This is a genomic window from Paenibacillus sp. GSMTC-2017 (genome assembly GCF_016019935.1).
Taxonomy (GTDB): domain Bacteria; phylum Bacillota; class Bacilli; order Paenibacillales; family Paenibacillaceae; genus Pristimantibacillus.
Window position 1 is genome coordinate 576,715 of record NZ_JAECMT010000004.1, and the last position, 52,298, is coordinate 629,012.

At 42.5% G+C, this 52,298-nt stretch carries 50 protein-coding genes, 1 rRNA gene and 1 other RNA gene (1 of these 52 running past the window's edge); 35 read left to right on the forward strand and 17 right to left on the reverse strand.

Annotated elements, in window-relative coordinates:
- The 5 genes from I6N90_RS18615 to I6N90_RS18635 form a co-directional block, all read left to right on the forward strand.
- Window positions 1-125: the end of a Fur family transcriptional regulator gene (locus I6N90_RS18615; RefSeq protein WP_197937107.1), read on the forward strand. The gene continues 271 nt to the left of window position 1, outside the view; only the last 125 of its 396 coding nucleotides appear in the window; its start codon lies beyond the left edge, outside the window; the stop codon is at window positions 123-125.
- Window positions 101-859 (forward strand): response regulator transcription factor, encoded by a 759-nt coding sequence (locus tag I6N90_RS18620; protein WP_197937108.1) that lies wholly within the window; start codon window positions 101-103, stop codon window positions 857-859. The genes I6N90_RS18615 and I6N90_RS18620 overlap by 25 nt, the downstream gene beginning before the upstream one ends.
- A gap of 141 nt (window positions 860-1,000) precedes the next feature.
- A complete protein-coding gene (locus I6N90_RS18625; protein ID WP_197937109.1) occupies window positions 1,001-2,455 on the forward strand; it encodes a catalase in 1,455 nt (484 codons plus the stop codon).
- Window positions 2,456-2,690: 235 nt separating this feature from the next.
- Window positions 2,691-3,173: a CcdC family protein gene (locus tag I6N90_RS18630; RefSeq protein WP_232243099.1), complete on the forward strand. Its 483-nt coding sequence runs from the start codon at window positions 2,691-2,693 to the stop codon at window positions 3,171-3,173.
- A gap of 86 nt (window positions 3,174-3,259) precedes the next feature.
- The gene (locus I6N90_RS18635; RefSeq protein ID WP_197937110.1) at window positions 3,260-4,588 is read left to right on the forward strand and encodes a sodium-dependent transporter; all 1,329 of its coding nucleotides are present in this window, start codon (window positions 3,260-3,262) and stop codon (window positions 4,586-4,588) included.
- A gap of 148 nt (window positions 4,589-4,736) precedes the next feature.
- Here I6N90_RS18635 and I6N90_RS18640 read toward each other — a convergent pair whose 3' ends face one another.
- The 4 genes from I6N90_RS18640 to I6N90_RS18655 all read right to left on the reverse strand — a co-directional run bounded on the left by I6N90_RS18640 (window position 4,737) and on the right by I6N90_RS18655 (window position 9,418).
- On the reverse strand, window positions 4,737-5,519 hold the full coding sequence (locus tag I6N90_RS18640) for an alpha/beta hydrolase (protein WP_197937111.1): 783 nt from the start codon (window positions 5,517-5,519) through the stop codon (window positions 4,737-4,739).
- Window positions 5,520-5,687: 168 nt separating this feature from the next.
- Entirely contained in the window at window positions 5,688-6,350 is a 663-nt protein-coding gene (locus I6N90_RS18645; protein ID WP_197937112.1) for a Crp/Fnr family transcriptional regulator, read from the reverse strand.
- 202 nt (window positions 6,351-6,552) lie between these two features.
- Entirely contained in the window at window positions 6,553-7,368 is an 816-nt protein-coding gene (locus I6N90_RS18650; RefSeq protein ID WP_197937113.1) for a hypothetical protein, read from the reverse strand.
- A gap of 34 nt (window positions 7,369-7,402) precedes the next feature.
- Complete coding sequence (locus I6N90_RS18655; RefSeq protein ID WP_197937114.1) at window positions 7,403-9,418, reverse strand: M1 family metallopeptidase; 2,016 nt, start codon at window positions 9,416-9,418, stop codon at window positions 7,403-7,405.
- A 104-nt stretch (window positions 9,419-9,522) separates the two neighbouring features.
- Here I6N90_RS18655 and I6N90_RS18660 point away from each other — a divergent pair, with 104 nt between their 5' ends.
- Together I6N90_RS18660 and I6N90_RS18665 are read left to right on the forward strand one after the other, a co-directional pair.
- A complete protein-coding gene (locus tag I6N90_RS18660; protein ID WP_197937115.1) occupies window positions 9,523-10,047 on the forward strand; it encodes a YwhD family protein in 525 nt (174 codons plus the stop codon).
- A 194-nt stretch (window positions 10,048-10,241) separates the two neighbouring features.
- Window positions 10,242-12,218: a serine hydrolase gene (locus I6N90_RS18665; protein WP_197937116.1), complete on the forward strand. Its 1,977-nt coding sequence runs from the start codon at window positions 10,242-10,244 to the stop codon at window positions 12,216-12,218.
- Between the two features lie 68 nt (window positions 12,219-12,286).
- Here the strand turns inward: I6N90_RS18665 and I6N90_RS18670 are convergent, their stop codons facing one another.
- From I6N90_RS18670 to I6N90_RS18680, 3 genes are all read right to left on the reverse strand, one after another.
- Window positions 12,287-12,772 (reverse strand): DinB family protein, encoded by a 486-nt coding sequence (locus I6N90_RS18670; RefSeq protein ID WP_197937117.1) that lies wholly within the window; start codon window positions 12,770-12,772, stop codon window positions 12,287-12,289.
- Between the two features lie 166 nt (window positions 12,773-12,938).
- Window positions 12,939-14,144: a hypothetical protein gene (locus I6N90_RS18675; protein ID WP_232243100.1), complete on the reverse strand. Its 1,206-nt coding sequence runs from the start codon at window positions 14,142-14,144 to the stop codon at window positions 12,939-12,941.
- A gap of 50 nt (window positions 14,145-14,194) precedes the next feature.
- Window positions 14,195-14,932 carry an MBL fold metallo-hydrolase gene (locus I6N90_RS18680; RefSeq protein WP_197937119.1) on the reverse strand — a complete coding sequence of 246 codons (738 nt, stop codon included), beginning with the start codon at window positions 14,930-14,932 and terminating at the stop codon, window positions 14,195-14,197.
- A gap of 306 nt (window positions 14,933-15,238) precedes the next feature.
- Between I6N90_RS18680 and I6N90_RS18685 the strand changes: the two genes are divergently transcribed.
- The 6 genes from I6N90_RS18685 (at window position 15,239) to I6N90_RS18710 (ending at window position 21,231) form a co-directional block, all read left to right on the forward strand.
- A complete protein-coding gene (locus tag I6N90_RS18685; RefSeq protein WP_232243101.1) occupies window positions 15,239-17,365 on the forward strand; it encodes a sensor histidine kinase in 2,127 nt (708 codons plus the stop codon).
- On the forward strand, window positions 17,355-17,984 hold the full coding sequence (locus I6N90_RS18690) for a response regulator transcription factor (protein WP_197937121.1): 630 nt from the start codon (window positions 17,355-17,357) through the stop codon (window positions 17,982-17,984). The genes I6N90_RS18685 and I6N90_RS18690 overlap by 11 nt, the downstream gene beginning before the upstream one ends.
- A 63-nt stretch (window positions 17,985-18,047) precedes the next feature.
- Window positions 18,048-18,647, forward strand: a complete 600-nt coding sequence (locus I6N90_RS18695; protein ID WP_232243102.1) for an RNA polymerase sigma factor — start codon at window positions 18,048-18,050, stop codon at window positions 18,645-18,647.
- Entirely contained in the window at window positions 18,644-19,246 is a 603-nt protein-coding gene (locus I6N90_RS18700) for a hypothetical protein (RefSeq protein ID WP_197937122.1), read from the forward strand. The genes I6N90_RS18695 and I6N90_RS18700 overlap by 4 nt, the downstream gene beginning before the upstream one ends.
- A gap of 57 nt (window positions 19,247-19,303) precedes the next feature.
- Window positions 19,304-20,533 (forward strand): hypothetical protein, encoded by a 1,230-nt coding sequence (locus tag I6N90_RS18705; RefSeq protein ID WP_197937123.1) that lies wholly within the window; start codon window positions 19,304-19,306, stop codon window positions 20,531-20,533.
- The gene (locus tag I6N90_RS18710) at window positions 20,530-21,231 is read left to right on the forward strand and encodes a hypothetical protein (protein ID WP_197937124.1); all 702 of its coding nucleotides are present in this window, start codon (window positions 20,530-20,532) and stop codon (window positions 21,229-21,231) included. Before I6N90_RS18705 ends, I6N90_RS18710 begins: the two co-directional genes overlap by 4 nt.
- A 70-nt stretch (window positions 21,232-21,301) precedes the next feature.
- Here the strand turns inward: I6N90_RS18710 and I6N90_RS18715 are convergent, their stop codons facing one another.
- The 6 genes from I6N90_RS18715 to ytxJ form a co-directional block, all read right to left on the reverse strand.
- The gene (locus I6N90_RS18715; RefSeq protein WP_197937125.1) at window positions 21,302-22,321 is read right to left on the reverse strand and encodes a GNAT family N-acetyltransferase; all 1,020 of its coding nucleotides are present in this window, start codon (window positions 22,319-22,321) and stop codon (window positions 21,302-21,304) included.
- Window positions 22,322-22,568: 247 nt separating this feature from the next.
- Window positions 22,569-22,910: a cytochrome o ubiquinol oxidase subunit IV gene (gene cyoD / locus I6N90_RS18720; RefSeq protein ID WP_197937126.1), complete on the reverse strand. Its 342-nt coding sequence runs from the start codon at window positions 22,908-22,910 to the stop codon at window positions 22,569-22,571.
- 1 nt (window position 22,911) lies between these two features.
- Entirely contained in the window at window positions 22,912-23,553 is a 642-nt protein-coding gene (cyoC, locus tag I6N90_RS18725) for a cytochrome o ubiquinol oxidase subunit III (protein WP_197937127.1), read from the reverse strand.
- Window positions 23,553-25,541: a cbb3-type cytochrome c oxidase subunit I gene (locus tag I6N90_RS18730; protein WP_197937128.1), complete on the reverse strand. Its 1,989-nt coding sequence runs from the start codon at window positions 25,539-25,541 to the stop codon at window positions 23,553-23,555. Before I6N90_RS18730 ends, cyoC begins: the two co-directional genes overlap by 1 nt.
- Window positions 25,542-25,570: 29 nt before the next feature.
- Entirely contained in the window at window positions 25,571-26,554 is a 984-nt protein-coding gene (gene cyoA, locus I6N90_RS18735; protein WP_197937129.1) for a ubiquinol oxidase subunit II, read from the reverse strand.
- A gap of 198 nt (window positions 26,555-26,752) precedes the next feature.
- The gene (ytxJ, locus tag I6N90_RS18740) at window positions 26,753-27,103 is read right to left on the reverse strand and encodes a bacillithiol system redox-active protein YtxJ (RefSeq protein ID WP_197937130.1); all 351 of its coding nucleotides are present in this window, start codon (window positions 27,101-27,103) and stop codon (window positions 26,753-26,755) included.
- A gap of 179 nt (window positions 27,104-27,282) precedes the next feature.
- Between ytxJ and I6N90_RS18745 the strand changes: the two genes are divergently transcribed.
- Window positions 27,283-27,633 carry a DUF1360 domain-containing protein gene (locus I6N90_RS18745; protein WP_197937131.1) on the forward strand — a complete coding sequence of 117 codons (351 nt, stop codon included), beginning with the start codon at window positions 27,283-27,285 and terminating at the stop codon, window positions 27,631-27,633.
- 73 nt (window positions 27,634-27,706) lie between these two features.
- Here the strand turns inward: I6N90_RS18745 and I6N90_RS18750 are convergent, their stop codons facing one another.
- On the reverse strand, window positions 27,707-27,997 hold the full coding sequence (locus I6N90_RS18750) for a hypothetical protein (protein WP_197937132.1): 291 nt from the start codon (window positions 27,995-27,997) through the stop codon (window positions 27,707-27,709).
- A 119-nt stretch (window positions 27,998-28,116) separates the two neighbouring features.
- On the reverse strand, window positions 28,117-30,222 hold the full coding sequence (locus I6N90_RS18755; RefSeq protein WP_197937133.1) for a transglycosylase domain-containing protein: 2,106 nt from the start codon (window positions 30,220-30,222) through the stop codon (window positions 28,117-28,119).
- A 206-nt stretch (window positions 30,223-30,428) separates the two neighbouring features.
- Between I6N90_RS18755 and I6N90_RS18760 the strand changes: the two genes are divergently transcribed.
- The 5 genes from I6N90_RS18760 (at window position 30,429) to argS (ending at window position 35,661) form a co-directional block, all read left to right on the forward strand.
- Window positions 30,429-31,679 (forward strand): sugar efflux transporter, encoded by a 1,251-nt coding sequence (locus I6N90_RS18760; RefSeq protein ID WP_197937134.1) that lies wholly within the window; start codon window positions 30,429-30,431, stop codon window positions 31,677-31,679.
- A 117-nt stretch (window positions 31,680-31,796) separates the two neighbouring features.
- Window positions 31,797-32,624, forward strand: coding sequence for a polyamine aminopropyltransferase (gene speE, locus I6N90_RS18765; RefSeq protein ID WP_197937135.1), 828 nt, complete (start codon window positions 31,797-31,799; stop codon window positions 32,622-32,624).
- 150 nt (window positions 32,625-32,774) lie between these two features.
- A complete protein-coding gene (locus I6N90_RS18770; protein ID WP_197937136.1) occupies window positions 32,775-33,326 on the forward strand; it encodes a DNA-deoxyinosine glycosylase in 552 nt (183 codons plus the stop codon).
- Window positions 33,327-33,535: 209 nt separating this feature from the next.
- The gene (locus I6N90_RS18775) at window positions 33,536-33,979 is read left to right on the forward strand and encodes a DUF1934 domain-containing protein (RefSeq protein ID WP_197937137.1); all 444 of its coding nucleotides are present in this window, start codon (window positions 33,536-33,538) and stop codon (window positions 33,977-33,979) included.
- A complete protein-coding gene (gene argS / locus I6N90_RS18780) occupies window positions 33,976-35,661 on the forward strand; it encodes an arginine--tRNA ligase (RefSeq protein ID WP_197937138.1) in 1,686 nt (561 codons plus the stop codon). The genes I6N90_RS18775 and argS overlap by 4 nt, the downstream gene beginning before the upstream one ends.
- A 199-nt stretch (window positions 35,662-35,860) precedes the next feature.
- On the opposite strand, the gene I6N90_RS18785 is transcribed toward argS, so the two are convergent.
- Together I6N90_RS18785 and I6N90_RS18790 are read right to left on the reverse strand one after the other, a co-directional pair.
- On the reverse strand, window positions 35,861-36,964 hold the full coding sequence (locus I6N90_RS18785) for a hypothetical protein (protein WP_197937139.1): 1,104 nt from the start codon (window positions 36,962-36,964) through the stop codon (window positions 35,861-35,863).
- Between the two features lie 201 nt (window positions 36,965-37,165).
- Window positions 37,166-38,296 (reverse strand): S8 family peptidase, encoded by a 1,131-nt coding sequence (locus tag I6N90_RS18790; RefSeq protein ID WP_197937140.1) that lies wholly within the window; start codon window positions 38,294-38,296, stop codon window positions 37,166-37,168.
- Window positions 38,297-38,643: 347 nt separating this feature from the next.
- Here I6N90_RS18790 and rpoE point away from each other — a divergent pair, with 347 nt between their 5' ends.
- The 16 genes from rpoE to I6N90_RS18870 all read left to right on the forward strand — a co-directional run.
- Window positions 38,644-39,207 carry a DNA-directed RNA polymerase subunit delta gene (rpoE, locus tag I6N90_RS18795; RefSeq protein ID WP_197937141.1) on the forward strand — a complete coding sequence of 188 codons (564 nt, stop codon included), beginning with the start codon at window positions 38,644-38,646 and terminating at the stop codon, window positions 39,205-39,207.
- Window positions 39,208-39,522: 315 nt separating this feature from the next.
- Entirely contained in the window at window positions 39,523-41,127 is a 1,605-nt protein-coding gene (locus tag I6N90_RS18800) for a CTP synthase (RefSeq protein WP_197937142.1), read from the forward strand.
- Between the two features lie 163 nt (window positions 41,128-41,290).
- Window positions 41,291-41,689 carry a response regulator gene (locus I6N90_RS18805; RefSeq protein ID WP_197937143.1) on the forward strand — a complete coding sequence of 133 codons (399 nt, stop codon included), beginning with the start codon at window positions 41,291-41,293 and terminating at the stop codon, window positions 41,687-41,689.
- A gap of 165 nt (window positions 41,690-41,854) precedes the next feature.
- Window positions 41,855-42,709 carry a class II fructose-1,6-bisphosphate aldolase gene (fba, locus tag I6N90_RS18810; protein ID WP_197937144.1) on the forward strand — a complete coding sequence of 285 codons (855 nt, stop codon included), beginning with the start codon at window positions 41,855-41,857 and terminating at the stop codon, window positions 42,707-42,709.
- 133 nt (window positions 42,710-42,842) lie between these two features.
- Complete coding sequence (locus tag I6N90_RS18815) at window positions 42,843-44,099, forward strand: UDP-N-acetylglucosamine 1-carboxyvinyltransferase (protein ID WP_197937145.1); 1,257 nt, start codon at window positions 42,843-42,845, stop codon at window positions 44,097-44,099.
- Window positions 44,100-44,195: 96 nt separating this feature from the next.
- A complete protein-coding gene (rho, locus tag I6N90_RS18820) occupies window positions 44,196-45,536 on the forward strand; it encodes a transcription termination factor Rho (protein WP_197937146.1) in 1,341 nt (446 codons plus the stop codon).
- A 21-nt stretch (window positions 45,537-45,557) separates the two neighbouring features.
- Window positions 45,558-46,811 carry a radical SAM protein gene (locus I6N90_RS18825; protein ID WP_197937147.1) on the forward strand — a complete coding sequence of 418 codons (1,254 nt, stop codon included), beginning with the start codon at window positions 45,558-45,560 and terminating at the stop codon, window positions 46,809-46,811.
- A gap of 143 nt (window positions 46,812-46,954) precedes the next feature.
- Window positions 46,955-47,152: a 50S ribosomal protein L31 gene (gene rpmE, locus I6N90_RS18830; RefSeq protein WP_197937223.1), complete on the forward strand. Its 198-nt coding sequence runs from the start codon at window positions 46,955-46,957 to the stop codon at window positions 47,150-47,152.
- Between the two features lie 81 nt (window positions 47,153-47,233).
- Window positions 47,234-47,647: a hypothetical protein gene (locus tag I6N90_RS18835; protein ID WP_197937149.1), complete on the forward strand. Its 414-nt coding sequence runs from the start codon at window positions 47,234-47,236 to the stop codon at window positions 47,645-47,647.
- Between the two features lie 90 nt (window positions 47,648-47,737).
- Window positions 47,738-48,005, forward strand: an RNA gene (ffs, locus tag I6N90_RS18840) — signal recognition particle sRNA large type.
- A gap of 220 nt (window positions 48,006-48,225) precedes the next feature.
- Window positions 48,226-50,016: a DNA polymerase III subunit gamma/tau gene (gene dnaX, locus I6N90_RS18845; protein WP_197937150.1), complete on the forward strand. Its 1,791-nt coding sequence runs from the start codon at window positions 48,226-48,228 to the stop codon at window positions 50,014-50,016.
- Window positions 50,017-50,049: 33 nt separating this feature from the next.
- Window positions 50,050-50,361, forward strand: a complete 312-nt coding sequence (locus tag I6N90_RS18850) for a YbaB/EbfC family nucleoid-associated protein (RefSeq protein ID WP_197937152.1) — start codon at window positions 50,050-50,052, stop codon at window positions 50,359-50,361.
- Between the two features lie 48 nt (window positions 50,362-50,409).
- Window positions 50,410-51,009 (forward strand): recombination mediator RecR, encoded by a 600-nt coding sequence (recR, locus tag I6N90_RS18855; RefSeq protein ID WP_197937154.1) that lies wholly within the window; start codon window positions 50,410-50,412, stop codon window positions 51,007-51,009.
- A 224-nt stretch (window positions 51,010-51,233) separates the two neighbouring features.
- Window positions 51,234-51,479 carry a DUF2508 family protein gene (locus tag I6N90_RS18860; RefSeq protein ID WP_197937156.1) on the forward strand — a complete coding sequence of 82 codons (246 nt, stop codon included), beginning with the start codon at window positions 51,234-51,236 and terminating at the stop codon, window positions 51,477-51,479.
- The gene (locus tag I6N90_RS18865) at window positions 51,476-51,739 is read left to right on the forward strand and encodes a pro-sigmaK processing inhibitor BofA family protein (RefSeq protein WP_197937157.1); all 264 of its coding nucleotides are present in this window, start codon (window positions 51,476-51,478) and stop codon (window positions 51,737-51,739) included. Before I6N90_RS18860 ends, I6N90_RS18865 begins: the two co-directional genes overlap by 4 nt.
- 320 nt (window positions 51,740-52,059) lie before the next feature.
- Window positions 52,060-52,298 (forward strand): 16S ribosomal RNA (locus I6N90_RS18870); the annotation flags it as partial.

Consider the following 52,298-nt stretch of genomic DNA (forward strand, 5'->3'; position numbering starts at 1 on the left):
TGCTAATCGAGGTGCCAACGGATTGGATTGCTGCCGTAGCGAAGGAAACGAACTACCGAATTGAACATGCACAAGTTGTACTGGAAGGGGTGTGTGAGACTTGTACGAACAAGACCCAATCATAAGCGAAGGGGTTATTTGCTCCTTAACGAAGCGGGTCATGATCATTAGCCCTTTGCCAGATCGTGTTCGCAGCTTGCTCGTCATGTTATCGGCTGAATGTTTTGATGTGTTTTCCCTACATGATTTCAACAAAAGTATGTTGCCTGCTTTACAGCCAGAACTACTTGTATACGATGCTCTTCCTATTGCGCAACCAACTGGCGGTCATACATTAAGAGGTGGTACTGAACTGCTTCGAGCTGCAGCAGAACACCAAGTTCCAGTACTTGTACTAATGGATAAGCAAACGTATGACGAACGTGGGGATGCTGATGTATCAGGAGCGGAGCTACTCGTATGGCCAGCTAAGCCGGAGGAAGCGTTAGAGCGCATTAATGCGATGCTTGCCAATAGTACGGCTCTACCTGGATCAATTGGTGCCGAGGATGAGCTTACTTTTAAAGACATAACGATCGACCTGCGTAAGATGAAAGTGATGCAAGGTGCAACACGTATAGATTTGACGAAGACGGAATACGATCTGCTTATGCACTTTATGAACTCTGATGGTTCTGTTCTATCACGGGAAACATTGCTGGATGCAGTGTGGGGACTCCAATTCTACGGTAGCAGCAACGTTGTTGATGTTCATATTAAGAGTCTTCGTAAAAAGCTGAGGGATAGCGCAGTTTCACCCAAATATATTGTTACCGTCCGAGGAGCAGGTTATCGGCTTGCGGATGAACCTATTCATTAATTTAGCACGCATGCGTCTCTCACGTTCATCTAATGTTCATCTACCTTTCATCATGTGTTCATGACTAATGGACAGTATGAAGATACAATTAGTATAAAGATTTAGATCAAGTCTAAATATATAACTAATGAGGTGCTAATAATGGACAATCGTTTGACGACAAATCAAGGTGCTCCGGTAGGCAACAATCAAAGCTCACGTACGGCAGGACAACGTGGACCGACGTTATTGGAAGATTATCATTTACTTGAGAAGATCGCCCACTTTGACCGTGAGCGTATTCCTGAGCGTGTTGTTCATGCTAGAGGAGCGGGAGCGCACGGTGTTTTCCGTACTGAACATAATATGTCAGAGCATACGAAGGCTCTGTTTTTACAAGATCCAGGTACGGAGACGCCAGTGTTTGTAAGGTTCTCTACTGTTATTCATGGTACAGGATCACCTGAGACGGCGCGTGATCCACGTGGTTTTGCGGTGAAGTTCTATACGCAGGAAGGTAACTATGATCTAGTCGGTAATCATTTGCCTGTATTTTTCATTCGTGATGCGATGAAGTTCCCTGACATGGTACATTCACTTAAACCTGCGCCACATACGAACCTTCAAACTCCGGCTCGTTATTGGGACTTTATGACGCTTACACCTGAATCAACACATATGCTTACATGGCTCTTTTCCGATGATGGAACGCCTGCGACTTATCGCGAGATGGATGGGTTTGGCGTTCATGCATTCAAGTGGATTAACGATGCAGGTAAGCAGACTTATGTTAAATATACTTGGAAGTCGCTTCAGGGCGTACGCAACTTTACAGCACAAGAAGCTTCAGAGATGCAAGCGAAAGACTTTAATCATGCTACTCGCGATTTGTATGAGGCAATTGAGCTTGGCAACTTCCCGCAATGGGAACTGCATGTTCAATTAATGCCGCCGGAACATATGGACCGTTATGCATTCGATCCGCTAGATCCAACGAAAGTATGGCCGGAAGATATGTACCCATTACACAAGGTTGGGACAATGACACTGGATCGTAATCCAGAGAACTATTTCGCAGAGGTAGAGCAATCGGCCTTTTCACCTAGTGTTGTCGTACCAGGCATTGAACCGTCGGAAGATAAGCTCTTGCAAGGTCGCTTATTCTCCTATCCAGACACGCAGCGCTACCGTCTTGGCGCTAACTACTTGAATATACCGATCAACTGCCCGTACGCCCCTGTTCGCAACAACCAACGTGACGGAGCCATGACGATGAGTGCGAATCCATCTTCTATTAACTTCGAACCGAATAGTGCATCCGACACTCCGAAGGAAGCAGTGGAGTACAATGACTCCTATTCACCGCAATATGGGGGAGCAGGTCGTCAGAAGATCGACAGGACGGATGATTTTACACAAGCGGGGGAGCGTTACCGTTCTTTGCCGGAGGAGCAGCAAGGAAATCTCGTTACGAATTTAGTTAATGAACTGAAGGCGACGAATGATGATATACGATTACGCGCCATCTGCAACTTCTTCCGTGCTGATCGCAAGCTAGGGATGAAACTTTCAGAGGAACTTGGTGTCGATATTCGCGAGTTTATCCCCAAAGGATAAGGGACGCACATGCTATTATTTCTTAATAAACTAATTTAACGAGGAGAGTTCTCTTTTTGTGATTCGTCACAAAGAGGGACTCTTTTGTATTTGCTTGATATTAGTCCCAGCCTAATTGTAAACTAAGGTACATGCAAAATTCCTTGATTTGTCGTAAAATGGACATGCTTTCGTCAATTTTTCGAAGAAGTCATTAAGGAATGTTTCTAAACTATGTTTACGGAGGTTCTTTCCGATGCAGTGGACCAATCCCATGTTACAATTAGGGGCAATTTCAATTTCCGTTTTGATGGGAATATGTCTCATCATTATTCGTATACGTGCTGGCAATCGGCCAACGACATTGAAAAAAATTGTTATACCGCCACTTGGTATGTCTACTGGTTTTATTATGTTTGCACTTCCGATGACTCATATTCCGTGGCTGTGGGGTGTATCCGCGTTTGGGACAGGTCTTCTTCTGTTCGCATTTCCACTTATTGTAACTACTAGACTTGAGAAGGTGGAAGCTGTTATATTTGTACGACGGTCAAAAGCTTTTATCGCAATAATCATTATTATGTTCCTGCTAAGGTGGATGCTGCATGGTGTCGTAGAGCAGCATATGACTATTCCGCAGACAGGGGCTATTTTTTATTTGCTTGCACTAGGAATGATAATTCCATGGAGGATGGCCATGGTAAGTGATTATTTGCGGCTGAAGAAGATGGCTGCATGACAACATGGGTAGACTTCATAGCGATTATTTTATAGAAATGGTCATACTACCCATTAGTGATGATTTCATTGATAGGTGGTTTTTTTATGGGAAAAAACAAAAAGAAAGAACAATTCACTTCCGTAGGATTTATTATGGCTGCAATCGGAAGTGCAGTAGGTCTCGGGAACATGTGGAAGTTTCCGTACATTACAGGTATTTACGGAGGCGCAGCATTTTTTATTTTATTTCTATTTTGTCTGTTGCTCGTGGGATTACCGATTTTGCTTGCAGAAATGTCCGTCGGACGAGCGGGACGTGGTAATCCAGTAGCTTCAATGATGAAATTAGGTGGTAAGAAGTGGGGAGCGCTCGGATTCCTGTCTGTAGCGGGATCATTTCTTATTATGTCTTTTTATGGGGTAGTCGCAGGCTGGACGCTTCATTACGCATTGCTATCTTTTACAGGTGATCTGTTTTCAACTAATGATTTCTCAGGGTTGTACAAGGACTTTATAGGAGGATGGATGCCAATCGGTTGGCAGTTCATTGTCATGCTAATTACAGCGTATGTGCTCATTAAAGGGGTATCCTCTGGTATTGAACGATTCAATAAAATACTTATTCCGGGACTTGTTATCCTGCTCGTATTGCTTGCTATTCAAGCGTTATCGCTTCCGGGTGCAGGGCAAGGAGTTTCGTTTTTCCTAAAACCGGACTTTAGTAAGCTGACAGCAGAATCTGCGCTCGTTGCTCTTGGACAAGCCTTCTTCTCTATGTCGCTTGGTATGGGAACGATGATCACTTACGGAGCATACGTTCAAAAGAGTCAATCATTAGGCGGAGCAACCGTTGCGGTTGGACTTGGTAACGTTCTTTATGCATTGCTCGCAGGTCTGATTATATTCCCTACAATTTTCGTTTACGGAATTGAGCCAAGTGAAGGGCCAGGACTTGTATTTATTGCTTTGCCAGCAGCATTTTCGGCTATGCCGCTAGGAGCAATCTTTGGTGGTTTGTTCTTTGTATTACTTGCATTTGCAGCAATTACTTCAGCCATTTCCGTTCTTGAAGTTTCGGTTGCCTTCGCAATGGATTATTTCGGATGGAAAAGGCCGATGGCTGTTATAATCGTTGCTTCGTTATGTTTCTTGGCTGGAGTACCAGCTGCTCTATCCTTAGGAGGTCAATTAGATTGGCTTGTATTCGGAGGGAAGCCACTATTTGATTGGATGGACTTTTTAGGTACAAACATTCTCTTGCCTTTGAACGGCTTAATCTTAACGATTTTTGTTGGATTCGTATGGAAAGGTGCAGCAGAAGAGTCGGGACTTACTTCGATGTGGTTCCGTATTTGGTTGTTTATGCTTCGTTTTGTAGCGCCTATCCTCGTATTGTTGGTACTACTCTATTCTACAGGTATTATCAAGTTGTAATTGTGCTGCGCAAGATGTAAATGACGGCTGTCTCAAAAGTGGTAAGTACGCTGGACAGAGGGCCCACTTTGAACACAAATAGCGGTACAGGGGATTATCCCTGTACCGCTATTTTTCTATTTTGGAACAGCCCTATTCCTTCTCTTAGTTAGTCTCTTCCAGCCTCAACTAGCTTCTCAGCAATTATATCCGGGTGTGTATGCACAGTGCTCACATGGTCTCCATCGGACACAATAAGTCTGTACATACCCAGATTACTGGATTGTGCTGGATGCCAAGCGAACGGTGCCGGAGGGAATGCGATATCCTCAGTCAGGAACAGATAGCTTTTCGGAATTTCCAAGCTATAAAATTTCTTCAAGTCGAGCTTTTGGAACAATGGTCCTGCTGGTTCAGTTGGTGAAACGTCGTAAATTGCTCGTGCCTGCTGTGCAGTTGCTCTATTTGCAAAGGTTTCACGGAAGAGCGGAAACGGCAGTGTAATTGTATTGTTGCCGGATGCTGTACTTAAACCATGGAAAATTTGCTGAACGGGTTCTGGCATTTGGTCAACCAAGCTTTCTCCGTCTTTCGGGACGAAAGCATCAAAGAAGACAAGGCGGCTAATACGATCATGAACAAATTCAGCTACTTTAGCAATGATCGTTCCACCGAAGCTGTGGCCTACGAGAACAATATGTTGCAAGTTCTGCTCTGTAAAGTAGTTTACAACGGATTGAATAATGTCATCATGCGTTACTTCGGGGTCAATTTTAGGTCCATGTCCTGCGTATTCAGGAACGTGGACAGTATGTCCTGCCTGGCGGAGAGAGGCAGCTGTTTCATCCCAGAAGCTGACGTCTGCCCAAGCCCCGTGAATGAGTACGAAGTTTAGTTGTTCTTGAGCTAAGTTATTTAAATGAGTTGCTTCGTTAACGGTTTTGCTGTTCATAGTAAAACCTCCATTTTGATGAGTAGTAATGTTCTGAGATTCATATTATCAAAGTGGGTACTTGCTTCTCCGTAACTTTATCACCGAAGAACAAACTTTTTTACAGAACGATTGCTGTAGGTTAGTTTCTCCAACCATAAGTCGTATATACGCAGGGAAACCGTAATCTTAATCGATAAGTTCTTGGAGCCGCTCACGTTGAATATGTGTAATTTGCCCACGCGATGCGCGTAGTAATCCATCGTTCTCCATAGATTTGAGTGTGCGACTGATGACTTCGCGTGCAGTACCTAATTCGATAGACAATACATCGTGTGTAATAGAAAGTGAATTGTTGTCACTACTCGTCATCAGTAGCAGATACTCGGAAATTCGACTGCGAATTGTTTTGAAAACGACGCTGTCGATTAAATTGGACATAACAATTAGACGACGTGCAAATGTTTTGAAAATATATTGGCGAAAGCCCAAATAGTTATTCATCCACTTTTGAAAAATACGAACGGGGATGAATAATACGGTTGTCGGCTTCTCAATGCAAGCAGAAGCTTCATACACCGATTCCCCCAAAATACTTGATGCCATCATCGGGCAGCACTCACCACTACTGATACGATACAAGGTTACTTCTCTTCCGCTGTCACTAAGCTTGTACATACGGACTGTCCCATCCAAGATGAGTGCCGCGTGTTCCAGAAACTCACCTTCATAAATGACATGGTCAACAGGGAGTGAGGCGATAGATATTCCATCTTCGTTCCAATCTTCTATCGAAATATCAGAAAGACTAGGGAATAGCTTGATTACAAGTTCAATCTGTTCCGTTTTCATATTGCCGATTACCTTCTTTCTTATATGTACGAACAATGATGTCCACTATGTAGGTTTGAATTATTGATTAACAGTAACCATGTCATTATGGCACTCATGTCCGTCTTGATCAAATTTAATTGAAGAGATTCATTCAAAGGATAAGCCACATAAAAAGGCGGTGCAGGGATTGCTCCCTGCACCGCTAGTTGAACCGTATAACTCAGCGCTCTGATTTCAAGTAATGGTATTGCGTTGCAATGGTCCAAACTTTAAGTAACGTTTGAATAAGCGGGTAGCTTTGGTGCAAGATAAGTGCGAATAAGCCAGCCCATAACATCGAGATGCTAGTAACTGCAAGGCCAAGGAGTACGGCAATCCCCCACATAAGAAAAGAAATGGCAACGTATGAAGCAAACCTTTTGATAGAAAGCCACAAAGTGTGGATGATGCCGTCACCAGAGACAGCTCCGAATTGCATAGCTAGGAAGAGAAGATGGAGTAATCCTCCCCATAACATCCAAATGAGAGCACCTGGCACAATAGCAGTGAGCACCTCTGAAGCAGTGTCACTCTTAAGAAGGATATGTAGCACCTTAGGGAAAATCCACCACGCTGGAGCAAGTAAGAGAACAGCTTGAATCCAATAAAGTAGTGTAATGGGTTTCCATGTTTTGCGAACACCCTCTAGGAAACGTGTGTTTCCGCCATCCTTAGACTGTTGATGAAGCGAGTAGAAGAAGCCTGCATTAAAGAGTGGGGTAAGCAACATTCTTGCAAGGAATAATCCACCGATTAACCAGAGATAAGGATCGATAAGGTCTGTTTTGAACAATTGAAACTGAGCTTCTGTCATATACGTCTGTACTGCACGATCGGTCGTTGAAGCCGACGGGAACCTTCTTAGTAGCGGTGCTACTGTGTTATCTATTATGCGATATAAGAAAAATCCCCAAATCAGTTGATACACGAACAAGAGAAGCACGAAGTGAAAATGTTTAAACGTCATGCGCCATCCTTGCCTCATATGAGCTTTCATCGTTATCACCCCTTGCAAGCGGAATAGTGAGGCTTTACCAGCTTAATGAACTAAGTAAACCTTCGATTAGCTTCGTTACGGCGAGGCTCCAGCGGGTGCGTGATTCATTCGGCAACTCAGCCAGCATATAGTTGTTAATTAGCTTGTTATCTAGTACATTCGTATGTTCAGGGTCAACGCTAACCCATTTAAGAGGAGAATCTGAGAGCTCTGTATATTGAATATGAGCTTCATCGCCGAGCCACACTTTACTAATCGAAGTACCATCTGCAAACGTAAATAAAATAGGGATAGGACCATTAGTACCGCCATTTTTCTTAATTAAAATGTTGGATTCATAGTTGTTGCCATCATCTCTGTTTATTGCTTTTACTTGAATGGCTTCAACAGAGAAGTCCGCCATTTCGTTACTATAAACAAATTGATTAAAATACTCTGTCCACTTTGCTTTTGTCACATGTTCTACAACACGTTGGAAATCAGCTGTAGTTGGATGCTTGAATTTATATTTCTGGAAATAAGTTCGCATAATTCTGCTCATCATATGCTCGCCGACTTTATTTTCGATGTCGACGAGTACTAACTTAGCGCGCATATAAACATTTTCTGCATATTGCCGATGATTCGCATATACCCAAGAAGGTTGCTTAAGCGGAGCAGGATGGGTCATATAGCTCGCTTCCATTCGCAAATTTGAGTTAATGCCATAGGCCGCAGCCATCACTTTGTCTTCAGCAAACGATGTGAAGCCTTCGTCGAGCCAAGCTTCTTCGAATTCATTGGAAGCAACCATTCCATAAAAGAACTGATGACCAATTTCATGTACGACGGTTCGTTCTAAATCATACCCGGGACTTTCACTCTCCGCAGCAAATGATGTAACGAGAGTTGGATATTCCATTCCTCCAGCACCATTAGCACCTTTTGGAGGGACGACGATGGATAACGTATTGTAAGGGTAAGGACCATACCATTTGGCATAGTTAGATAAAGCTGACTTAGCGGCATGCATATAACGATCCTTCAGCCCTGCATGAGTGGGATCGAGATAAAGTTTGATGCGTACACCCGGAATACCATCATCTGAAAATGCAGTTTCTTCATAGACAAAATCGGGAGATGCCGACCATGCAAAATCATGAACGTCTTCAGCATAGAACTGAAACAGCTTTGTTCCATCACTAATCACGGTAGGCTTAGTTTGAAAACCTGTAGCAGCGACAGTATAAGATTCCGGTACAGTTATAGCGACACTATAAATGCCAAAATCGCTGTAAAACTCTGAATTACCGTGGTATTGATGGACGTTCCAACCTTCCGAAGCGCGTCCTCTCATGCCAACGGTTTCGTAAACTGCAAGTTTTGGGAACCATTGTCCAGCCATGATGAAGTTTCCGGAGTAACCCATTCGAGCGAACACTTCAGGAAGTTTCACTTCAAAGCTCATTCGAAGTGTAACGGATTTACCCGGTGCGACCGGCTCGAGAAGACGAAGTCTAGCGAGTGTAAAATCACTTTTGTTCCCGTCGTCCGGCTGCGTATACTGTAAGCGAGGCAGCAAGCTTTCCCCTTCTAGTGTTTGTAAAGTAAGGAGTTTCAGATGGCTCCTGCTGTTCGCAGTAGCTTTGTCTTGCCTTAGCTTTCCACCTGATTCTGTCATGAAGGTCGTCTTAGGGGATAAAAAGGCGTTAGGATACAAGTGGAAGTAGAGCTCGGACACTGGTTTTTCCCCTGGATTCGTCCAAGTTACATCTTGTGTGCCGTCTAGATGTTGGCCGTCGTCCCTAAGTGCGACGTTGATGTGATAATCGACAACCCATTTGCTCATTGGTTTGTTTTTAGCCGAAACTGTTGCGTCCGGCTGCTGGACAACTGGTGGCTTGGCCGAAATTGGTGCAGGCGAAACAGGCTGCATAGCTTTGGCGGCAGGGGCGAAAGCATAGGTATATTGGGATTGCCAAGCGTTCCCGAAGCCATATTTCACTGAGACAATTAGCAATACGGCACCGAGCAAACTGAATATAAGCCGTTTGATATTGCGTGGGGTCATTGAACGTTTCCCTCCCGTTGACAAGCATCTAAAGCATGTATATGTTTGCAATTCCAAGATTATTAGCTAAAATGGAATTATTGTATGGGGAAGGTGGTATAACGATGACAGAAGAGCAAAGCGTACCGGTACAACCGGAAGTAAAAGAGAAAAAATCATTGTCGCTCAACGTAGTGAGCAGCAAGAAACATAAAGGTTTTGGTGCAGGATCAATCGATTTAAGTGATGTAGCTTGCGTTATGATTGATGGAGGTACTGCTTATCTTGATGTAGGGATTATGCATGCGAAGAGTAAGGTGGAGCGCGGCATCAAATTTACTCCTAATAAAGAAGATACGCCAAATGGTCGCGAATGCTGGATCGTATGGGTAGCTGTTGACCGTAATGAGGAAGGGTCTTACTATGCAGGAGTTACGTCATGCGAGATGTTGGTTGATTCTGAAGCGAAGCGTGGATGGAAGATATTAGCTGATCACGTTAACCGATTGGATTATGCGATTAAACGCCGTTACATGCTAGACAATTTGGGTGAGGTCGAGCAAGCAGCTCTGCGCAAGCTCCTTATTGAACATAATGCCGAATGGTGGGACCGTTCGCCTGCTGAGCTGAAGGATGCTTTAGGCGGTTAATATCATAATAGATCGGAAGATATTACAGAGGGCTGCCTTGATTAAGAGGCTGCCCTTTTTTGCGTTCTACACATTGCGTGATCACGCAAAAGAAATACGAAGTCTCCACGATATTCGTCATCTCTTACGGATTTCATAGTGTGCCCTCAATGTTAGCATGAAGGGGTACACTACTAAACCAAAGGAGACTTCTTATGAAAAAAATCATGATGTTACTGCTCGCGGTCACACTATTGCTCCAAACAGCATTTATCTCAGCCGATCCGAAAGCAAATGATGATGCTGTTAAGCTAGATAAGAGGGATGTTAGGGCATTTGCTAAACAATTTTTTGAACAGAAGGAAATAGCTGACCAACTAGCAGGTGCTGTTCTCGTTGTTGTCAAAGATGGGGAAGTTCTTCTGAATGAAGGGTATGGCTATGCTGACATAGCTACGAAAAAACCAGTTGATCCGCATAAAACAGTGTTCCGTATAGCGTCGGTAACGAAGTTAATAACAGCTGTAGGTATTATGCAACTAGCTGAAACAGGTAAAGTCGATTTAAACAAAGATGTACAAACATATTTACCAGATACCCAAATCCCGAATAAAACAGGTTTTCCGCTCACTTTAAAGCATCTTTTGACTCATACGTCTGGCTTTGACAATGGTACTGCAGCGGATCCAAACAAACAATATTCACTTGAACAATATGTAAAAGATACGATGTCCACAGTAGTAGTAAAACCTGGTGAGGAGTACAACTATAATAACTTTGGGTATGATCTACAAGGATATGTCATTGAGAAAGTATCAGCACTTTCCTATGAAGATTACTTAAATAAACATTTGTTTGATCCGTTAGGAATGGCTAATAGTAGTCTTATATTCAGTGAAGAAGTGAAAGAAGTCATTGCTACTCCTTATAATGGTGAACTTAAGCAAGCCGAGCACACGATTAACGAACCCATTAATATGCCTAAAGGAGGTATGTTTTCTACTGGAACTGATATGGCTAACTTTCTTCTAGCAATGGTGAATGGTGGTAAATTCGGCGGTGAGCGAATCCTCACTGAAACGTCGGTGAAAGAAATGGTAAAGAGACAGGTTACAATCCATCCGGAACTTCCAGGTGTAGGTTACGGCTTCGAAACGCTCCACTCACAATCGTATAACGGTCATAAAGTCGTTGAGAAACTCGGAGATTTACCCGGCTTCCATTCAAATCTATGGCTACTACCCGATCAAAATACAGGGATGTTTATCGCTTTTAACAGTGATAAAGGTAATCTGCGTATACCTTTTATAGAGCAGTTTATGAATCGTTATTTTCCCGATACCGGTAATAAACCTACCTTTATAACTCCAGCCCCGACTAAAGGGCAATTACTGAGATTCGAGGGACAATACAATCATCTACGTAATCCTGCGAGGAATTTTAGCATTACGGCAACCGAAGGATCATTAATCGTGGAAGATTCGTCGGGAACACATATTTTGCGACAGGCTAGTGATATGTTGTTTTACGATGAGGAAGGTAATGGTGTTGGATTTAAGGTCGATGGGAATGGTGATATTAGTTACTTCAGCAACAATAAGACAGGCAGTTGGTATAAAAAGATGCTCAAATCAGATATGCATTTATTTAACGACGTTCCGAGTGATCATCCTTATGCTACGTACATTTATGGCTTAGTTAAAGCAGGAGTTCTCAAAGGGGTGGTGGGAAGCTTCGAGCCTGCGAAGGCAATGACTAGAGGTCAGTTTATGGGTCTAATTATTCCGTTATCCACTTATCCTATCACGACCCATCCGTCTACGTTTGTGGACACGAAAGGCCATCTATTTGAGCAAGAAATTCAGACAGCGCTTGAAATAGGCATTATTCAAGGATACTCTGGCAGTACGTTTGGTCCCGATAAGCCTTTGTCACGAGAACAAGCCGCATCAATTTTATGGCGATTGGTACGTATCCTTTTAGTTGGCGCAACGCCAGAGAAAGTAGAACTGAAAGGGCCTTTCTCATCATGGGCATCTGAAGGTATTCAATATGTTGTAGGCAATCAACTCCATGGACCTGATGTAAAAGTAGCTACTGGTCCGATTGACTATAGAGCGAAAGATAATATGCTAAATCAAGAAGTAGCGGCCATGTTGTACCGCTTGCTACAAGAAGCTACAAAAGAATGAAAAAGGAGCGGTATCCCCGCTCCATTTTTTTCACGTAACATTGATTTCTATTTATATAGACGTACAAATTACTTCGCCGTTGACAAGCTCGCTGCGACAACTTTACTGATGCCAGAAATCATACCAAGATGAACGGCTTCATGGGCGACTGCGAAGTTAAATAACTCACCGGCAGTATAGAAACGAAAAGGGCCTAGTTCAAATGGAACGGCTAGTGTTTTTTCAAGAGATTCCACAGTTACATTTGCTAATGCTTCACATTGATCAGATAGATTACGAATGAGTTCATCCTTAGTTGGTGGAATAGTAGTCCAGTCACTCGGTTTCGTCCCGGTTACAAACAATGCTTCATAGTTATTGGGTGTTTTGTAATCAATCGGCACACTATTTCTTAGAAACCAATTCATCATCGTTATGATGTGACCGACATTCCATTTGATTGTATGATTAAACGCCTCAGGCTGAACATCGTACCAGTCGTCTGGAATCGCTTGAATGGAACCGATCACCAATTGCCGAACAGTTACTGCCGATTGAATCATTGTTTGTGTCATAAGTAAATCCTCCTCAAAGGTTTAGGTTAGTTGCTACAATTCAAATCCTAGCCCCATAAGGAGTGCCATAACCATACATTTTAGTGCTATTTACTGCCAATATACATCTATTTCGCAAAAAAAACGATTGATTACTCATTAGGATGAGCAGTCAATCGATTTTTTGCTAACTAACGTTTTTCTCTTTCAACATCAGCGCAACTAGCTTGGCGCCAGCATTTTGCCAATTATAATAGGTACGTTCAGGTACATACGTTCGAAACCACTCATATGCTTCCAATGAGGCAGAATCTAATTTATTTGATGAATATCGCAAGCTATATGGTTTGATTCCAACGATATAAGGGAAATAAAGTGCATTATAGAAACGCCACTCATCTGCTGTACCAAATGTGTCTTCTTGTCGTGGTTTGAGATTTCCGATGCTTTCCAAAAGAATAGTTTTCAGCTCAATCGCCCGTTCGATCAATTCATCATCAGCATTACGTTCGCGGAGGCGGCGATCGATCAGTCGCAACTGAGTTAGAGGACTTGCTGCAAGCCGCTGCAAATCGCCAAATTGACTTAATGCTCGCCGAGTGTGCCTATAAATCTCCTCTTCATCCATTTCTTCAGGTTCCGCTTGATTATCAATTCGGAGTTCAGCATCTTCTACCATACGTAAACGAGCACGTTTCTGACGTAGCTTTGGGAGTGTTGCAAAGACGAACTTATCCAAGAAAGTACGAATCTGAGATACAAATACTTGGTAGGATACCGATGCACAGATGCTAATAAGTAATAATAATACCATTTTGCGATCCCACTCAGCACCAATATGGATGACGAGTGCCACTTGTCCAGAAAATAGGAGGGCAAATAGTATGGAATAATCTAATGACCGGAGAAGGTCTGGAAGCCATGCTTCACCGTGTGATTGTAATTTTTTTATCAATTCCCAAATGGCGAAAAAACTTAGTGTTAATCCGAATATATGTAACTCCCACACGAATGGGATGCGAAGCCACGAAACCCAATCATTAAGCAATATAAACGTATATAGGAGTAAAAGAGGTAAGTCAACGATTCGATTCATGGACGTTGAACGATTCCACATAACTATAGTTTTCTGATGGGAATCATTCTGAGTGAAATAAGTTTGTAATAACGTTATCCCCCATATAACAAACGATAGATGCAAGCACAAAGCAGTAATGGAGTCATAGTAGAGTAATGTTTCACCAGCAGATGATACTAATTGCGTTCCAATTCCGATGGCAATTAAAATAATGCTTACTCCAAACGCTATAAATCGCATATTTTGTTTATCTCGGTTACACATATATAGTCCAAGCCACAATAATAAACCGAACATCATATATGATATTGTCATGGTAACAATCACTTCTTTACTCCATATTTTAATTAAGCGCGCAAATCAACTTACAATAGCAAACATTCGTTAGTTTCTAGAATAGCAAGTTCAATCTTTCCCTCTGCACTAGCTAATAATCGATCTAGTACATTTGGTGTTTCGGCATAGAGTGGTGGGTGATGAATCGCTTTGTAATGTATGGGTACGAGCACGCTTGCTTCCAACACTAATGCAGCTGCAGCAGCTTGTTCAGGTGTTAACGTAATTGGTTGCCCGCTTGGACGGAGCCGAGGGAGCTCAAGAACAGCACCGTTAACCGGTAAACATGCAGCATCAAAAGGACCATATGCCTTTTGAATCTTCCACCAATAACCATGCCATAATGTGTCTCCGGAATGAATGAGTTTTTTCCCTTCTTCTGCTACTATCCAAGATACTTGTGGATCACCAAGACCATCAACGGATTGAGCGGCCGTTATTATGAAGCCTTCTATAGCAATGGTATCACCAAGCGATACCCCAATTAACTGCTTTAGAGGACTGCCTTCGACGAGTTTAAGTGAATCCTGAGGCAAATAAACGGGGATATCGTCACCATAAAAACGTATGATTGCTTCTGGATCAAAATGATCTCCATGGTGGTGTGTTATAAAGACAGCATCTACTGGACCGAATTCATCAAGTGGAACAAGCTCTTCGTGCGAAGTACCGAATGCGGTTGGGAAATGGTATAGCGGATCAATTACGATGTTCTGATCTTCACCTTGAACATAAATGCCTGCCCATGGCATTTTCTTGATTAACATAACATTCATCCTCTCCATTAATGGAATGACTAAACGGTATCGTAATTATCTTAGTAATAATTGGATAATGGTGTAAATAGTAAATTTCACTTGTGATAAAATAAAATGATATTCAATTTGTCCGAAGGATTGTGAGCTATGGTAAACTTCCGCCTAAATACAAGTATGAACCGCTTGTTCATTTATGGCATTCTCATTCTATGTATATGCGCAACATCGTACATTCAGTTTCGCTCTTTGACGACACCGGCTACCGGGATATTCGTTGAACGGAATAACTCAGCGGAATGGATAGTTTCATTTGTTATGGATCGACCTATTACTAGAGGGATGAACATCGAGGCTGGTGATCGTATTTTATCTTTCGATGATTCATCTAACCCTAAGCTTTTTGTATTAAATAATGAGAAGATGATAACTGATGTCAAAAAGATAAAGCTGCTGGATAAGCAGGGATTGCAGCGAACAATTGTTATTGAACCGACGCAGAGCGATAAGTTTGAGATAGGCTTTTCGTTTCTAATAGAAATATTTCTTCTCGGTGTTGGCTGGTATGCTTTTAGGAAAATGCCAGATTCACGCCTTATACATAAGTTTTTCTTGATCAACATGGTTATTGCTTTCTGTATTGTTGCGATGTTTTCAGAAGAAATTCATCTTTCTTACTACTTTCTTCCGTACTGTGTCATTTGGCTTCCTTATCTTCTGCTCTCCTTTTATTTACTTTTTGCATTTCGGTCCATCCATTTCAAGTTTCATCGATTACTGCAATTTTATCGCTTATATGCGATAGGTTTTTCCATATGTACAACTTACTTCTTCTATAAACAAGTGACTTATCAATGGGTGACCGATGTATTTAACATCGTTCTCATTTTAACGTTAATGATTATTGGTGGAATTACGGCAATGTGCTGGACAAGACTAGACAGAATCGAGAAGAGGCAACTATTCATTTTGTTTATCGGAGTATTAATTAGCATACTGCCCTATGTGTTACTACATGCTATTCCTGACTTACTTTGGACCGGATTTATTGTGTCTATTAAATACACGTTCATCGGTCTAGTTCCGATTTCTGGCACATTAACTTATTTACTCGTTCGACGCCAAATCATCGACTTGAAGATGTATGTTCCTAAGATCATTATTCACATCCTATATTATAGCTTAGCATTAGGCTTGATTTTGTGGTCGTCTGATTTGGGGGAAATCGGTTATGGGATTTTGTTATTTATTGTGTTCGGATTGATGACTTATGGTTATCGCTTACTGCTTAAACGATTGAAGCGTCAAGAAGACAGCAAGGAAGATTGGCTTGAAAATCAGAAGCTTCGTTTATCACTACAATTGGCAGAGAAAAAGTATATTCGTGATAGTCTTAAACTGTTTTCCAGTGTATTAGAAGATAAAATAAAGTTGCAAGGTTCTGCGCTGGTCTATATGGATGATGTTGCAGAACCCGTTGCACATCTTTCAGGTATATACGAATTCTCTAATCGCAATGATTGGAGCAATATGGACGAATTTGATCAAGTATTAGAGCTATCCCTCGGGCCGAAGCAGAGAAAGCTAGGCTACCTCTGTCTTAGTTCAAAGAGGAATGGCGCACAATTTACAACTATGGAACGAGATGAGATCGAGAGGTTCAGAGTCCAGTTGACCGAGGTACTCTCTAATGGAAAGAGGTTGTTCCAGCTTCAGAGTGAATACGAGTACAATAAGGATCAGATGAAACGGCATGAACATCAATTACATGATTTTCGCACGTATAGTCAAATGTTAGTCGAAGCGCGAGAAGCGGAGAAAATACGAATATCATATTTTTTGCATGATGACTTACTTCAAAATTTAATTTTCTTATCACGTGATATTGAAGAGCTTCACGATACTGGAAGATATGAAGCAGAGCGGGCAGCAGCTTGGCTGAAGTGCTTATACGATTCGCAGTGCAGCATTCGGTCTTTAAGCGACCATTTGTACCCGCATATATTAGATCGTGGAGATTTAAAAGAAGCATTAACGTGGTGTATGCGTGATATGAACCGTGAAGATATGATGGCAGTAGCTCTACAGTATGAAGTGCCTGTGCCAGAGCCTTTTCCCGCTTTTATTAAAGCTAATATGTTTAGAGCTATTCGAGAACTTATCGTCAATTGTTTCAAACATGCTGAAGCGACAGAATTGAACGTTCGAGTCTGGATGCTGAATGAACGTATTTATTGTAGCGTTTCTGATAATGGTAAAGGTTTTTCTGACATCTCATTGATAAGGCATCATGCTGGAGGAGGGAAGAGTTTCGGTCTCCTGTCAGTATGCGATCAAATCGAGCATTTAGGAGGACATGTAGATGTCAATTCCGTACTAGGTAAAGGTACGACAGTAACATTAAATCTTCCTCTCATGAAGAAAGGAATATCCTATGAACGATAATATACGTGTTTATTTACTTGATGATCATCCACTAGTACTAGAAGGACTTAAAAATCGTCTTGATGCTGAGCCAGGTATAGAAGTGTTACGTACTTTTACAGATCCTCGTGATTTTAGCGCTCAAATGGAGCGAGTTTGTCCAGATGTCGTATTACTAGATATTTCACTTCCACATATGGATGGTTTTCAATTAGCAGAGCAGTTGAAAGAACGTTACGGAAATACGCTCAAAGTCATTTTATTATCTGGGTATACATATGAGGATTTTTATTATAAAGCTTATAAAATCGGTGTACATGCTTATTTGTCCAAACAGGTTTCGTATGCCAAAATTATTAATGCGATTAAGCAAAGTGTACTCGGTCACATTATTATTCCGGAAGGACTTGGAGCTGCAAATGTTTCGCCAGATGCACTAACTCCTGCTGAACGTGCCGTACTTCAATTGCTCGCTAAGGAGAAAACAAACAAAGAAATTTCTGAGGAGCTTGCTATTAGTAAAAGAACGGTGGAATACCACTTAAACGCTATTAATGGAAAGCTTGGGGTGAAAACACGTATCGGTGCGGTTGTAAAAGGGTTTGAGTTAGGTCATCTTACTTTTTTAGGAGAGAAGTAGAACCCCCGAAATTTATTTTTAAAAAGAGTGCAGGGGTTACTCTGGTAGTAGACGTCTATAGTAATGGGAAAGGAGGAGAGCGACATTTTTGATGAAGCATGGATTGAAGCAGTACGTGACGGCGGGCCCGAGCACTATCGACCGTTCGTGCAGGCTTATGGTCCGTATATATACAAAACCGTCTACGCTGTGCTGCATTCGCCGCATGATGCGGAGGATGTAACACAAGAAGTGTTATTGCAAATTTATCGCTCCCTCCCTAATTACCGAATGGATGGACTTAAGACATGGATAACTCGGATTGCTGTGAATCGAGCAATCGATTTTAAGAGGAGCAGAGCAAGAAGACCAGAGCAGTTGATGGAGCAAGAATCGGTTGATCGACAGGAAATTACGCTTACGACCGAAGGGATGCTGGATGCATCTCCGACACCGGCTGCTGAGGATATTGCGTTGCGACGCGAGAAGAGGAAAGTTATTCAGGCAGGTATTAACGGATTGCCAAACAATTACCGCGAAGTTGTCACTGCATTTTACATAGAAGAGAAAAGTTATGAGCAGATAGCTGCAGAAACAGGACTTGAGCTCAAAAGTGTAGAGTCTAGATTATACCGAGCAAGAGGTTGGATGAAACAACACTGGCGAAAGGAGGATTTCGAATGAATAGAATGGATGCTGGTCATTTATCAATCGAACAATTACTGGCGTATGTAAATAACGGGTTAGACGAACGAGGACGCGAGCTGGTAGATCAAGAATTACTTGTTTGTGAACAATGCATGGGGCTATTCATGACCGTTATGGAAGACTCCGGCGACAACACTATCTATTCGGAGTCCTATTTGCCAGACTTTGACCAGCTTGAGGAACGTGTTATTGGAGAGCTTATGATTACTGCTGTAGACTTCGGAGAGAAGACGGCATTTGTGGATAATAGGTTGTCGCAGTTGGACGGAGATAAGGATCAAACGGTTATCCTTTCGCAGCAGTCGCTTAGTTCGGTACGCAAGAAACGTGGATCATGGCTTGGACATCCTATCATGCAATATACGATAGCAGCTTCTATTACATTATTGTTGCTGGCAACGGGAGTTTTAGCTGAGTTTTCTGGGCGGCTTCAGTCGCTGGACGGTGAGAAAGTAGCACCACCACCATTCGTCGCGCATGAGGAGTGGAAAGAAGATCCAACGTGGTCGGACCGTATGCTTAACCATACAAGCAACTGGATAGACGACTTACAGCAATCACGATTCAATAACTAACATTTGAGTGAACATATACGATTTAGTTACAACTATTGAAAGGAATGAATGATACGTATGAATAAAAGTCCAATGACTGCTTTTTTTCTCTCTTTTCTTCCAGGTGTCGGTCATGCATATTTAGGGCGCCCGGTTAGATTTCTGGTTTACGGTGGGAGCTTCTTTGGAGCGATAGGAATGGCTCTGTTTTTAGGTGCTATAAATGCATTAGAAGGGGAGTTCTTTTTCTTACTATTCCTTGTTGCAGCAGTTAGCGGCATTATCAATATGATTGATATGATCATTACACTCATGTCAGGTAATGCGCCTGGACTTGCGAGAGGACAACAAGCAGCTGCATATAATGGCTATAACGGGGGAAGTGAAAGTTTTTCATCTACTGAACAGCAATCCTATACGAGCTCTGGTGGAAATGGAACATTTAATCCTAGTAGTCATAGTACTAGCTATGAACAGCAACAGGAAAAATCAAAGACGATTTTATTATCGCTAATACCCGGTCTTGGTCATATGAACCTTGGTCTTATGCAACGAGGAATTACTTTTCTAATTTCGTTTATTGGGCTGTTTGCGATCATTGTCTTCCTCAGTGCGATTATGAATTCAGGGGCGATTCTTGTCTTTTTACTCGCACTGCCTATCATATGGATCTATGGCATATTCGATGCAGTTAGTTTGATCCATGCTAAACATCGTGGGGAGCTTATCGAGGATCGATCATTATTTGAAGGTGTCGAGGCACATATCGCCTCTGGTCAGAAGAACAAGGTTTTAGCTATCTCATTAGCGATCTTCCCAGGTGCAGGACATCTTTATCTCGGTCTCCAAAAACGAGGCCTTCAGCTAATGGCTGGTTTTCTGCTTGCGATCTATATCATGGATACGCTCAGGTTATCACTGTTCTTGTTCATATTACCTTTGTTCTGGTGCTTTGCGTTTTTTGATGCACTTGGAAGTGTCACTCGTTATGAACGTCAAAAGTTAAGTGATGAGCCTGTGCTTCCAATGTTCGTCCCTTATCAAAGATGGCTTGGCGTTGCTATGTTGCTGTTTGGTATCTATTTCATAGTAGATCGTATCGTACTTCGAATCATGTCGAGAGTATTCCCGGATATTTATTCCTACTACTTGACCTATAAATATATGTTCCCGATAGCGATAATCGCTTTTGTTATGATCGTATTAGGCATGCGACTAGCATTCGGAAACAAAAGCATTATCGGCTCAGGCTCCTATGAGCAATCCAGAACAACAGTAGTTCAGGAGCAGAGGAGTGATAAACGATGAATCATTCAGACTCAATGAATTCTCCAATTGAAGCGGGAACAACGGTAGCTACGCAACCATCAAGTAAGCGTACATGGAGAGTCGGATCGTTATCGATGGGCATTACGATGATACTAATTGGTACAGCGTTTGCCGTGTCGCTTTGGCAGGATACGGAGATCTATGATCTATTGGCTTGGGTTGCTCCTGTCATCTTTATTTTGTTAGGGACGGAATTACTACTGTACTTAGCAATGTCAGGTAACCGTAACAATATCGTACGTTACGATTGGATGAGCATATTTTTTGTTGGACTGATTGGTATGGCTAGCGTTGTACTTGCATTACTCATGTCTACTGGTTTGATCGAAGAAATGAAGCAAGGGTTGCATGCGACTGAACGAACGACATTTGTTGAGTCGGAGAAAGTAACTGTACCAACGGAAGTGAACAAAATCGTTGTTCAATCGGATGGTGGGGTTACGATTGAGAGGGCTAATACAAAGGATATTCAATTAATAGGACAAATCCGCAATTGGTCAGTAGAGCCAATGTCCAATGTAAATGACTCTCTCATTCAAACAAATATTGTTGGTTCCACGATGTATGTTTTGATTAGGTCAATCGATCATAATGAAAGTGTATTTGTATCAGACGGCACACAAACGAGGCTAATACTGACTTTGCCTCAGAACATCAAGATTGAAGATTGGGGTTAGGATATTAGTCTGTTCATAGTAAAAGGGGAGTTCACAGTGGTCATTGTTGATCACTGTAAATTCCCCTTTTTTATGTTGCTAGATTGCTTGTTGCTTCAACGACTGTAGCGAACGGAGCTAATAGACGGAATGAACCTCGAAGAGGAACATACCCTAATGTCCGGTTAATTTTTAGCATAGGCTCATTGAAGGAGTCATTATCTGTACGGATATAGTCAGCTCCATGAAGCTTGCCAAGCTCAATTGCTTTTAGTTTAAGTGCAAAGGCAACCTTCTTATTGCGATAAGCACGGTGAACTCCCGTATATTCATGATACATTCCGTTTGTTTTCTCAATATATAGCACATTAGTCATACCAATAAACTGATTACCGTGAGCAGCTATAATAACAAGCTCAGGTTTAAATCCATCACACTTTAAATACCATTTCAACCATTGATCGTAGTCGGGCACGTCTCCGAGATGGCCAGGAATATCCTTTAGAGTAGATACTTCTAGCTCGTAGAGCTTGCGCTCGCTCTCTTCACCTGGTTCATCAGCTAGAGTGAGTAGTCTGAGTCCGTTGCATGCAAGCATCGCATCCGGGGCGATCTCTTCTTCTTCAATTGTAGTCGCTTTTAGGTCCAGCACGGATTGATAATAATGCCGATCAACGATGAAACCACGAGTTGTTGCGAAGTGCAATGATTCTGGATTGTCATCCCATAAGGATGTCATTAGAGAGCTAGCACCAAGTCCCTCTGCCCATTCGAGCATATGACGTAGCAATAATGTGCCAACACCTTGATTACGATAAGATTCTGCTACAACAAGCGTATTGTTAAGGTACCCGGGTTCCGTCCACGGCGCTCGCCAAGTCCACAAGTATCCTACAATTTCATCTTTTTCATTTACAGCTACACGGCGAGTCCGGTCATAACCGATCAGAAGTCCCTCGTCATTTTTCGACGTTTGACCTACTTCATATAACTGTGCATCCTCTTCCTGCAGCCTTTGGGCAGATGTTGGTTCTGAGTAGTAACTATTCAGCAACTCTGCTAATGGGCCATAGTCTTCCGGCAAACGTAATTCCCTTAATTGTATAGTCAATTTTATTTGCTCCGTTTCATTTTTAGTAGTAGGTGTAAAACTAGTATGTCATGAGAGAGGTTGGATAGAAAAGGTATGGTTTAGTTATAGCCAAAGTAGACTAGAGACAGGTAACGCTGAAGTATAAAACGAAGTGTGAGAAAGATATGATTGGTGTGACCCGATAAAGTCGGTTTAAACGCAAAAAAGAGGCACTGCCCCAAAAATAGATAGTTCTACTTTTGGGCAGTGCCTCTTACTACATTATTTAAACCGCTACAGCATTGTAAGTCATAATCCAGATCGATCCTGCAACGATGGTGATCAATATGACAAGACCGAAGATAAGCGCCATAAGGTTATAACGTGGTTTCTCTTCATCTCTAATGTGCATGAAGAACAGTAACTGTACCGCAAATTGCAAAATCGCCATAATAAGAATAAGCACAGTCGTTACTTTCTTACTGAACAAATCGTTCATAACGGCAACTAACGGGATGATCGTAAGAACGATGGAGAGCAGGAAGCCGATAACATATGACTTCATTGAGCCGCTATGACCGCCTCCGTGAGCGCCATGCCCATCATGTGAGTTATTGTGATTCGCCATCCTACATCACCCCCATCAAATATACGATTGTGAAGACGAAGATCCATACAACGTCAAGGAAATGCCAGTACAAGCTTATAATGTTAACTTTACGCTTCGTTACTGGTGTAATGCCTCGGCGAACAAGTTGAATAATAAGAGCAGTCATCCAAACAATACCAAGTGATACGTGTAATCCGTGTGTACCGACAAGGGTGAAGAACGCTGACCAATAAGCACTAGTACCGATATTAGCACCTTCGTGTACAAGGTGAATAAATTCATTTACTTCCAAATAGATAAAGGATGCGCCTAGTAGTGCGGTAATGATCAGCCATGTAATGAGGCCTTTCTTGTCACCACGATTCATCGCAAGCAAAGCAATACCGCTCGTAAAGCTACTTGTAAGCAAGATGAATGTAGAAATAATAATACCTGGCATTTCAAGTAGTTCCGCACCCGTTGGGCCGCCTGCTGTATTGAAACGCAATACAATGTAAGTCGCAAAGAGGACGCCGAACAAAATAACGTCCGATATTAGAAAGAGCCAGAAACCAAATGTTTTTATCTCTTCATGATCATGGTGATCATCATGATGATCACCATGAGCGGTTTGAGGGGGATGCCCTTTGCCGCCTGCTAGTTTATCTATTGCTTCTGCCATTAGTGAGCCCCCCTTGCCGCGGCTTCAGTCCGCTTTACTTCATCAACAGGAATATAATAATCGGTATTATAAGTGAATGATCTAACAAGCATACATACGACAATACCGATAAGTCCCGGTATAATCATCCATTTCCAATCCCAAACGAATCCAAAACCAGCTACGAACCAGAAACCGGACATAATAAACGGAATTCCTGAGTTGCGCGGCATATGAATCGGTTCAAGTGGTGCTTGCTCTGCTTGAACAACATGAGGAGCATCAACCTCGCCTTTTTCCTTACGCAACTTCTTCTCCCACCAATCGTCTTGACTTGTTACTTGAGGGATACGAGCAAAGTTGTACATTGGAGCAGGAGATGGAATCGACCATTCGAGCGTTCTACCGTCCCAAGCATCTCCATCTGTTTCTTTCTTATAAAACTTAATGCTATGAGCAATTTGCCACACTTGGAATATAAATGCTATTCCCATTATGAAAGCACCGACAGTAGATAGAACATTTAGCGGTTCCCAGCCCATATCGAAATTGTACTCGTTCACGCGGCGAGTCATACCAGCGAACCCAAGTAAATATTGCGGCATGAAGCAGACGTAGAAGCCGATATTCCAGAACCAGAAAGCCCATTTGCCAAGACCTTCATGAAGTCTGAATCCGAATATTTTTGGCCACCAGTAGTAAAGACCTGCGAAAAAGCCGAACACAACACCACCGATAAGAACCTGATGGAAATGCGCAATCAGGAAGTAGCTGTTATGGAACTGGAAGTTTGCAGGAGCTACCGAAAGCATAACCCCAGTCATTCCTCCAATAACGAAACATGGGATAAAGGCGACTGTCCACATCATTGGAGTTGGGAAAGATAGTCGTCCTCGATACATCGTAAATAGCCAGTTAAATACTTTGACACCGGTCGGTATTGCGATCAGCATCGTAGTGACAGCGAAGAACGCATTGACGTCTGCGCCGGAGCCCATCGTGAAGAAGTGATGCGCCCAAGTAAAGAAGGAGAAGAAACTAATAGACATAAGTGCAAATACCATTGATTTGTAGCCGAATATCTTTTTCTTAGAAAACGTGGATACGATCTCTGAGAAGATACCAAAGGCAGGAAGGACAACGATATAAACTTCGGGATGTCCCCACATCCAGATGAGGTTAATATACATCATCGGATTTCCGCCGCCGTCTAAGGTGAAGAAATGTGCACCTAAGTAGCGGTCAAGGAATAGTAGGAACAATGTTACGGTAAGGATAGGGAAAGCGAACAAAATCGTTATACATGAAGATAATGTTGACCATGTGAACATTGGCATCTGCATTAGCTTCATGCCAGGAGCTCTCATCTTCAAGATGGTAACGATGAAGTTGATACCTGTAGCAAGTGAACCGATACCGGATATTTGAATACCCCAAATATAGAAGTCTTGGCCTAGACCTGGACTGCCTGACAGCTCCGAAAGCGGTGGATAAGCGAGCCAGCCGGCATCCGGCGATCCTCCGATAATAAAGGATACGTTGAACAACATAGCTCCGAAGAAGAACATCCAGAAGCTTAAAGAGTTCAGGAACGGATATGCGACGTCGCGCGCACCAATTTGGAGAGGTACGATTACGTTAAATAAACCGAACATCAGTGGCATCGCCATGAATAGGATCATGATTACGCCATGCGTAGTAAATATTTGATTATAATGTTCTGCATTTAGAAATTCCATCTGAGGTGCAGCAAGCTGTACACGCATTAGCAAAGCATCTACGCCGCCCCGGAATAACATTAGGATGGAGGCGATAATATACATAATACCGATCTTTTTATGATCGACAGAAGTTAGCCACTCCGTCCAAAGCCAACGCCATTTTTTAAAATAAGTTAGAGTGAATAGAATCGCTATTAGCGTTAGTCCAATCGATACTTGAGCGCCGAGAATAAGAGGGTCGCCCGTAACGAAAAATTCGGATGAAAAATCTTTGATTTTATCCCACATGAAGACTGCTCCTTTCGTTTACGGTAACGTTAATGCCCCGCATGTTCGTCTGTGTTAGTTGACTCGGTGTTTTCTTTATTTTCTTCTGTTGCATCTTTTTTCGTATCTTTTTCAGTTGGCTCAGCTGTTGCGCCACCATGATTGTCATGTGCGCCGCTGCTGCCTTCCTCAACATATTGCCTCACGATATCGTTGAACAATCCTTCAGGGAAGCTAGAGAATAGTTTCACTTCGGAAGCGCCTGGTGTTGTTAGTTTTTCATAACCTTCCATCGTAAGAGAAGGAGAGCTTCCTTTAACTTCTTTTATCCAAGCATCATATTCCTCTTGGGAGACAGCATCTGTCTTGAAAGTCATCTGTGCAAAATGCTCACCATTAAAGTTAGCTCCAGAGCCGAAGTAGGTTCCTTTTTCGTCCGCTTGAAGGTGCAAGGTCATTGCCATACCTGACATGGAATAAATTTGACCGCCAAGCTGCGGAATCCAGAAAGAGTTCATCGCTGTATCCGAAGTTATTTTGAAACGGATCGGAACATCTTCTGGAATTTTGAGATAGTTGACTGTAGCAATATCCTCTTCTGGATATGTGAACAGCCATTTCCAATCCATAGATGTAACCTGAATCTCAATAGGTTCTTTGTCGGATTTGAGAGCGACCGATGGCTCAAGCTTATACGTATAATCAACAGTAATTACCCCAAGGATAATGACAATAATGATAGGTATAGTCCACCAAGTTACTTCTAATTTTGTGTTATGCTCCCAATTTGGCTTGTAGGGTGCTTTACGTCCCGGCTTATCACGGTAGCGCCAGACGATGACTGCCGTCAAAATTAAGGTAGGGACAATAATGATTGCACATAACAAGGTTGAAATGATAATCAAGTCTTTTTGAGTCTCTCCGATCATTCCTTTAGGATTTAGAACGATGTAGTCTGTGCTACTGCAACCTGCCAGTACGGAGATCATCGCCAGGAAGAACGCGGTTGCCAGCATTCGATAATAACGTTTCATCACGGTTCCACTCCTCGATAATATTAGCTTACGAATACCATAGCAGATTTAATCGTCATTTACTTCGGGGTTAACAATTACGTAAACAATTTGACTCTTTTCTGACATACATTAGTCACGTATTAGACAAAAGAACGATAACCGGAAAAGTTCCGATTATCGTTCAATGTTTGTAAATATATAAAGTATTCCTTTTCACTATAATTTTCCCAGAAGTGCAAGCCTCATTTGTGCAGGATCGATCTGCTGATGTGACGCATGCCAAACGAGTTGTCCATTTCTAATAAGTAGAATTTGTGGCGACTGATGGATAATCGAAAAGCGTCGAGATATTTCATTTGAAATTTCTCGTTCTTCAATTACTCGTACCATTACTAAATGAAATGAGTGCCCTTCTTGAGTTATCGTCTCAATAAATTGTTGCACCCTAGCATGAGCATTTCGACTTGTTCCACAACGTGTACTGTGTTTGAAAATAAAAGTAGGAATAGACTGGGACTGAATTATTTGCGCATCCAGTTCAGCCAATGTTTGAATCACATGAATCATTATCTTCACCTCGGCTCTTTATTCTAAAACTTATGTCTAGTTCATAATATAACGGTGAACGTCGACTACCTGCTCTTATACGGTATGTGAGTGTGAAAGGATAAGTAAAGGCATATCAACTGGAAAAGAACCTATCAATGAATTAGCCTGCTTCAATTGTTCGAAGGGAGTGGAGCATAGTGCTCAATGAACTATCGTGGCTGAAATTAATCGTGTTGATACTAGCTTGTTATCGTTTAACTAGGCTTATCGTATTCGATGATATAACTTCATTTCTTCGAAAACCTTTTTTGGAGGAACAATATAAAACGAATGAAGATGGAAAAATAGTTGCTGTAATTGAGGAGAAGGGTGGAGTTATACGCGCTTTTTTTAGAAGACTGGTAACATGTTATTGGTGTGTAGGCATATGGTCTTCTATTATAGTAGTAATTGCGTATGTAATAATACCGTCTATTATTTCACCAGTTCTACTCGTGCTTGCTATAGCAGGAGCTGCTGGTGTACTTGAATCATTTGTGAAAGGATAAACAAATAACCCACTCATTCCTAGAAGGAAGAGAGGGTTATTTCTTGTTATTTCGTATTAATTGTTAGTAACAATTATCTAATTTCTTCATTGGAATGTTCTGTTGTTGATTGGTTGTTGCTTAGTCTCGCATGTACTAGGCCAATCGCCGTACCAATCACATAAATATGAACACTGCCGATCAAAAATCCGATTCCAACCATAAGACCGATATTCTCATCGCTAAAGTGACTTAAGTTAATGAGACATAATAGAACGCCAACCGATAAAACTCCCCATGCAATGATAGTCATCACATTGACTAAACGCTTCACATCAGACTTAGATGGACCAACTTGGCTAATAGACATCGTTTTGGTTGTCATATGAAACACTCCTATTCAGAGGTTGTAAGTGCTTTCTTTGACAATACTATAACACATTATATGTCGTTTGTTCAAAGAAAATTCACTTTTTGCACATAAATTGGACAAATGTTTCGTATTTAGTCCTTCCACCAGCGTTTCAAATCATCCCACCAAGAACGTTGATGTTCATTTTTGTCCTTACCGATGCCTCCTGAGCTCGTACCATTGGTGCTGGCCATTGAGCCACATACCTCCGTTGGAACAGTGCCAACGAGCAAAGTTTCCATCCTGCGATTAGGGCAAGTAGCGGCAGCAAGTTTGCCTGATGTAGGATCAATATAAACGTTGACGACACCTTCTGGCATAGCGAACAATTTTGGAGGAACAGTTGACAACGAACCTTCAATAAAACTTGCAAAGATCGGTGCAGCTCGATGTGCTTCCGCAACAGAAAGCTTACGATCTTTGTCATAACCAACCCAAACGGCAGCAGCCAGCTCCGGTGTATATCCTACGAGCCAAGCGTCTGTCGCAGTTGTTCCCGTTTTTCCGGCTATGGGTCGTTTAATAACAGAGGCTACACGGTGAGCTGTCCCCCCCATGTCAAAGACACTTTCCATTAAGTTCGTCATCACATAAGCTTCCGCAGCAGTTATCACCTGATTGGCCGTTTCCTTAGCTTCATATAATACTTGCCCTTTGTAATCCTCAATCCGAAGGATGGCAACGGGCTCAACATGTACTCCGGCATTTGCGAAAGTTCCATAAGCAGAAGCCATCTCGAACGGACTAACAGGAAATGTGCCAAGTGCAAGGGAAGGGACAGGATTCATAGGACTGTCAATGCCGAGCTTACGGGCAGCATCAATGACCTTGTTTGCACCAACCGTCATGATCGTGTTTACAGCGTAAATATTGTCCGAGCCAGAGATGGCTTGTCGCATATCGATATAATCATTTGTATATTTATCATTATAATTATGTGGCTCATATGTTTTACGGCCTTCATCATAAGAGAACACAGTTGGTTCACTTTTGAATCGTGTAAGTGGAGACATAAAGCTGCTCTGAATGGCTGTCAAATAAAGAAACGGTTTAAAAGTAGAGCCAGGCTGACGTGTACTAGCGAATACGCGATTAAATTGGTTATTTTTATAATCCCTTCCTCCGACCAACGCCTTAATATAGCCATTCCTTGGATCGATAGCAATTAGTGCAGCTTGTTGAGTCGAGCTTTCTGGAATGACACGATTAATGGATTCCTCAGCCGCGGCTTGTGCTTCTTGATCTAGAGTCGTGTAGATTGTGATGCCGCCTTTATTCAACAGCTCACTATCTATACCGAACTTTTCTACTGCGAGATAGCGTATGTAGTCTCTAAAGTAAGGAGCAAATCCTTCTTGCTGTAACGTGCTGAGTGGCTTGAATTGCAATACTTCCCCGAAAGCAGACGCTGCCTGTTCTTCATTAATCGAACCGCCTTCTTTCATCGCTTCCAAAATAACAAATTGTCTGTCCTTCGCATTTTTCATATTCAAATAAGGGGAATAATATTTCGGCCCCTTCGGTATGCCAGCAAGCATAGTACTCTCAGCAATGGAGAGTTCAGAAGCGTGTTTGCCGAAATAAAGCTTAGCCGCCGCTTCGATGCCATAAGCACCATGACCATAATAAATTTGGTTCAGATACATACCCAATATGTCGTCTTTCGTATATTTCATCTCAAGCTGAGCGGTATACATCGCTTCCTTCAATTTACGCTGCCATGTACGTTCATGGGTTAAATATAGATTGCGAGCGAGTTGTTGTGTTAATGTGCTAGCCCCTTGTTTAGTTGACATGCTTTGCACATTGACGACAACTGCGCGTGCCATACCTTTCAAATCAAAGCCAGCATGGTTATAAAACCGGCGATCTTCAACAGCAAGTGTTGCATCGATCACGTAGTGTGAGATATTCTCCAGAGTGACAGAACGACGATTTTCACCACCATGGAACGTATCAATAACGTTGCCATTTAGGTCAAGCATTTGTGAAGTTTGACTTATTGTTGAGTCAGGTAGAGATTGCATACGCAAGTAAAAGTATAGACCTGCAATAGCAACAAATACGATGACTCCTAATATAGAGGCACGACGGAACCATTTTTTCAGACGCAACATGTAAGGGAGAAGTCTCTCGGATAGTATAGGAAACCTTAACTTACGACGAGGCTTTTTTTGCCCCTTCGATGACTGATTCATGATGTTGACACCCTTCCTTAATAAAACGAATCTCCCTCTAGTATGGAAAAATGAGGAATGACCTATTCATTAAGCGAAAGAAGTATTTTATAACCAATTTTATCTTGAATCCATTATACTGTTATTTGGAGATAGACAACTGTAGAGGGTGTAGTTAAATAGAAGTAGTCTACTCTTGACTAGAGACATAGAGGAGTTGGGACAGGATGAGTACCATTATTGCATCTACGAAGCAGCATGCAAAGACAGCTATGGGCATACAAGGTTTTCCGATTATTATGTTGATCAACATCTTTTTGGGTATCTCTTTTGCATTTGTACTACCTTTTAATTCTTTGTTCGGCATCGACGAAGTAGGGATGAGCAATACAACGTTTGGTATTTTCATGTTAGTATCTTCGATTTGTGGCATTGTGTTTAGTACTTGGATTGCTAAGCTATCCGATCGTGTGCCTGATCGTAAATTTATATTAATTTTGTGTTCAATTGCAGGTGTTGTTGGTTATATTGGATTTGCCTTTTCACGTGATTACTACGTTCTTCTCGCTATCTCTTCGATCTTCTTAGGTATTTCATCTTCTACCTTTGCGCAAGTATTTGCTATTGGAAGAGAAATATTAACAAGATCTGATCTGCCTGCGAAGCAGCTTCCGCTATATATGAACATTCTTCGTACCGTATTTGCATTGTCATGGACAGTTGGGCCCGCAATTGCTGCCTATGTATTGCTATATCTAGGTTTTGTAGGATTGTTTGCCGTTGCGGCAACATGTAATGCAGTTGTTGCAGTTATTGCACTATTGTTTCTTAATCGAGGCAGGGTGGCTACTGCACCGAAAACTGCCGCTTCTAACGTACCTCTTATGAAAATTGTGTTCCAGCCAGTTATCTTTGTTAATTTAATAGCCTTTACGTTCATTTCAACTGCGAATACGCTAAGTACGATGAATATGGCTCAATATGTGACGAAGGTGCTTGGAGGAAACAAAGAGCATATCGGAATTATTTTTAGCATCCCACCCGTATTTGAAGTATTCTTTATGCTTGGCTTCGGCTACCTTGCAACTCGAATGAAAAGTGATCGGCTTATTCGACTAGGTGCGCTAATTGCTTTTATTTATTTCACAACATTATTTTTTGCGGGTTCTCCATGGCATATTTATATTGTGCAAATACTTAGCGCAGCGTACATTTCAATTACATCGGGGATCGCTATTACATACTTCCAAGACTTTCTGCCAGAGATGCCCGGTACAGCAACAAACCTATATTCCAATTCGAATAAAGTTGGCTCTATGTTAGGATTTTTGTTATTTGGTGTTATTGCAGATGCTTTTGGATATCGTAGTGTATATCTAGCTTGTGCCTCGTTTGCATTAGTGGCTGTAGTGCTGCTATTTGGCTTAGCGAAAGCTAAAAATAAAGGTGTATCAACTGGAGCAATGATTAGCGGGTAACGCTCATACATTCATTGAAAAAAATAATTTTGTGGATTACCCTGTAAAAGGTTGCAATTTCAGCTTGAAATACTATAATACAGGTTGAACTATTGAAGGAAAGAAGGGATTATCGACATGGAATTATGGTATACAGAAAAACAAACAGAAAACTTCGGTATCACTGCGAAGATCACTAAATCGTATGTACACGAACAAACGGATTTTCAACAGCTAGACATGATTGAGACGGAAGAGTTTGGTACTATGCTTGTTCTTGACGGTATGGTAATGACAACGGTAAAAGATGAATTCGTCTACCATGAGATGGTTGCCCATCCAGTACTCTTTACTCACCCGAATCCAGAGCACGTGCTAGTTGTAGGTGGCGGCGATGGCGGAGTTATTCGTGAAGTAATGAAACATCCAAAGGTGAAAAAGGCTGTTCTTGTTGACATAGACGGCAAAGTTATCGAATATTCCAAAAAATATTTGCCATCAATCGCAGGTGAGCTTGACAACCCGCGCGTAGAAGTACTTGTAAACGATGGATTTATGCATATCCATGATCATAAAAATACGTATGATGTTATTATGGTTGATTCCACTGAACCAGTTGGTCCAGCGGCTAACCTGTTCACTCGCGGTTTCTACCAAGGCATCTACGAAGCATTGAAAGAAGATGGTATCTTCGTTGCTCAAACGGACAACCCTTGGTTCAAAGCTGACCTTATTCAAAGCGTAAACAAGGATGTAAAAGAAGTGTTCCCTATCGTACGTGTATACGGTGCGAACATTCCTACTTACCCAAGTGGTCTGTGGACATTCACAATGGGAAGCAAAAAGCATGATCCACTTCAAGTGGAGGAAGCTTCTATCCCTGAAATCGATACAAAGTATTACACACCTCGCCTGCACAAAGCGGCGTTTGTTCTTCCTAAGTTTGTAGAAGATCTAGTGAAATAAGCTGCTTCAAACGCCTTAGCGATTTGAAAAGCAAAACGAAGAGCCCGATTCGGTCTATGCCGAATTCGGGCTTCTTACGTCCCAGCTTCTATATTCCGTATGAGCCTGTAACTGTAGGATATAATGGAGAAATGAAAGGGGGCGACAACATTGTCGCGTATTTTTTCTTTTCCACCTCTTATAGATGAACGAGCGAAAGTGTTAATTGCTGGAACTGCACCAAGCGTGAAGTCGCTCGAACACGGACAGTTTTACGGACATCCACAAAATTATTTTTGGCGTGTTGTATACGGTCTGTTTCAGGTACGAGAAAGTACCGAAGACGAATATCCTGCGCCTGACCCTATATATGAAAATCGAATAACGTTCCTGCAGAGCCATCGATTGTCACTATGGGATGTTATTGCCTCCTGCGAACGAGAAGGTAGCCTTGATGTTAATATTAAAGGTGAGTTACTAAACGACATTCCGAACTTGTTAATTCAATATCCCGATATTCGGTGTATCGCGTTTAACGGAAGTAAGGCTTATGATACTTTTCAAAAGAACTTTCGGGAACATCCGGTGCTTAAAGAGGTCACGTTACTGAAGCTGCCCTCTACGAGCCCTATTCCAACAAAGTATATGCGTTCGCTCGAGGACCGGATTAACGCATGGCGTATAATTGTTCCTTTTACAAATGATGAGCTTAGTTTCGAATGAATAAGTTAAACACAGTTAAATAGCGATATTGCTTCAAGTAAAAGCGTTCGCTCGAGCGGCTAAACAGATGGTATAATGCGAAGTAGTTCGAATCTAAATCGGGCCAATCTCCATTTTAATATAAGACAAGTTTTATTTTGATGATGAAGTGATGTTCGTCATGAGTTATAGTATTAACAGATAAGAAGATAGATAAGCGGGAGTAGATTATGAAGGATAGTGGCAAGGCCATCATTATACTTGAGAGTAAAGTGGATGGAGAGAAGGGGACGCATCGTTATAAAGGCGAGTGGTTCCGTAAACAAAAGTCAATCTTCATTCGATACGCAGAAGATGAGGCGACGCGATCTCTTATTCGTTATTCGCCGAATGAGCTATCGATTAAACGAAGCGGTGCGGTGCAATCGGAGCAGTTATTCGTGGCTGGTCAGAGCAGAAGTGGTACTTATCGTTCCGCTGCAGCTGCATTCAATCTTGAAACGCACACGAAGTTACTTGTTATGCATGCCAAAGCGAGCGTTGATCATAACAACCCGCTATTGCCATCTTCGCCGCCATTTACGCTGGAGTGGCGTTATGAGTTGTTTGTAAGTGAACAAATGTCGGGGCGGTTTCACATCCGTCTCCATATACAGGAGGATCATGAAGCATGAGTACGAATGGAAATGTATTAGAGAAAATGTATGAGCAAGTAAAGGGAGCAATTGCAGACGCAGCAGTAGCTGCTGGTTTAGCTGCTAGAGAGGAATTGCCGTTGTTTGTTCTAGAAGTACCAAAGGACAAAACACATGGTGATCTAGCGACGAATGCTGCTATGCAACTTACAAAACTAGCGAAAAAAAATCCGCGCCAAATCGCGGAAGCTATTATTGAGCATCTTGACTTGAAGAGTGCATCGATTCAGTCTGCTGAAATTGCTGGACCGGGCTTCATTAACTTCCGTATGGACAAAAGCTATTTGTATCCTGTTGTAGCGGAAGCGCTTGAAGCGGGAGAAAATTTCGGACGTGTATCAGTAGGTAATGGCGAGCGCGTACAAGTAGAGTTTGTTAGTGCAAACCCAACAGGCAGTTTGCATCTTGGACATGCTAGAGGTGCAGCAGTTGGTGACTCACTTTGTAACGTACTAGACTTCGCTGGTTATGATGTGACACGCGAATACTATATTAATGACGCTGGCAAGCAAGTTGAGAACTTAGCTAAGTCGCTAGAAGCTCGTTATCGCCAAGCACTTGGTCAGAACGTTGAACTTCCTGAGGATGGTTACTATGGCGAAGATATTATCGTGTTTGCCAAAGGTTTAGCAGAGCAAGAGGGCGAACGTCTTCTTTCATTGTCTGATGAGGAACGTTTTACTTATTTCCGCAGCTTTGGACTCGAGAAGGAGCTTGATAAGATCAAACGCGATCTTGGCAGATTCCGTGTTGGGTTCGATGTATGGTACAGCGAAACGGCTCTCTATGAAAGCGGACAAGTAGAGCAAGGGCTAGAAGCGCTTAGAGCTTCTGGACATGTCTACGAAGAAGAAGGAGCGACATGGCTTGCAACGACGACTTTCGGTGACGACAAAAACCGCGTACTTGTCAAAAATGATGGCTCCTACACTTATTTAACACCAGATATCGCTTATCACCGTGACAAGTATGGTCGTGGCTTTGATCGCATGATCAACATTTGGGGGGCAGACCACCATGGCTACATTCCTCGTGTGAAGGCTGCTATGGAGGCGCTTGGCAACGATCCAGGTAAATTAACCGTTCTAATCGCGCAGATGGTCAGCTTGTTCCAAAACGGCGAGAAGATGAAGATGTCCAAGCGTACAGGTAAAGCGGTAACGATGGAAGATCTGATGGATGAAGTAGGTATCGATGCAATCCGTTACTTCTTCTCAATGAGAGGTATGGACTCCCACCTAGATTTCGATATGGATCTAGCGATTTCGACGTCCAATGAAAATCCAGTATTCTATGTTCAATACGCTCATGCTCGTATTTGCAGTATCTTCAGACAAGCTGAGGAGCAAGGTATTACACTTGCTGATCCGAGCAGCATTAGCTTCGAGAAGCTTAATACTGAAGCTGAATATGATTTGCTCCGCAAAATTGGCGAATTGCCGCAAGAGATTACCGATGCTGCTGCCCAATATGCGCCGCATCGTCTAATTCGCTACGTGTACGAGCTGGCTTCTCAGCTACACAGCTACTACCGTGCAGAGCGCGTTATTACGGAAGACTCCGAGCAGACAGCCGCTCGTTTGGCATTGCTAGGGGCAGTTCGCGTCGCAATCGCGAACGTACTTCGCCTTGTAGGTGTTTCTGCACCTGATCGGATGTAAGCTAGTATTAACATAAAAACGAAGGGCCGTCCTCCTATTTAGGAGGACGGCCTTTCGTTTTTATTGATAGCACTTATATACTAATGTATCAACTACTTTACCAATACTGTTTGTTGGGTTTGCATCGAAGGCTCGAGTGTGAATTTAACGGTATCTTAGCTAATCGCAATTGATATATACATTAAGAAGAATGAGCCAATTACTTTACAGTAATTGGACGTTGCATAGTTTGCATTGAAGGCTCCAGCGTGAAAGTCACGACGTCTTTGGGAGTGCTCGCCATAGTGCCTTCAATTGTGGTAGGTAGTTTTATGGATATAAAATATTCGCCAGGCGTAACTGATTTACCCTTATTGTCCTTCTCATCCCAGGCAACTGTTGTTTTGACAGCTCCTTTTTTCCAATAAATTGTTCCAGATAAGGGCTTCGTTTTTATTGTTCGAATCAGTTGAGATTTTCCATCTTTGTTTTGTGAAATTTCTATTTCAAATGTTGCAGGCTTAGAGATTACGATGTGATCGTCATCTTTTAAGTTCAATATATCAACTTCTATCTCGTGTATTGTACCTTTTGTGGTTGTACTGCTCGATTCGTTGGAAATGATCATACCAAGAGGGAATCCGTTTATACCGCCAGCACCTTGAACAACTGCATCAACAGAATAGTGTGTATAGGACCAAGCTTGTTTCGGTACGATTTGAATGTCCAATTTATAGTTTTTATTAGCAGTCACATAAGGGAATATTGTTTCAAAGGTAGAGATGTCACCTTTTCCCATTTGAGAGACTTTGTAATTATCCAACTTTATTGGTCCAGAAACTGCTACTTGCTTGCCGCTACTATCCAGTAAGGCGAGGACGATATCTTTGTCAGCAGGAATGCTTTTATTAAACTTTATAATCCCCTTCTCTATGTATGGGGTAAAAACATCGAGGGTTTGAGCGAATTTCAAATCCAAATGGCCCATCCTAACGTAACCGTCTTTATCTTGAATAGGCAGGTCACGGTCATCTTCATAAAATATTTCTACTGACCCTTTAGAGCCATTCTGTGCGGGGTGATAATAAACGGCTCCGCCCATCTTCTCTGCGAACGTACGCAAAGGTACAAAGAGCTGACCTTTATAATTCAAAACTTGCCCGTCTTTAGCAGAATCAAGCGTACTTGACTGCCCATTCAACTGAAAGCTAACGTGAATAGAGCTTAGAAGTGCTTTAATCTCGTTAGAGGCTACGGCCGCTGTACCCGCAAGCAAGGCCATTCCACACAACAATCCCAATACGAACTTTTTAATATCGTTCACTCTCCTTTATATAGGGGCTATAATCATTGGTATATACTGTAAGAACGTTCGAAAGTTTCTTTGAGAAAGATAAGTTTTTTCTAATGTAGTTAGGAAGAACAGATAAATGCAAATAAGCAAACAACCAATCTGATCATCAGATGGCTGTTTGCTTATTTGCTTAAGAATGATCATTTCTGACCCTATAGCCTTTCAACCTAGTTAGAACTTCTCTGCGGCTTGTAGCATTCGTAAGACATCAAGCTCGCCAACCGACCGACGAGTCTTGCTACTCTTTAAAGGCTGCATAGACCTTTTCATAATTGCTTTTATTTCGCTAGGAGATAGTCCTGGTCGAAGTGACAGCAGAAGGGCAATAGCTCCACTTACATGTGAAGTTGCCATAGAAGTTCCACTCATTTCGTTATAATTACCACGTAGCCAAGCAGAGGTTATTTTGTCTCCAGGGGCATAAATGTCGATGTACGCACCTTTATTGCTGAACGGAGCAATACGCCGAAGCCTGTTTGTGGCACCGACGGATATCGTTTGTGGATAGCGAGCAGGGTAATCGACATAACGCTGCCTTCCGTCATTGCCGGAAGAAGCAACGATAATAATGCCCGAATTGTACGCGCTCGTTACTGCACCAAGTAAGGACTTACTTCTTGTTTTCATTCCAAAGCTCATATTGATGACGTCCATCCCATTCCTAACGCACCATTCGATGCCTAGAACGATATCAGAGACAAAGGCACTGCCGTTATGGTCGAACGCTTTGACAGGGGCAATGAGTGCTCTGGGAGCAACACCGATCATTCCTTGCATTTGGTTCGCTGCTGCTATTGTGCCAGCAATATGAGTGCCATGGCCGTTGTCATCATAAGGAGGTTTGCTTCGGCTAATCAGATTAATACCACGAAGGAGTGAATGGCGAATATCAGGATGGTTGAAATCAACTCCGGTATCAATTACACCAACTTTAACGCGATGTCCGGTCGTTACGCTCCACGCATGTGGTGCTTTGATCTGCTGAATACCCCAAGGAATTCCGTTGTCGATAGCTGGCGATCTTTGGCTGGAAGGGCTGAAGCTAATTTCGCAATCCTTCTCAATCCATATTCGTCCGGTATCTAGCGTAACCTCAGACGGTAGCCTGCAAGAAAAGCCCGAAATGATGGGCATCGGTTTAATTGATTTTAGAAGTGATGAGGAATTTGGTTCCTGCGACAACTTGCGGAGGAAGCTTCGATACTCGCTACCGTATTGGAAGCGTACAATTCTTTTTGTTGTCGTGGAGGTACTATTTGACATAGCTTGCTGTAAACAACGAATCAATGCGGCAGTATCCATTAAGTGCTTCCCCTCCCGAAGGACGATGCTGCACTATTCTATGAAGTGATCAATCAAGCTGCATGAGCAACCTGCCCTTTTTCACATAAATAGGCCTCATGCCGTGTCAAAAATGAAATTAAGACATAGGATGAATGAGGAGCTATTAACGCTCTTGCATCTCCGATAAGTCCGCTAGCGGCTTTGTCGGATGGATACAGTCAAAGCGAAGGGAGACCCCCCTTCGCTTTTTGCTTAGGGCTGCTCCGCTTGCTTTTTTGCAAGAAATAGGTTTTACTATACTTTGACTAACTTAAATTACGAAATGAACGAGTACATAATTTCTGTGCAAGAGAGGATGTGTCCATATGAGCGGCAGCAATTTTACATTAAAGCTGGATCCTGAACGCATAAAGGAAATGCCTATGGTCGATTTGGCGTTCGAAGTGCTGAAAGCGGCTAATACGCCTTACTATTATCGCGATCTAATGATGGAGATCGCTAAGATACGTGGTCTATCACAAGACGGCATTAATCAATTCATCGCGCAAGTATACACGGAGATCAACATTGATGGCCGATTTGCTTGCGTTGGTAGCAATATGTGGGGACTGAAGCGCTGGTACCCAGTAGAGCGTTCTGAAGATCCTGTAGGTAACGCAAAACGTACACGTATCATCAACGATGATGATGATTTGGAAGACGATGATGTGTTTGCTGACGAAGAAGAAGAAACATATGCAGCAGACGAAGAAGACTACGATGTATTCGACGAAGACCATGAGGACTTCGAAGAAACAGAAGAAGAAGTCGAAGAAGAAGTAGATATCGAAGACGAAGACCTCGACGAAGAAGTTAGTGGCGAATTAGACACTGACGATGCGGACGAGGAAGATGATAGTGACGAAGACGATGAGGAAGACGAGAAGTAGTCGTAAACCGAAGTTGTTTTCGCTTGACATGTCCTATGAGGGCAGAGTAAACTATTGCATGGGCTTAAGATTCGGTTAACAAATAACGCATAAGATATGCATGAAGAGAAAAGTGCCCCCGTTGCTACGGGTGTCACTTTTTTTGTTTGAAGAGATAAGAAGAACAAAGCTTTGTTTGCTAAGAAAATGTTCAAAAATGACCGATTTTCAGCGTTTTTACTGGAATGCCTCATTTTCAAAAATGGATTTTTTGAACATCGACTTAATTGGGCAAACTTAAATATTAATCATAGGAACATGGAGGGTAACATCACAGTGACCAAATATATATTTGTAACCGGCGGCGTAGTATCATCCTTGGGCAAGGGTATAACAGCTGCTTCTCTAGGCAGATTGTTAAAAAACAGAGGTTTGAAAGTAACGATCCAAAAGTTCGATCCGTACCTTAACGTAGATCCGGGCACAATGAGCCCATATCAACATGGGGAAGTATTCGTAACGGACGATGGAGCAGAGACTGACCTTGACCTTGGTCACTATGAACGTTTTATCGACATCAACCTTTCCAAAAACAACAACGTTACGACAGGTAAAATCTATTCCAACGTTATTACGAAGGAACGTCGTGGCGATTATTTGGGAGGAACGGTTCAAGTTATCCCTCATATCACAAATGAGATTAAGGATCGTGTATTCCGCGCTGGCAGAGAAGCTGGATCGGATGTTGTTATTACTGAGATTGGCGGAACGGTAGGAGATATTGAAAGTCTTCCTTTCCTTGAAGCCATTCGTCAAATCAAGAGCGACATCGGCCGCGAAAATGTTATGTATATCCATGTAACGTTAATTCCATATATTAAAGCTGCAGGCGAAGTGAAAACAAAGCCTACTCAGCACAGTGTAAAAGAACTTCGTAGCATTGGTATTCAGCCAAATGTTATTGTCTGCCGTACGGAGTATCCGTTAGCTGATGATATGAAACGTAAAATTGGTTTATTCTGCGATATCGATGCAAACGCGGTAATCGAGTGCCGTGATGCATCCACATTGTACGAAGTACCACTTATGCTTAGAGAAGAAGGTCTTGATGAAATCGTTGTTAACCATTTGAAACTAACGACGGAACAGCCGGATATGCGCGAGTGGGAAAGCCTTGTACAGCGCGTGAAATCGCTACACAAGACGACTGAAATTGCAATTGTCGGCAAATATGTAGCGCTTCATGATGCTTACCTAAGTATCGTAGAGTCATTGGGTCATGCAGGTATCGCTGTAGATTCAGAGATCAAAATCCGTTGGGTAGATGCAGAGTTGTTGACGGATGCAAACGTAGCAGACAAGCTTCAAGGCGTACATGGCATTCTAGTGCCTGGTGGTTTCGGAGATCGTGGTATCGAAGGTAAAATTTGTGCGATTCGTCATGCTCGTGAGCAAAATGTACCGTTCTTCGGTATTTGTCTAGGTATGCAAGTTGCTGTTATCGAGTATGCTCGTAACGTTGTTGGTTTGGCGAACGCGAACAGTTCAGAAATCAACTCTTCTACTCCTTATCCAGTTATTGATCTGTTGCCAGATCAAAAGGATATCGAAGATATGGGTGGAACGATGCGTCTTGGCTTGTACCCATGCAAAATTGCTCCTGAATCACTTGCAGCACGTGAATATAACGATGAGCTGGTGTATGAGCGTCATCGCCACCGGTACGAGTTCAATAACGAATATCGTGAAGCGATTGAAGCAGCTGGACTACACATTTCTGGTACATCACCAGATGGCCGTCTTGTAGAGATGGTGGAATTAGCGGGACACCCATGGTTCTTGGCTGTTCAATTCCATCCAGAATTTACATCCAGACCGAACCGTCCGCAACCTTTGTTTAAAGGTTTCGTTCAAGCGGCTCAAACTTACTCGGAGCAATAATATATCCATTTATTGCTTCAATCTCTAACTTCCTTTCATTTTCAGCAATTTTTTGTAGACAATAGAAGGAGTTTACCCTAGACTTCACGAATGTATATAAAAAATATGGGAAGTTGTCCAACATTTTTATAACGAGATTCAGTTGTAGGGGGGTAGATGAAGGTTGGAAAAGAAGAAGGTACTAATAGTTGATGATCAGAACGGAATACGCATCCTTCTCTTAGAAGTATTTAACAGCGAAGGTTATAACACATTTCAAGCCCCGAACGGTAAGATCGCTTTGGAAATTGTGAAAAGTGAAGCTCCCGATCTGGTTTTATTGGATATGAAAATTCCTGGCATGGATGGACTCGAAATCTTAAAGCATATCAAGGCAATGGACCCTTCCATCAAAGTCATTATGATGACAGCTTATGGAGAGCTTGATATGATTAAAGAAGCTACCGATTTAGGCGCACTTATGCACTTTACGAAACCATTCGATATCGATGAGATGAGAATCGAAGTGAATCGTCACCTAAATGGTGGAAACTCCTCTACACGCTTTGCAATTGGATCCTAAAATAATTGGTACGGCATTGTGGCTGAATTAAGCTGCGATGCCGTTTTTTTTGTTATAGAATGAAACAAGCTTTACTATTTAGAGGTTCAATATGATATAATGACTCAGAATGACAAGTCGGAACAGGCTTGAGACAGAAAGTTAATAATAGGAGGAACCACTACTATGTCACTCGTTTCAATGAATGAGTTTTTGCCTAAAGCAAAAGCAAACAAATTCGCAGTAGGTCAATTCAACATGAACAACCTTGAATTCGCCCAAGCTACTGTTGAGGCTGCCATGGAAGAAAACTCTCCATTTATTTATGGAGTTAGCGAAGGCGCTCTAAGGTATATGGGTATCGAATTTACAGTCGCTATGGCTCAAGCAGCAGCTAAGAAATCCGGATTGCCAATCGCGCTTCACCTTGATCATGGTAGCAGCTTTGAAGTTGCTATGAAATGTATCCGCGCTGGCTTCTCATCCGTAATGTTCGATGGCTCGCACTATGGCCTTGAAGAAAATATTGCACTAACTAAAGAAGTTGTAAAAGCAGCGCGCGCAATGGGCGTTTCCGTAGAAGGAGAGCTCGGAACAATCGGCGGCGTTGAGGATGACCTAAGTGTAGATGAAGCTGATGCTAAGCTTGCTAATGCTGAGGAAGCTATCCGTTTCTACGAAGAAACTGGTGTAGACTGTCTTGCTATTGCAGTCGGAACAGCTCACGGTATGTACAAAGGCGAGCCTAAAATTCATTACGATATAATCCAAAAAGTTGCTGACGCGATTCCAGTACCAGTTGTATTGCACGGCGGTTCAGGCGTTCCAGACGAAGCAATTCGTTTGTCGATCCAAGCTGGCGTAGGCAAGATCAACGTTAACACTGAGAACCAAGTTGCTTTCACAAAAACAATTCGTGAAGTACTTGACGCTAACGCCGAAGCATTTGATCCACGTAAATACTTGACTCCTGCACGTGCAGCGATGAAAGCAGTTATTCAAGAGAAAATCCGCTTGTTCGGAAGTAACAACCAAGCATAAGTAAGCAACAGGAACAAAGGAGGACAAACCGCCTGATAAAGGCATGCAGGCTGAACCAGGCAATACCTGATCCTGCTTGCTGCGGCGGTTTTTCCTTTGTTCTCTTCCAATTAACGGGAGGATCAACGATTTCATGGAGAAATTAATGATACGCGGTGGACGGCCGTTACGAGGGACCGTTCAGATCAGTGGTGCGAAGAACAGCGCTGTTGCGTTAGTTCCAGCTTCCATTTTGGCTGAGTCAGAAGTTATACTTGATAACTTGCCGCTCATCAGTGATGTAGCGGTGTATAGTGAAATATTGCAAGAGTTAGGTGCAGTTGTGTCACGTGATGGAGATACGATGAAGATCGATCCTTCACAGTTAACATCAAAACCGATGCCTAATGGAAAAGTGAAATTGTTAAGAGCATCCTATTATTTAATGGGAGCTATGTTGGGACGATTTGGTGAAGCAACGATTGGCCTTCCTGGAGGTTGTAATTTTGAACCACGTCCGATTGATCAGCATATTAAAGGTTTTGAAGCATTAGGGGCAACTGTAACAAATGATCATGGATCCATTCGCATAGCCGCAAAGGAATTGCGTGGAGCAAAAATTTATTTGGATGTAGCTAGTGTTGGTGCAACGATTAATATTATGCTGGCGGCTTCAAGAGCCAAAGGATCAACAATTATAGAAAACGCGGCAAAAGAGCCTGAAATTATAGATGTAGCTACTCTCCTAAATGCCATGGGCGCAATTATTAAAGGCGCTGGTACCGAAACAATTCGTATTGAAGGCGTTAATAAGCTTCACGGCTGCCGCCACTCCATTATTCCCGATCGTATCCAAGCAGGAACTTATATGATTGCTGCCGCTGCTACTCGCGGTGATGTCCTTATTGATAATGTAATTCCTAAACATTTGGAAGCAATGACTGCTAAGCTGGAAGAAATGGGTGTGCAGGTCATCGAGATGGATGAGTCTATCCGGATTGTGGGCGGGCCAAATTATACGGCTATTGATGTAAAAGCATTAGTGTATCCTGGTATTCCTACAGATCTACAATCACCAATGACTACGCTACTTACGCAAGCGAATGGTGTAAGTATTCTTACAGACTATGTATATGGTACAAGGTTTAAACATGTGCCAGAGCTAGTTCGTATGGGCGCTGACATTCGAGTTGAAGGTCGCTCTGCAGTAATCGAAGGCGGCAAACTCAACGCTGCGAAAGTAAATGCAGCAGATTTGCGTGCAGGAGCAGCCTTAGTTGTTGCTGCGCTGACGGTTGAAGATGGTGTTACTGAAATTACTGGTGTGGAGTACATTGATCGTGGTTATGATCATTTAGTAGAAAACTTATCTAAACTTGGTGCAGAAGTATGGCGTGAATCGGAGTCCTAAAGGACTCCGATAACAGATCGTCGAATATATTTGGTATAGTTTGGAAAAGATGAATAATCAATGATAGATCTATAATTTGAATAGAGTGGTGAGTATATGTCGGATCTTCAGATATCAGATCTGGAAGAATTGAAACTGACAGAGCTGTATAAGCTGGCTAAGCAATATCAAATTGCTTATTACGGGCAACTTAAGAAAAAAGAATTAATTTTTGCAATACTTCGGGCACAAGCAGAAAAAAGCGGTCTTATGTTTATGGAAGGTGTACTTGATATTTTGCAGGAAGGATTCGGCTTCCTTCGTCCAATCAATTACTTACCTAGCAAAGAAGATATTTATATTTCCGCATCTCAGATTCGCAGATTCGATTTAAGAAGTGGTGACCTCGTTTCTGGAAAATGTCGACCACCGAAAGAAAATGAACGTTACTTCGGATTGCTGCAAGTAAATGCAGTCAATGGCGAAAATCCTGAAACAGCTTCAGAGCGCCTTCATTTTCCTGCTCTTACTCCTCTTTATCCCGAGAAGAAGCTAGTGCTTGAAACCTCACAGTCGAAGATTTCCACACGCATGATGGACTTGCTTGCTCCAGTTGGACTAGGGCAAAGGGGTCTAATCGTTGCACCTCCCAAAGCCGGTAAAACTCTCTTGATCAAAGAAATTGCTAACAGCATATCGGAAAATCATCCTGACATTTCATTGTTCGTCCTTCTTATTGATGAGCGTCCAGAGGAAGTTACAGATATGCAACGTTCGGTCAAAGGTGAGGTTGTTTCATCGACATTTGATGAATTGCCGGAAAACCATATCAAGGTTGCTGAGCTTGTACTTGAGAGAGCGCTTAGACTTGTTGAGCACAAAAAGGATGTCGTTATTCTTCTTGATAGTATTACACGTCTTGCAAGAGCGTATAACCTTGTTATTCCGCCATCAGGACGTACTTTAAGTGGTGGTATCGATCCTGCAGCATTCCATCGTCCAAAAAGATTCTTCGGTTCGGCACGTAACGTTGAAGAAGGCGGAAGCTTGACTATACTTGCAACTGCACTTGTTGAAACAGGTTCGCGTATGGATGATATCATTTATGAAGAGTTTAAAGGTACGGGCAACATGGAGCTGCATCTGGATCGGAAATTGGCAGAACGCCGTATTTTCCCAGCACTCGATATGCGCAGATCTGGAACACGTCGCGAAGAAATGTTGTTAACGAAGGAAGAGTTAGAAAAGGTTTGGGCAATTCGCAGAGGCATGACAGATGCGCCTGACTTTGTTGATAACTTCCTGAAGAAAATGAAAGAATCGGAAAATAACGAGCAGTTTTTAATGTCGTTGGATACATCGGCGGAAGCTATGAAGCCAGAGCGACCTGCGCCTAAGAGTAGTTCATCATCACAGACTAATCGCAGACCGGTAGCCAGAACGACGCACAGCTCGTAGTCCCGCTGAAAGGAGTACATCATGAATCTCGTATATGCGGACGAACAAGGAAATCTGTTCGACCATCCCCATTATATTGGGCTCGGTCGAAGCGGTGATATGATCGTTGAAATTATGGAGGATGAACTTATTCCTCTTCCTGAAGGAGCAACGCTTGTTAGCCTTCCTTTTACACGTCCGGTTGGAATTGATCCCTCTACTGGGGAGATGCAGGCACTGCCTGGCGGGGCTCAAGCGGTTGGAGCACTTCTTCCACAAGGCTATACCCGTTTATGTCTTCCTGGCTATGTGAAGTCAAGTAAAGAGGAAAAGTTGCCTCTGTTTGGCTACACAGCAGTTGTGTGGAAGGATGGAGGGTTCTATGTTACTGCAGAGCAATGTGACGATCCAGAGAGATGGGATCCGCTGAATTGTGATCAAGCCGAGCTCAAAATACAAGTGGAGCGATTGCTTACGAAATATCCAGACAATCGCCTATACAAACATTTGTCCAATTGTGCACTGGGTTATGAATGCTTAACTGCCTCCAACACTTTCCTCAGCAGATGGGAAGGAGCAGTACCCGTTTCATATTCTTGTAATGCAGGCTGCTTTGGTTGTATTTCTGAACAACCTGAGGAAAGTGGCTTTGTAGCACCACAGACACGAATGAACTTTAAGCCGACTGTAGATGAAGTTGAGCAGATTATGTTGGAGCATCTCCGCGAACCAGAGTCGATTATTAGCTTTGGACAAGGTTGTGAAGGTGAGCCTTCCACTCAAATGAAAATTATTGTTGAAGCGATGAAGCGTGTCAGAAGCAAAACGTCACTTGGCTACATTAACATTAATACCAATGCTGGTCTTACTGATTTTATGAGAGCTATTGTTGATGCAGGACTAGATTTGATGCGTGTCAGTACGATAAGTGCTCTTGATGATCACTATAACGCTTATTACAAGCCGCGTGGCTATACGTTGCAAAATGTAGAGAGATCACTTAAATATGCGACAGACAAAGGTGTTTATACTTCCATTAACTACTTGATTTTTCCTGGCGTAACAGACCGCGAAGAAGAAATTGAGGCGATGATTGGATTTGCAAAACGTACTGGTCTTAAGCTCATACAAATGCGCAATTTAAATATTGATCCTGAAAGTTACTTGTCTTTGATTCCAAAGGCACAAGGTGAAATTTACGGAATGAAGCAAATGTTAGAAATATTCCGTGAAGAACTTCCGGACGTTGTCATCGGATCCTATACGCATGTACCACCTTCCATTCTTAAAAGGTAACATTATTTATTAGGAATATTCGGTAATCCCCTCATTCAGAAGGGATTCTCATTGCGTACCTTAGATGATCCATGCTATAATCAGCCTATGTGCGATTTAACTCTGGATCCGCATGTGATTCAGGGCAGAAAGAGGTGAACGAGATGAAACAAGGTATTCATCCGACATACCACGTCATTACAGCTACTTGCTCTTGCGGCAATTCATTCGAGACAGGTTCGATTAAATCGGTCCTTCGCGTAGAGGTTTGCTCCGCTTGTCACCCATTCTATACGGGTAAGCAAAAGTTCCTGGATGCCGGCGGCCGCGTCGATCGTTTCAAGAAGAAATACGGCATTTAATTTATACAACCATTCAGCCTTTATTTGGCAGAATACAAGAACCTCCCTCAGCCATCCTATGGTTATAAGGGAGGTTTTTTTATGTGGCGATATAAGGGGAGTAGGTACAAACAAAGGATTTGGAGATTAGTGTTGGTGGGGGCGCTTTGTTCTGTGGTCACACTAACTGGAGGTTGTTCTGGCGGGTCGGTCAGCGAAAAGAATTCTTATAAAAAAGATGGTTATATGGGCTACTCTAACACTAACCCAAATGTATTGAATAAACATTCATCATTATCTTACAAAGATGATGTCCGATTAATTGAACAAGTGCTTCTTCCCGTTAAAGGTATTAAAAGATTGAAAATTAGCTTTAACGGCAGTCTGATCCAAGTAGGGATTCAACCTAAAAAAGGGCTTTCTGTCGCGGAAGTGGAGAAAGTTAGGTCAGAAACACAAGCCATAGTACAGTCAAATATGCCGGAGTACGATGTGTATGTAAAGGTGAACAGATAGTGGCGAATAGTGTGGGAATTGGACTGATTTATTATTTCAATTATTAAGACAGGTTGCGCTTTGCGTTAGAATGTACTATACTTGTTTTTGCCGTGCTAGATGGGGAGGTAGCGGTGCCCTGTAACTCGCAATCCGCTGTAGCGAGGTTGAATTCCTGTCTGAGGTTATACTGATGTGAGGTTTGGTGCTTGCAAGCAGTGTTGACAGTTGGGTCCTCCGCAATGGACGCTTGTGAATCCGGTCAGGTCTGGAAGGAAGCAGCCGTAAGCAAGTTAGTTCATGTGCCGGGGGGACGCCTGGCTCGAGCTGTGTAGCAAGAGAGCCGCTTGGGTCGTATCTATCAGGGACAGGTGCACGGTACTAAATAAGTTTTATCAAGGGTAGCGATTACCCTTTGGAAGATGGGACCTACAATAGCAACCTAATCAAGCGATAAGCTTGACGGGCGTTTGCTACGGTAGGTCTTTTTTTAATTGTAAATCTTTTAAAACATTTTGCTTGAAGCGTCAATGTAGTATAATAGATGTAGTAAAAAGAGTAGTTATGGAAGAGCTTGCAAGCTGAAAGGGAAGAGTGACGTGTCACATATAGCTTTATATCGTGCCTGGCGTCCTCAGACGTTTCAGGATATGGTTGGCCAGCAGCATATTATACAAACACTTCAAAATGCAATTCGGGAGCAACGTGTATCCCACGCCTATTTGTTCAATGGACCGAGAGGAACGGGAAAGACGACTACTGCCAAGGTGTTAGCCAAAGCAGTGAACTGTGAGCGAGGGCCAGCAATTGAGCCGTGCAATGAATGTGATGCTTGCAGAGGGATAACCGCTGGGCATATTATGGATGTGATCGAGATCGATGCGGCATCCAATCGTGGTATCGATGAAATTCGAGACATCAGAGACAAAGTTAGATATGCACCATCGGAAGTGCGATACAAGGTTTATATTATCGATGAAGTTCACATGCTTACAACCGAAGCTTTCAACGCTTTGCTGAAGACGCTTGAAGAGCCGCCAGGACATGTCATCTTTATTCTAGCAACTACAGAGCCGCATAAGCTTCCGGCAACGATTATTTCCAGATGCCAAAGGTTTGACTTTAGACAAGTTTCTTTGGAGGAGCAATCGGGACGACTTATGCAAATCTGTCAGGAGGAAGGTATTAGCGCCGATGAGGATGCTATTGCTTATATAGCCCGCTTATCTGAGGGTGGAATGAGAGATGCAATAAGTTTACTTGAGCAAGTGTCCGCTTTCGGAGATAATCGAATTACGCTGGAAGCAGCAATCGATGTTACAGGGGGAATGGCTGCTGATCAATTTTATCAGTTAGCCGAAGCTGTACGCGATCGTAATGTCGCATTAGTGATGCCGTTAGTGGAGAGTTTGATGCAAGCGGGTAAGAGTGCGGATAAATGCATGGAAAACTTAGTTTACTACTTCAGAGATTTATTGGTGCTGAAGCTAGCACCGTCAGGCGCTGCAATTACGGAGCGCGTCGTGGACCGTGATCGGTTCAAGACAATGGCGGATGCCTATGCTTCACAACGCTTGTTCGCAATGATCGACATACTGAACCGCTATCAAGTGGAGTTAAAGCATGCTTCACAACCGCAAACATTGTTTGAGGTTGCATTAATGAAGCTTTGCACGATTCCGGAAGATCATTCCTCAGTGAATGTAGGTAGTGGTGCGGGCGGTGGTTCTTCTGAAGGACTAGCGTCTGGTGCAGAACTTAGTCGACTTCGTCTACAGGTGGAATCGTTGGAGAGAAAACTAGAAGAAGCGCTTAAGAATGGTGTTGCTGCAGTTTCATCAGCCAATGGGTCAACTGATGGCACAAGAGCAATTACTCCAGGTGCCAAAGGTAGTACCCGAGGTGTATTCGGCGGTGGGTCTAGTATTTCAAGAGTGAAGGTGAAGTTAGGTCCTTATTTGGAAGCTGCGGGAAGTGATCCGTCAAACCAAGCACGTTCCAAATGGGCAATTGTTCTCCAACGTGTGAAGGATGCGAAAGTAACCCTTCATGCATGGCTTAAGGATGGCGAACTGGTTGCCGTCCAAGGGGGTAACCTATTACTTGCTTTCAAAAATGAGATCCATCGTGAAACGACAGAAAAGCCAAACCATCGAGAGATTATTGAACGAATAGCGCAAGAGGTTTTGGGTGAAACGTATAATCTTGTTACTGTTATGCTTAAGGATTGGCAAACGGCAATAGATGGTGCTGGTGAAACACAAGGTGAGCTGCTTGAGCTTGTGCCGGAAGGTGAAGAAGCTTCTCCTCAGGTTAAACGACCTGTGTGGGTTGAAGAAGCAGTTAAGCTATTCGGTGAAGAACTAGTAGTTGTGAAGGACAAAGAATAAGGAAACTACAAATAATTGATGAGGTGACTGAAGATGAATAACATGAACCAAATGATGAAGCAAGTAAAGAAGATGCAAGAGCAAATGATGAAAGCACAAGAAGAGCTTGAAACAAAAACACTTGAAGGTTCAGCAGGCGGCGGTGTTGTAACGGTAGAAATCAACGGTCACAAAAAATTGCTTAGCGTTATTATTAAACCTGAAGCGGTAGATCCGGATGATGTAGAAATGTTGCAGGATCTTGTTATGACGGCTGTTAATGATGCTCTAACTAAAGCGGATGAACTTGCGAACCAAGATATGGGCAAATTTACGGGCGGTATGAAAATTCCGGGCTTGTTCTAAGAAGCTGACTCAAGCAACGTTTGAAGTCTGAAAGGAGCTGTACCCTTTTTGTATTACCCGGAACCGATATCTAAGTTAATTGACGCTTTTACCCGATTGCCTGGAATCGGACCCAAGACAGCTGCTAGACTTGCATTCCATGTGCTAAGGATGAAGGAAGATGATGTCATCGATTTTGCAAAAGCATTAGTAAGCGTGAAGCGGAATTTATTTTATTGCTCCATTTGTTGCAATATTACAGATACCGATCCGTGCAGAATATGCCAAGATAAATCACGTGACGGTTCAGTCATCTGTGTAGTGCAGGAATCAAGGGACTTGGTTGCCATGGAACGAACAAAAGAGTTTGATGGTTACTATCACGTACTTCAGGGAGCGATATCTCCTATGGAAGGTATCGGCCCTGACGAAATTCGAATTGCAGAGCTTCTTAGAAGACTCGGTGATGAGAAAGTTCAAGAGATGATTTTGGCAACGAATCCGAATATCGAAGGCGAAGCAACTGCAATGTACTTATCTAGGCTTGTTAAGCCATTTGGAATTAAAGTAACACGTATCGCTCATGGATTACCGGTTGGCGGAGATTTGGAGTATGCGGATGAAGTAACTTTATCCAAAGCGCTCGAAGGCCGACGTGAACTGAATTAATCTAATAATAGAAGGAGCTGTCTTGTTAGTGGAGCAATCTACTAATGGACGGCTCCTTTTTTCATATTAGTACTAGTTATTTTGTATGAAGCATACTGTCGAATTTCTTTGAAGTATTTATCGACCAAGTCTCTAAAGTGATTTTTTAGTTCTAATCTTCTGTACAGGCTTATACACATATGAAGGAAGCCGTATAAGAAGCGATGGACAAGGTGGTGTGTAGAATGGAACGAGGTAAAGAACACTCTGAGAAAGAAAGAACAGAAAAGGAATGTGTAACGGAAGATATAAATGAAGCATTACGCGAGTGGGAGAGTGCTAAGCGATTTTTCGACTATGCGACTGGACATGAGCAAGTGGATTATGCAATTCACGCTATCATTACAGCGGAGAAAAGATATGCGATGCTACTAGGTAAAGCGAAGAGAATGCAAGGGCAATGGCCTAAATGGATAGGGGGAGTAAGATGAAAACAGTTTGGCTTAGCATGTTAGTTGGTTCTTCGGTGTTGCTCTTATGGGTGTTGTTCCGCAATAAGTTGTCTTGGAGTTGGCTTCGTGGGTTTGCATTACACTTGGTAGCTGCAGCAGGTTTACTGTATTTACTTAACTATGTAGGAGTGATACCAGGGTTGTATATTCCGCTTAATCCTATAACGATTGGAACGGTTGTAGTACTAGGTGTACCGGGGGTAGCGCTAATGGCTGGACTGCAATGGATTGTTGTTTAAATGGCATGTCAAGCATGCAGAAGGTTCAGAATATAACAACTATAATGAAACAGTTGACGAGCCTAGTCGAAACATGTTACATTATATCTCGCCCCAAGAGTACTGAAAAAGAGCAAGAAAAAAGAAATAAAAAAAGTACTTGCAATTGGATAGGCACCTGTGATATATTATAAAAGTCGCCGCTGAGACAAACGGCCGACAAGCAAGAAACACGAAAGAAGAGATTGTTCTTTGAAAACTGAACAACGAGCGAAACTGCCTCATTCATCCTAACGGATGTAATGAAAAAGCAATATAAAGTAATGAGCAAGTCAAACGCCAATTTGGAGAGTTTGATCCTGGCTCAGGACGAACGCTGGCGGCGTGCCTAATACATGCAAGTCGAGCGGACTTGATGAAGTGCTTGCACTTCTGATGGTTAGCGGCGGACGGGTGAGTAACACGTAGGTAACCTGCCTATAAGACTGGGATAACATTCGGAAACGAATGCTAATACCGGATACACGATTTGGTCGCATGGCTGAATCGGGAAAGACGGAGCAATCTGTCACTTATAGAT

Bases quoted from the DNA above. Each gene is read 5' to 3' on its own strand.
- I6N90_RS18625 (WP_197937109.1), top strand. From the start codon at position 1,001: ATGGACAATCGTTTGACGACAAATCAAGGTGCTCCGGTAGGCAACAAT.
- I6N90_RS18630 (WP_232243099.1), top strand. From the start codon at position 2,691: ATGCAGTGGACCAATCCCATGTTACAATTAGGGGCAATTTCAATTTCC.
- I6N90_RS18635 (WP_197937110.1), top strand. From the start codon at position 3,260: ATGGGAAAAAACAAAAAGAAAGAACAATTCACTTCCGTAGGATTTATT.
- I6N90_RS18640 (WP_197937111.1), bottom strand. From the start codon at position 5,519: ATGAACAGCAAAACCGTTAACGAAGCAACTCATTTAAATAACTTAGCT.
- I6N90_RS18645 (WP_197937112.1), bottom strand. From the start codon at position 6,350: ATGAAAACGGAACAGATTGAACTTGTAATCAAGCTATTCCCTAGTCTT.
- I6N90_RS18650 (WP_197937113.1), bottom strand. From the start codon at position 7,368: ATGAAAGCTCATATGAGGCAAGGATGGCGCATGACGTTTAAACATTTT.
- I6N90_RS18655 (WP_197937114.1), bottom strand. From the start codon at position 9,418: ATGACCCCACGCAATATCAAACGGCTTATATTCAGTTTGCTCGGTGCC.
- I6N90_RS18660 (WP_197937115.1), top strand. From the start codon at position 9,523: ATGACAGAAGAGCAAAGCGTACCGGTACAACCGGAAGTAAAAGAGAAA.
- I6N90_RS18665 (WP_197937116.1), top strand. From the start codon at position 10,242: ATGAAAAAAATCATGATGTTACTGCTCGCGGTCACACTATTGCTCCAA.
- I6N90_RS18670 (WP_197937117.1), bottom strand. From the start codon at position 12,772: ATGACACAAACAATGATTCAATCGGCAGTAACTGTTCGGCAATTGGTG.
- I6N90_RS18675 (WP_232243100.1), bottom strand. From the start codon at position 14,144: ATGACAATATCATATATGATGTTCGGTTTATTATTGTGGCTTGGACTA.
- I6N90_RS18680 (WP_197937119.1), bottom strand. From the start codon at position 14,932: ATGTTAATCAAGAAAATGCCATGGGCAGGCATTTATGTTCAAGGTGAA.
- I6N90_RS18685 (WP_232243101.1), top strand. From the start codon at position 15,239: ATGGATCGACCTATTACTAGAGGGATGAACATCGAGGCTGGTGATCGT.
- I6N90_RS18690 (WP_197937121.1), top strand. From the start codon at position 17,355: ATGAACGATAATATACGTGTTTATTTACTTGATGATCATCCACTAGTA.
- I6N90_RS18695 (WP_232243102.1), top strand. From the start codon at position 18,048: ATGGGAAAGGAGGAGAGCGACATTTTTGATGAAGCATGGATTGAAGCA.
- I6N90_RS18700 (WP_197937122.1), top strand. From the start codon at position 18,644: ATGAATAGAATGGATGCTGGTCATTTATCAATCGAACAATTACTGGCG.
- I6N90_RS18705 (WP_197937123.1), top strand. From the start codon at position 19,304: ATGAATAAAAGTCCAATGACTGCTTTTTTTCTCTCTTTTCTTCCAGGT.
- I6N90_RS18710 (WP_197937124.1), top strand. From the start codon at position 20,530: ATGAATCATTCAGACTCAATGAATTCTCCAATTGAAGCGGGAACAACG.
- cyoD (WP_197937126.1), bottom strand. From the start codon at position 22,910: ATGGCGAATCACAATAACTCACATGATGGGCATGGCGCTCACGGAGGC.
- cyoC (WP_197937127.1), bottom strand. From the start codon at position 23,553: ATGGCAGAAGCAATAGATAAACTAGCAGGCGGCAAAGGGCATCCCCCT.
- I6N90_RS18730 (WP_197937128.1), bottom strand. From the start codon at position 25,541: ATGTGGGATAAAATCAAAGATTTTTCATCCGAATTTTTCGTTACGGGC.
- cyoA (WP_197937129.1), bottom strand. From the start codon at position 26,554: ATGAAACGTTATTATCGAATGCTGGCAACCGCGTTCTTCCTGGCGATG.
- ytxJ (WP_197937130.1), bottom strand. From the start codon at position 27,103: ATGATTCATGTGATTCAAACATTGGCTGAACTGGATGCGCAAATAATT.
- I6N90_RS18750 (WP_197937132.1), bottom strand. From the start codon at position 27,997: ATGACAACCAAAACGATGTCTATTAGCCAAGTTGGTCCATCTAAGTCT.
- I6N90_RS18755 (WP_197937133.1), bottom strand. From the start codon at position 30,222: ATGAATCAGTCATCGAAGGGGCAAAAAAAGCCTCGTCGTAAGTTAAGG.
- I6N90_RS18760 (WP_197937134.1), top strand. From the start codon at position 30,429: ATGAGTACCATTATTGCATCTACGAAGCAGCATGCAAAGACAGCTATG.
- speE (WP_197937135.1), top strand. From the start codon at position 31,797: ATGGAATTATGGTATACAGAAAAACAAACAGAAAACTTCGGTATCACT.
- I6N90_RS18775 (WP_197937137.1), top strand. From the start codon at position 33,536: ATGAAGGATAGTGGCAAGGCCATCATTATACTTGAGAGTAAAGTGGAT.
- argS (WP_197937138.1), top strand. From the start codon at position 33,976: ATGAGTACGAATGGAAATGTATTAGAGAAAATGTATGAGCAAGTAAAG.
- I6N90_RS18790 (WP_197937140.1), bottom strand. From the start codon at position 38,296: ATGGATACTGCCGCATTGATTCGTTGTTTACAGCAAGCTATGTCAAAT.
- rpoE (WP_197937141.1), top strand. From the start codon at position 38,644: ATGAGCGGCAGCAATTTTACATTAAAGCTGGATCCTGAACGCATAAAG.
- fba (WP_197937144.1), top strand. From the start codon at position 41,855: ATGTCACTCGTTTCAATGAATGAGTTTTTGCCTAAAGCAAAAGCAAAC.
- I6N90_RS18815 (WP_197937145.1), top strand. From the start codon at position 42,843: ATGGAGAAATTAATGATACGCGGTGGACGGCCGTTACGAGGGACCGTT.
- rho (WP_197937146.1), top strand. From the start codon at position 44,196: ATGTCGGATCTTCAGATATCAGATCTGGAAGAATTGAAACTGACAGAG.
- I6N90_RS18825 (WP_197937147.1), top strand. From the start codon at position 45,558: ATGAATCTCGTATATGCGGACGAACAAGGAAATCTGTTCGACCATCCC.
- rpmE (WP_197937223.1), top strand. From the start codon at position 46,955: ATGAAACAAGGTATTCATCCGACATACCACGTCATTACAGCTACTTGC.
- I6N90_RS18835 (WP_197937149.1), top strand. From the start codon at position 47,234: ATGTGGCGATATAAGGGGAGTAGGTACAAACAAAGGATTTGGAGATTA.
- I6N90_RS18850 (WP_197937152.1), top strand. From the start codon at position 50,050: ATGAATAACATGAACCAAATGATGAAGCAAGTAAAGAAGATGCAAGAG.
- I6N90_RS18860 (WP_197937156.1), top strand. From the start codon at position 51,234: ATGGAACGAGGTAAAGAACACTCTGAGAAAGAAAGAACAGAAAAGGAA.
- I6N90_RS18865 (WP_197937157.1), top strand. From the start codon at position 51,476: ATGAAAACAGTTTGGCTTAGCATGTTAGTTGGTTCTTCGGTGTTGCTC.